This window comes from Acinetobacter sp. YH12236, assembly GCF_013417645.1.
Lineage (GTDB): Bacteria > Pseudomonadota > Gammaproteobacteria > Pseudomonadales > Moraxellaceae > Acinetobacter.
This window is the reverse complement of record NZ_VPDM01000009.1, coordinates 57672-103111: the sequence shown is the minus strand read 5'-3', so window position 1 is coordinate 103111 and position 45440 is coordinate 57672. Positions and strand designations below refer to the sequence as shown.

The following is a 45440-nucleotide window of genomic DNA, read 5'->3' as shown; positions in this document are numbered from 1 at the left end:
CAACCTGTCCTAATTCTATAGAGAATAGCTTCAATAAAATTGCGTAAATTTGAGTTGTGGTGAATGGATAAATTACGCAGAATAACTTTCAACTTTTGCCAGTGTTGATCTGTCAGCATGGTACGAGTCATAGCGAATAGTAAAATTGGGTTTGGCGATTTGATTTTACTACTTCGCTATTTTTTTAAGCTAAAAGTGTCAACACACCCTAGTTTTTTTAAATTTTTACCAATTTTTTTCGTTGAACTTAGTATCCCAATTCTACTTAAGCTAAATTCCAGTTTAAAGGCATAATCTTTTTTTAAAAAGTATAAATTATAATCTTCATATTGATTATCATTTATAAAAAGTACAACTTTCCCTTCATATTTTGCGACACTTAAGCTCTCTAAAAAAACCTCCACTTTATCTGGTGTATAACCTGTAGCTGCCCCCAAAATAATTGATGATGTCAAATCTTTCATATATCCTACTTTTCAATTCAATCGCAATAAAGTTTTAAACTTCTCAAAAATATTTGATTTTGATTTTTCATCAAATAACTTGAATAAGTTAAACCATTTGTTTTTACCCAAATAGTTTAATTTGATATTATCTTTATCTTCTAAAAAGGCCATCATAAATACTCCTTGATCGTCATCAACCATAGAATCAAGTAATATTTTTTTTTGACAGTTATATACTATATTAGAAAAATTAAGCCATTTTTCTTTAGTGCCAACAATTGCACCACCTATAATAAAAACTTGATTTCTTAAAATTGATTCATTGACCAACTCTTTACTAATCTTAAAGTTTTTATTAATCGTGAAAAAATGAATTTTATCTTCATTAAATGGATATTTCCATTTCACTAAACCATTGAGTGTTTCTTTACTTCTACAATAACCAAAATCTACCCAAGCCACCAAATGAGTATTTACCAACTTACTTGTTATAGCTTTTTTTACGAAATATGCTTTCAAATTAGTTACTAGAACATAATCTGGCGACCAATATTCTGGATTTCTTGATTGAGCTGGGTCAACTGTGTTTTTAAATACACTACTATTTTGTACAGCTTTTATTTTTTCTCTACAATCTGAAAATTTACTATTAATATCAATTTCCACTACAATAGTTTTTTTATTTTTTCTTATTTTTCTTATTTTTTCTGAAAATTCTGAAGAAGTAAAAATTATCATATCATTTTCTAATTCAGCTAAATTAGAAAAATAATCTAAATACTTTTCAGGAGAACGTTGCAAGTAACTAGGATGGCCTTTTTCTACGCTCCAATTCCCTCTGCCTATATCAAAGAATGCACTTACTATTGTAATTTCAGATTTATCAATCACTTAAAATACCCTTAAATATTAAAAAATCTTTATTAGTAAAATTTTACATTATTTGCAAATAAAGCATATTTCACTTGCTTAAGTACACGCATAATTTCCAACTGAATTTTTGCCCACCCCTTTTTCTTCTGCTTACGCATACGCGCTTTACGTTCAGCAAGCAAATCACTTGAGAGAACTGTCTTCTTCTCAGGAAAAAGCATCATTTCTTGAATACAAAGAGCTGGTGTCATTTGATAGACAGGATAAATTTTAGCTTGAATAAATTCATCAAACATAACTTGATCTAAAGGAATTAACTGAATCTTTCGCACATAATCCAAGTATTTTTGTGCACCTTTCAGACTTAAAATATAGCCCGCTGTCCCTAAATTTTTTCCCGTTAACTGAACAATCTGACGCGATCCATTTGCGATATTTATCTTAGGCCCACTTAAAAACACCTTATCGGCAAAAGCTTCTATTTTAATAATATCCCAGTCATTTTGAATCCAGTCATCCTGACTCAGAAAATAGTCAGCATTTTCTCCCAAATATACATCATCTTCAAAAACTGCCAAATGCGGAATCTGCTCATCTACCATTTTTTGCCAGATCGATACATGACTCATAAAACAAGCTAACTCGCCAGAAGTCAGAAAATCTTCGTGCACCTGCAGTGCCATTTTTTCAGCCAGTGGTTTAGCTAAATCTGGTGTCAATGCATCAAAGAATTCAAAACCGATATTCTGTTTGCCAAATTCTTTTTGAATGTGTTCACGACGTGCAGTTGCTGTTTTTAGGCTAATTACAATGTTTTTCATACAGATTTACTTACTTTGAAGCCATTAAGTGTTTAAGTGCATAATAGCGGTCACGCCACATGCGCTTCTGCTTCTTCAAACCATGGGACAAGCCACGATTTTCTTTTTGTTTACGTGATACGCCCTGAGAAGCGACTGTCCCTAAAATATCACTGTCTAAACCTGCAGGTCGAACCAAGGCTGGCCACACACCTAATCCCTTTCCATTTTTACTCAGCCAGGTCTGGAAGAAAATATCGACAGGCATATTTATATGCTTACCAGCTTCTAAAAATGCTTGAGCACCTTGGCGTGACCAGATCAAACCTAATCCGCGAATTGGAAAATAAAAAGCATGCCACATGCTCATATCTTCAATCTGGATAATATCTTTCGCCAGCTTTTTCTTTTTGGCTGCAATATTGATTAAGTACCAATCTAAATCTTTATGCTGATCCAGATATTCCAACACACCATCCAGCTTTGTTTTAAAGTCTGGATTAATTTTCATATCATCTTCAAGTATAACCAGATAATCTGCATCAGTATTCAGAAACTTCTCTGCGCAAGCATAATGACTCAGATAACACCCCAATTCTGAGTTCATCAGGCTACGTCCAAGAATCTGTTGCGCACCTTGATCATCATAGTTGGCAAATTCAGTTAAAGCCTTGCCACGGCCATCGACTGCGGAGAAACGTTCAAAGGACCAATTTACTGCATCTAGTTGCTGAGTCGCCCGTTCAAGCCGTTCATGACTACCATCCAGATTAATCAGATAAGTAATTACTTTCATCATGAACCTCTAAGCTGAAATTGAATTTGGCAAATAACCAGCCAGTTTTTTCTGCATGGCATTACTGATCTGCTTTGCATCTACTGGCTTTAATTGATCCAGACTCTGGATACAACCATATTTTATTGCAGGATTATCTAAAGCTGAAATAAAACTGTCGAGGCTATCTTCATTTTTCAGATAAGCCAGTTTAATATCCGGCTTCAGCTCAGCTTGCTGCTTTTGAATCTTGATATGATTCATCAGTGAAATAGGATTAAGCTGCTCTACACTGCGGAACTTGTATTTAATCTGGGTTTCCAGCAACTGCGGATATGCCAATAAATAATCTTTCAAAGCATGACGATCGACAATATGCGGATAATGGTGAATTTCAAAGAACTTTTTGAAACCCAGGATATCCGCCCCTAACATTTGTGCAATCATATGCTTAGGCTGAATTGGCTTGCCAAATTGAGCCTGCAAAAACTGGCGATATTTTAACTTTGTCTTCAGCGCAAAACTGCTTTGCCAGTGGCCATAGATCACCAAATGATTACCGTTTAGAAAATCTTTTGGCTGTGCAGTTGAATTAAAGAAAAAGTCATCATTCAAATAAATAAAATAGTCTGATAATCCTTCAATGTTCCAGAGCATACTTTCAATGGATCGGGTATTAAAAGTGGGCAAATGCTGCTCATAACCTCTAAAAATTTCCCGATGATCCACTACACGAATTTTATCGGCAGTACACAGGCCTTGTGCAGCAAATTCATCAATAAATTCTGGGCGCTGGTTATCGGTCACTACAAAAATATTGCGGCAAAAAGGTACATATTTCAGGATTGAAGCAATGTTGTAGTAGATTTCATTATTACTGGCGAAGCGGGTATCACTGACTGCATCGGATGCATCTTCACCAGTCAGATATTTATGCCGTTTCTTTTTTAATTCCAGATCATTGCCATCCACCCAGGCAATTACAATATCAATTTGCTGCTGCATTTACTTCATCACTTTAAAATAGGTACCGGATTGCTTAATTACTACACTTAATAATTATTGCCACGCATCCTTGATCCATTGCGATGGCAGAACATAACGGTACCATTTACCACCGCCGCCGTTAATTGCGTCAGGTGGATTGATTTCACCATGGAAAATAATAATTTTGACACCTTCCGGCTTCACAGGCGGCTTGAAATAAGCCATTGGAATTTTTTGCAGACAGTGATATTTATAGCTCTTGCACCAGGAATCCGGCCAGTAACTCAGTTTCTTTTCCTGATCAACATACCAGGATAAATAAGCCTGCTCATTACGAAACTTCTGACGGATTTCATCAAAATGTTCACGGAAATATGGCATCAAACCAGGAAAAGCTCCCAGCTTGAAACGATAAACCGAGCTATTTCCGGTAATACGCCATGGACGTTTCCAGTCATGAATAATCAGGAAATCACCCGGATGGGTAAAGAAACTATCGATATTATCGACAATCACAACATCTAAATCGAGGAAAAGTGCATTTCCTTTTAAACCATACAAGTCAGGTTCAAAGGTCGATAATTTATTCCAGCCACGTTCAGGACTACCTGCTGGTAAGGCCAATGGTGGAATAGGAAAACATTCAACAGCAGGATCAATGCCCTCGATACGGTCTGTCAGACACACCATTTTAAAGTCAACCGTAGTATGACGCTTGACCATGTTGTATAAACGATTGACGTACTCTGCCCCATATTTGGTGCCCCACTTCATGCATAGCACAATATTCTGTTCAGGCTGTGTATGAGCCGGACCTGACAGTGAGTCGTTTACGTTTTCCTGCATGTATTCATCTTCCACCAGCATTCTGCGCCATATCATACCATCTCTAAAGCAAAGTTACTCCCCCGCTTTTCAACACCTTCATAATACTCAAAATACTTTATGGTATGATATGAAACCGCCTTGAGAACACCAATATTGGCTTGGGCTCTGGCTCCCTTATTAAAAATACATAATCAGGTTGATATGAAAATAGCAGTTGCAGGCACCGGTTACGTCGGCCTTTCCAATGCCATGATCTTCTCACAACATCATGAAGTCGTGGCATTAGATATTATTGACAATAAAGTTGAAATGTTAAATCAGAAGATTTCTCCGATTCAGGATCCTGACATTTCAACTTTTTTAAATGAAAAGCCACTAAACTTCCGTGCAACAACTGACAAATATGAAGCTTATCAGAACGCAGATTTTGTCATTATTGCGACACCGACGGATTATGATACCAAAACCAATTATTTTAATACCCAAAGCGTCGAAAGCGTCATTGGTGATGTGACCGAGATCAACCCTCAAGCGGTCATGATTATTAAATCTACGGTTCCGGTAGGCTTCACCAAAACGGTTAAAGAGAAATTTCATACAGACAATATTATTTTCTCTCCAGAGTTCTTGCGTGAAGGTAAAGCCCTACATGACAACCTTTATCCATCACGTATTATTGTTGGAGAGAAGTCAGCGCGTGCCCAACAATTTGCAGATATGCTGATTGAAGGTGCAATCAAAAAAGACAGCACTGTGCTGTTTACTGACTCAACCGAAGCTGAAGCAATCAAGTTATTTGCCAATACCTATCTGGCTATGCGCGTGGCTTTCTTCAATGAACTGGATACCTATGCACAAACGTTCGGTTTAGATACTCAGCAAATTATTGAAGGTGTCTGTCTGGATCAGCGAATTGGCAACCACTATAACAACCCTTCCTTTGGTTATGGCGGTTACTGCCTACCAAAAGATACCAAGCAGCTATTGGCTAACTACAGTCAGGTACCAAGCAATCTGATACAGGCCATTGTGGATTCTAACCGTACCCGTAAAGACTTCATTGCCGATTCCATTTTGGCAAAACATCCATCTGTAGTAGGGATTTATCGACTAGTCATGAAAAGTGGTTCAGATAATTTCCGTGCCTCTGCCATCCAAGGCGTGATGAAACGCCTTAAGGCTAAAGGTATTGAAGTCATTATCTATGAGCCAACGCTCAAAGAAGCAGAGTTCTTTAAATCTGAAGTAATTACTGATTTAGAAATTTTTAAACAGCGGGCAGAGGTGATTATCACCAATCGTCGATCTAAAGATCTCAGTAATGTTGAAGATAAAGTTTATACACGTGATATTTTTGGAGGCGATGAATGAAAATTCTGGTAACAGGTGCAGCAGGTTTTATTGGATTTCATGTTTCCAAAAAGCTTTTAGAACGTGGTGATGATGTCGTCGGGTTCGACAACATGAATGACTACTATGATCCAGCGTTAAAACAGGCACGTGTAGATCTGTTAATTCAAACGGCAGAACAGCAGACGGGGCAGTTCAATTTTATTCATGCTAACCTCGCAGATAAAGCTGTGGTCGAAAAGTGTTTTCAGGAGCATCAATTTGATCGCGTGATTCATCTGGCAGCACAGGCAGGTGTACGCTATTCGCTTGAAAACCCAATGAGCTATGTCGAAAGCAATATTGTAGGCTTTACCAATATTATTGAAGCCTGCCGCTCTGCCAAAACACCACATCTGACTTATGCCAGTACCAGTAGCGTGTATGGTGCCAACACTACCATGCCTTTTAGTGAAAAGCATGGTGTCGACCATCCGATCCAGTTCTATGCAGCAACAAAGCGTGCCAATGAATTGATAGCACATAGCTATAGCCATTTATTCAAACTACCAACTACAGGCCTGCGATTTTTTACTGTCTATGGTCCTTGGGGTCGTCCGGATATGGCTCTCTTTAAGTTCACTAAGAATATTATTGAAGGCAAATCTATTCCGGTTTTTAATCACGGCAACCATACCCGTGATTTCACCTTTGTTGCAGATATTGCTGAAGGCGTGATCCGTTCCAGTGACCAGATTGCTGCACCAAATCCAGACTGGGATAGCAACAATCCTGATCCATCCACCAGCAATGCCCCGTTCCGGATCTTTAACATCGGCAATAATTCGCCAGTCAAACTGATTGAATATATCCATGCCATTGAAAAAGCAGTCGGCAAAGAAGCCATTCTGGACCTACTGCCACTACAACCCGGTGATGTACCAGATACTTTCGCGGATAGCTCAGCACTAGAACAAAGTGTAGGTTACAAACCTTCCGTTTCTGTTGAAGATGGCGTAAAACAGTTTGTTGACTGGTATCGGGATTTCTATCAGGTTTAATAGATTCTTCTAGCCATAAAAAAAGGACTCATTTGAGTCCTTTTTTTATCTGTTGAACTTATTTTACGTAAGTTAACCAGTGCGCATATTTAGGGTCTTTACCCTGAACTGCATCAAAGTATGCTTTCTGGATTTGAGTTGTGATTGGACCACGTACCCCTTCACCAATTTGACGGTCATCATATTCACGGATTGGTGTTACTTCAGCAGCAGTACCAGTGAAGAAAGCTTCATCTGCGATATAGAATTCGTCACGAGTAATACGGCGTTCTACCACTTCATAGCCAAGATCTTTAGCAATGGTAATAATCGATTGACGAGTAATACCGTCTAATGCGCCACCAGCGATGTCTGGAGTGTGAATTACGCCATCACGTACTAGGAATACGTTCTCGCCTGAACCTTGGCATACATAGCCTTGTGGATCAAGCAGCATTGCTTCGTCATAACCAGAATGTGCCACTTCTTGGTGAGCAAGAATCGACAATGTGTAGTTACCAGATGCTTTGGCCTTACACATGGTCACGTTTGGATGATGGTGTGTGAATGATGAAGTTTTTACACGAATACCTTTCGCCATCGCATCATCACCAAGGTAAGCACCCCAGCTCCACGCTGCAACTACAGCATGAATAGTATTGTCAGTAGCAGCAATACCTAATTTTTCAGAGCCAATAAAAATAATTGGACGTAAATAGCAAGATGCCAATTTATTTTCACGAACCACATCAATTTGAGCTTGTTCTAAAGCTGCGTGATCAAATGGAACTTTCATTTGATAAATTTTTGCAGAATTGAGCAAACGTTTGGTGTGTTCTTTCAGACGGAAAATAGCCGTTCCATTCGGGGTTTCATAAGCACGGACACCTTCAAACACACCCATGCTGTAATGCAAAGTATGTGTTAATACGTGAGTTTTCGCCTCACGCCAGTCTACTAGTTGTCCATCTTGCCAAATGAAACCATCACGATCAGCCAAATTCATGCCACAAACTCCAATTTTTCACAATTATTCACTATCCGGTGCAAATACTGCACTTGGATCAATCAGTCTTTGCCATAACTTGCAAACGGTCTTTCGGGTATCGTGCCAGTCGCTTGCAGACACTTGCATGGATTGATTTGCAAGGGCTAAGCGGTGGCTCTCGGCGCGTTCACGGAGATAAGCTTGAATCAGAGCAGTCGCATCGTCGCTGGATAAGCAACCTGATTTTGCGGCATCCTCAAGGATTCTTACATTGTCGGAGTAATGGGCGAGATCTTTATTCGTCCCACTCCAAGCTAACACCGCATACTGTGCCATAAATTCGATATCAACGATACCACCTGCATCTTGTTTTAAATGAAAAATCCCATCTTTTTTTTGCTCTTTGGAAGAACCCAGATGATCTTTCATTTTCTGACGCATTTTTAGAACTTCACTACGTACATGACAGATATCGCGTTTCTGGGTAAGAATCTTACAACGTAGTGCTTCAAATGTCTCTCTCAAGCTATTTTCACCGGCAATGGAGCGTGCACGCACCAAGGCCTGATGTTCCCACAGCCATGCATTTTTCAACTGATATTGCTCAAATGCTTTCAGGCTAGTGACCAGCAACCCCGCTTCTCCAGAAGGACGTAGACGGGTATCAACTTCATAGACACGTCCATCCAGTGTTTGTGTGGTCATGAGCGACATAAACTTCTGTGCCACACGCATGGCAAACTCAAAACCGCTAATCGGCTTGAGACCGTCCGTATCTGCCTGCTCACCCATATAATGAATGAAGACCAGATCCAGATCCGAACCATAACCCAACTCAATGCCACCGACTTTGCCATAGCCAATGACGGCAAAAGCCGTATGTTCTATTGAGCAGCGCTGCCCTTCTGCATCCAGCGGAAAACCATGTCGTTTAGCCACAATCTGATAAGCCAGATGCAGCGCAGCATTCACTGAGACTTCTGCAATATCTGTTAAGGCATCCGAGACTTTCATTAAAGGGCTTTCCGCCAGCACATCACTGGCCGCTACCGCAAGTACATTGGATTTTTTAAACAGGCGTAGCACCCGCATCTGGTCTTCGACCTGATCAATTTCGATTCTGAGCAATTGCTGACGCAGGCTATCTTCCAGATCCTGACGCTTAGGCAATTCAAAATCCATCGACAGGAATTCATCCAGCAATACAGGATAATGAGTAAGTTCCTCACAGATCCAGGGGCTGACAGTCGCCATTTTTACCAAACGCTGTAAAGCACCCTTGCTTTCAATCAGCATTACCAGATAAACGGTACGACGCATGACGGATTCAACCAATGGCATCAGGCGGACCAGTGCAACTTGCGGTTTATCTGATTCTAGAATGGCTTCAATCAGGTAGGGCCAAAATGTTTTTAAACGTTGAATGGCTTTAGCTGGCAATTTTTTTAAGGCATGTCCATGCCAGAATTCATGCACCAGATTTTTTGCATGATCATCCAAGACTTCATTCAGCTGTTGTTCCAACTGAGAAAAACTTTTGCCTTGAGGCTCTGGTCCATTTTCCTTGATCAAGTGCTCAAACTGGTAAATCACTTTAGCGCGTTTTTGATCCAGCACTTCCATAAAGGCGGACCAGTCTGAAAAGCCCAAAGTATCCACAATACGTTGACGTAAATCTGGCTCAGTCGGCAAACATTGGGTTTGTTGATCATGCAGCGCCTGAATAGCATGCTCTACCCGACGAAGGAATAAATAGGCATCTTCGAGGTCAGTCACTGCCTGCTCATCCAGCAGTTCAGCCTCATCCAGATGATTCAGGCTGACCAGACATTGCCGGTCTTGCAGCTCTAACTTGGCTCCGCCATAAATCAGCTGAAAAACCTGCACTATAAATTCAACTTCACGAATCCCGCCTGCGCCAAGCTTGATATCATCTTCAATATTACGGCGCTGTACTTCACGCTCAATCATTGCTTTCATTTCACGCATCGCTTCGAAAGCGCTGTAATCGACATATTTACGGAAGACGAAAGGACGGGTCATGTCCAGCAGTTCATCACCTTCTGGACTCGGATTAACGATGCGGGCTTTGATCCAGGCATAGCGTTCCCATTCACGGCCATGCTGGCTGAGATATTTTTCTAATGCGGCATGACTGATGGCCAGAGCAGAACCATCACCCCATGGTCGCAGACGCATATCAACGCGGAATACAAAACCTTCAGCGGTGATATGGTCTAGCAGATAGATTAACTTTTGTCCCCACAGAATACAGAATTGCTGAACGTCAATGCATTTACGTCCATCCGTTTCACCCTGTTCATCAAAGGCAAAAATCAGGTCAATATCACTGGAAAGGTTGAGTTCCTGAGCGCCCAGCTTGCCCATTGCAATAATAATGAGATCCTGAACTTTACCGTTATAGCCAATTGGCTGGCCATATTTGGCGACTAGAGGAATACGGGCAAACTCTTTGGCAGCGCAAATGCAGGCATCGGCGAAATCAGACAGCTCTCGAGTCAGTGTGATGACATCGGTGAGTTGATTGGCATCCTGCCAGATCCAGCGGAACATCAGGCGAGCACGCAGAATACGTAAACTACGCATCCACATGGTTTCATCGCTGATATTTAATAGATTGGAATAGATTAAGTCTTGAATCTGTTCAGTGCCGAGTGATCCCTGAAACTGATTAATTGCATAATCCTGATTCAATAGATCTTGATGATTGGCCAATACCTGTTCTGCATACTGACTGGCTCTTAAGGTTTTCTGCAATTGTACCGCATCCATCACTCGGTGATTCCCTCAAAACTTTTATTTAGTTATAGCAGGAGTTCAGGCCGAGTGGGAACGGTTTTAATAGAAATTTATGATTTTCAGGACTTTTCAGTATGCAGGTCTTCAAGTACCAATGCCTGATGATCATTGGTCACTTTAGGTAAATGCACAGTAAAGGTGGTTCCAGCGCCTTCTTTAGAATCTACGACAATCTGTCCATGGTTTAGGTCTACAAAACGCTTACACAGTACCAGACCCAGACCTGCGCCTTTCTCATTGTCTGTGCCTTTTAAACTCAACGTGAGATTTGGTCTAAACAGATTTTCCATTTGCTCTTCAGTCATACCGAGACCAGTATCCTGAACAGTAATCTTGACTTGCTCACCTTCCATTTCAGCAGCCAGAATCACCTGCCCACCCTGATCAACTGGAGTAAATTTCAGCGCATTCGATACCAAGTTCTGCAAGACCGAAGTAATCATATTGATATCAGCATGCACCTTAATATCTTCAGGAACCTGGTCGATCAGCTCAATATTCTTTTTCAGCGCCAGACTTTTCAGTACATCACAGACAATTTTAGTGGACTGTTTTAATTCATAATTAATCGGATGATAAACAAAACGTCCACCCTCAGCCATCGCCCAGGTCAACAGACTTTCTAACAAGTTATACGTCGATTGAGCCGTATCATATAAATAATCAGAAATACTCTGGATACTGGATTCATCCAGAGTGTCACGTTCCTGTGCCAGCACTTCCGAGAAGCCTAACAGACCATGGAAAGGTGCACGCAGGTCATGAGCAATAATTTGGAAGAATTTGGTTTTACTGAAGTTTTGTGCACATTGCTGTTCGTATAACTCTTTCAGCTGTGTATGTTCCTCATTCAGTTTAACTCGTTTTACTAAAGATTCAGCAAATTGCTGGACGATAATAATAGCTTCCTGATCAAATACTTCAGTCTGATCGTCAAAGAAAACCACCTGCCCCAAAGACTGTCCTTGGGCTGATTTCAAATTGAATGCTACGAGCCGCTGATGGACTACGCCAAGGCTGTTCACATGATCTGATAGTTCTGCATATGCAGCATGACTTTGATCGATCACATCCATTTCTTGTAGATATTTAGGGATGTCCACATTCTGTGGTACGTGCAAACCGCGAAAACCGAACGGACAGCTGTACCAGATATAAGGTTCCGTATGGAATCCGATGATACAGGTCTTAACGCCGAGTACTTTACGGGCGACCTTACAGAAGGTGTCTAATAAATTGTCAGAGGTATAGACACCTAAAATGAGAGATATACGGCACGAGCTTAACTGCTCCGTATTCTGACCGATCTCTAGCAGTTTTAGTTCCATGTCTGCCTCTCTGGATGTTATGGAATATAGAATAAAAATTACAACCGACTAAATTAATACAATCAATAACAAAGATTCTATATTTACTCAACGTTAAAATCTCATTTATCGACTAAAGGATTTGTTAACTTATTTCTCTAAAGATACATTGATAGCTTCAATACCTTGATATTTAAATATTAAGAATTACTTGAAAAAATATTCCTCTTATAAAAAATTACATATAATTATTTGAAATTCCTGAATTCATTTCAAATTGTTTCAATATCATCTGAGTTCTGAAATCTGAGGAAGATAAAAACAGCTCATTTTTCTTCTGATCTTTAGGTAAATAAAAGCTTTTGAATTTTCAAATATATAGAAAATGCTTATTGTCACTTTCTGAAAAAATAGATCGCTAATCATATTAACTTTGACCTAAATTTATTTCTATTTTTTAAATATTCTTAATAATCATAAAATATTGAATGATTTAAATAATTTATTTATGCACTAAAACCAATTTATTACGTAATCAAAAATATTAAAAGTTTACATTTTTTTACAGTTAACAATGACTTATAGGAACATTCTTGAATTTTCATGGAAAATAAAAATTAATTAGAGTGAATAAAAAAAGCGACAAAATGTCGCTTTTTTATTCATTATAATCAGTTATCTGAAATCAGGGCAACTTGCTGCACATAGTTAAACAGCTTTTGCTTTGAGGCTGCCACTTCTTCTTCCGGTGCCTGATTTTTTAGATCACGATGCACACGTAAATAATGCTGACGTAAGGTATGACGCTCTGTCGCATTATAGGTTTTGGTAAATTCATTAATTGCAGGATCACCATCTTTCACGATACGGTCAACCCAACGCTGCAATTGTGCTGTCTTTTTCAAACCCTGTTTCGGAGTCAGATAAGACAGAATCACGGTTTCATTTTCATTACGAAGTAATTTACCAATACGTGAAAATTGACGACGGCGTGCTTCATGTGAACTGATTTGCTGGACATCCAGCAAAGCTTCAATCAGACGTTCTTCAACGGGTAAGTTTTTAATTTGTTTTGCACTCAGTTCTGCCAACTGTGCGCCTAAAGCAGCCATACGCTGAACTGCTTTTTTCTGTTCGGTTTTACTTGCGCGTCCCTCTAAAGATTCAAAGTCTTCTTCAGTTAAACTGCTCGGTCGACGTGCCACGATTAATCTGCCTCATAAAATTTTGCCGCAAACAGTGCCTGAATTTCAGATAAGGCCTTTTCCTCATCTGCACCTTCAATCACTAAGCGTAAAGTTGTTCCTTTGCCCGCACCAAGCATCAGCAAGGACATAATATTTTTGGCATCAACCAATTTGTCCGACTTGCCAATCTGGATACTGGAACGAAATTTGGTGGTAACTTCAATGAGTTTACCTGATGCACGCGCATGTAAACCTAGTTTATTAATTACGTCAACAGTCGTATCAATCATGACCAGTGCTTCATTTCTCGGTGGAGGACTTGAATAGACCATTTTGCCTCAAGCGCTTTTTTTAGTCTATCCACAATATAAACAGAACGATGCTGGCCGCCAGTACAACCAATCGAGATGGTCATATAATGACGATGACCCTCAGCAAAGGTCGGCAGCCATTTGTCTAAAAAATGATAAATATCCTGGAACATGTCTTCGACCTGATCACTTTTTTCCAGGAATTCCTGTACCGACTGATCCAGGCCTGAATATTTACGCAGTTCGAGTTCCCAATGCGGATTCGGCAAATGACGGACGTCAAAAACGTAGTCAGCATCTAAAGGAATGCCATGCTTATAGCCAAAAGATTGCAGAATCACAATCAGGTTATCGGTCTGCCCCAGCTTGTACAGCAAGGTATGTTTTAGATCATGCACGCTTTTATCAGTGGTATCGATATGCACTGTAGAACGCAGCTGGATCGGCATCAGCAGGACTTTTTCTTCCTGAATACACTGATGCAGACTCTTGAAACGGGCAGCCAAAGGATGCGGACGGCGTGACGCACTAAAACGGGCAATCAGCTCCTGATCCTGCGTAGTCAGATAGATGACATCTACCGTACCATGCTGTTGCAGCTGTTCAAATACATGGTCGAATTCCTGCAAATCTGCACGGGTACTACGAACATCCACCCCAAGCGCCAACTGTTCCAGATTATTTTCACAGTCCAGCTTCGCCACAATTTCAGGAAGTAAGGCCAAAGGCAGATTATCAATACAGTAATAACCCAAGTCTTCAAGTACCTGCAATGCAGAAGATTTACCTGAGCCAGATTGTCCTGTCACAATTAAAATGCGCTTCATGCCTTACGATCCTTTTACTTATCCAGCTGCGTATTTGATCTGCAGATTATCAATCAGACGAGTTTTTCCTAATTTTGCCGCGATCAGAATCACGACATCCTGATTAAATTCATCAATTTTCTGCAATTCCGGTGTACGGACTTCTATATAGTCCACTACCAGACCTGCATCTGTCAAAGTTTGACGGATACCTGCCAGTGCTTCCTCCAAAGTTTTACCTGCATGTAACTGCTGCTCAGCAGTTTTCAGACTCTGGAAAATGACTGGTGCTGTTGCACGTTCCTGCTCGCTTAGATAGCCATTACGCGAACTAAGTGCCAGACCATCTTCAGCACGAGCAATCGGCACACCAATCACTTCCAGTGGAATATTCAGGTCTTGAACAAACTGACGAATCACAGCCAGTTGCTGATAATCTTTCTGACCAAAGAAAGCATAGTTAGGCTGAACAATATTAAATAATTTGGTCACCACGACCGCTACACCATCAAAATGACCTGGACGCTGTAAGCCACATAGATCATTGGTGATACCAGACACACTGATATTGGTCAGACGTGGCTTGTTACCATACATCTGCTCTACAGTTGGGGCAAAGACAATGTCACAACCTACATCTGCCAGTAACTGCTGGTCCTGTTCCAATGTACGTGGATAATTATCAAAATCTTCATTTGGTCCGAACTGGATCGGATTAACGAAAATACTCACAACAACGACATCACACAGTTTACGCGCCTCACGCACCAGATTCAGGTGACCCTGATGCAGGTTGCCCATGGTCGGGACAAAACCAATAATTTTACGCGCAGAACGTGCAGGATTGAGCGAAGCAGATAATCCTTGGATGGTTGTTTCTGTTTTCATGTTACAACTCGACTTGGAATGTTTGTTCAGGTGCTGGGAATGAACCATCTAAAACAGCCGCATGATAGGCTTTAAATGCATCCAGAATTGCAGTCGCACCAGACTGTTCTTTCATAAAGTTACGTACAAATTTCGCGGTATGGCCAAAGGTTAGACCAAGCATGTCTTGAACGACCAATACCTGGCCATCAGTGGCTGCCCCTGCTCCAATACCAATCACTGGAATATGTGGGAAAAGTTCAGTAATTTCCTGACCCAATTGTGCAGGCACGCATTCCAGCAACAGCACTGCTGCACCGGCTTCAACCACTGCCTTACAGTCAGCAATCAGTTGATCGGCCGCTTCACGGGTACGGGCCTGTAGCTTATAGCCACCAAAGACATGCACCGACTGCGGTGTGAGACCCAAGTGAACACAGACTGGGATCCCGTTACGGGTTAGAACCTGAACGGTTTCCGCCAACCAGGCACCACCTTCCATCTTGACCATTTGTGCACCGGCCTGCATCACCGTTTTTGAGCTTTGTAATGCATCATTCAGAGTGGCATAACTCATAAATGGCAGATCAGTCATAATCAGTGCATGCTGATTGCCACGGCGTACCGCTGCGGTATGGTAAGTCATATCTTCTACAGTCACAGGCAAGGTTGAATCACGACCTTGAATCGACATACCCAAAGAGTCGCCAATCAGAATACTGTCAACTTCAGCAATTTCCATAGCTTTGGCCATACTGGCGTCATAGCAAGTCAGGCAAGAAAATTTGCGTCCTTCCGCTTTATATCGTCTTAAATCACTGAGACTGATCATGAAGATGTTCCTCTATTATTGAAGTTCTCTCGAACATGCCAATAATTAAAAATTAAATATTTGCCCAATTCGTGCGGTCAAAAACCGTTAAGGTTGATTGCTTGACGATGTCTAGGTCTTTTAATGTGTTTCCATTCAGCTGCAAGTTGGCATCAATATCCAGTAATGGCACCAATACAAAGTCACGTTCCAGCACGCCCACATGCGGTACGGTTAACCGTTCATTTTGAATCTGTTCATCACCATAAATAAGCAGATCCAGATCCAAGGTACGTTCACCCCAATGACGTAGACGCACACGCCCAGCCTCCTGTTCAAAGGCTTGCAGACGATCCAGCAGATCCAGCGGTGCCAGATCCGTAATTAACTGTACGACAGCATTAAAATAATTCGGCTGATCTTGTGGCCCCATGGGTGGGCTTTGGTACAAGTGTGAGGTTTTTACCTGCCCCAAACTTGCCAGCTTTTGCACGGCTTCAGCCAGAATCTGGCGTGAATCGCCCAGGTTACTTCCTAAACCGATATAGGTCACTGTCATTGTGTGGGCCCAAAAATAACCTGGCTTAAATCACGCTGTACCCGTTTACGCTTGGTAATTGGATGGTCTGCACCAATGTCGCCGCTGGCACTGGCCGCCACATGAGAAATCGGTTTGCTACGCTCATTCTCAAATTTGGCTTTACGCGCACGACGGCTACGTGGTTCCGGCTCATTCACCAGAGGTTCAATCTCGGTTGCTACATCTTGTGCAGCCAGGCGCTGTTCCAAGTGTTCTTCCTGAGAAGCCTTACGACGGCTCTTGGCACGCTGACGGTTATATTGGGCAATGGCACGCTCTTTTTCATCGCTGCCCATTTGCTGATAGGCTTCCCACCAGCTTCCCATACCCTGTGCAGTTTCATCGCCTGATTTTTCACGCAGCAACAAAAAGTCAAAGCCGGCACGGAAACGTGCATGACCTGATAATGCTTCAATCTGTTGCGGTTTTGGATTGAGCAAGCGGGTTTGCATTTCCCAGACTTCACGAATGAAAGTTTCCGCAAAGCGTGGAATCACAGTACGGGTAGCCTGACGTTTCAGTACATCCAGTCCTGCCTGTGCACGTGCTTCTGCAGGCACTACCCCTTTAGACAGATAAAAATCACAGCGCTCTAGGAACGGTTGCCACAACAATACCGCATAGAAGAAAGCCGGATTGATGGTCTTGCCAATCGAAATACGCTGATCGGTATTTTTCGCTGCCAGTTCAATAAATGCAGTAATGTTTGGCTTGATATCGGCAAACAGCTGACGCCAGATGCCAAAATCAATCAGCATTGGCATCACACGATTCAGATGTCCCATAGTGAATAGCTTTTGCGATTCATCATAGAGACGGTGTGGAGACACATCACGTAGAAGCTGGGTCATTTCCGGAGTGAAAATATCCAGAATGGCTTTATCAATACTGAAATTGAGTTTGGCTGCAAAACGTAAAGTTCGCAGCATCCGGACCGGATCTTCCTCAAATCTTAGAGTCGGATCACCCAGTAAACGCAGCGTTTTGTGTTTAATATCATCTACTGCATTGCAAAAATCCAGCACGATACCTTTGCGTGGCTGGTAATACATGGCATTGATCGAAAAATCTCGACGAGCAAAATCCTGCTCAATGGTGCCCCAGTTATTATCGCGCAGGATCATCCCTGCTGCAGAGGTCACCGCTTTTTTAGGAGGCGCACGGAAAGTTGCCACTTCAACCAGTTCACGGCCCGAATAGACATGCGCCAGCTCGAAACGTCGTCCGATAATCCGACAACGCCGTCCGAACACTTCTTTAACCTGAGCTGGTGTAGCATTGGTCACTGCATCGAAATCTTTGGGATTTAAACCCAGCATCAGATCCCGGACACCACCACCTACGATATAAGCTTCATAGCCTGCCTTGGTTAAGGCATCAATCACATCGAGAATATAAGAAGGTAATTGAGCGGTTGATAAACCACATTTTGACGCGCGCAAAGTTTGCAAAAGACGCTGTCTCCTACGTCTGAACGTAAAATTCTAAGATGACGCTAATCATATCGCTTACACCGCTAAAGGGCAATTTGATTATGTCATTCTCATGGTTCAGATGGATGGCTTATTTACAATAAATTCAGCAGGGTTACAAAGCCAGTTTATCCTTGTTTTTGGCAAATAAGGCCGGCCCGATGCCTTTGACCTGTTGAATATCTTCAATTGTTTTAAATTTACCGTTTTTCTGCCGGTATTCAATGATCGCTTCCGCTTTCTTCTGCCCGATGCCATTTAACTGCTGTAACTGCTCAATACTGGCCTGATTCAGACTGATTTTATCAGCAGCTGAAGAGGCGGATAATGCAGGTTTAGCCAGATAATGATTGTTTTCAGAAACGGGGGTAGCAGCAGCAATTTTCTTCTTCAGGCGTGCATCATGCTGCTGCTGACGTACTTTCCATTCTGCATAATCGGTTGCAGTTGCATGTACTGTTCCAATTGAAGTATAGGCCAGCCAAATGCCTAGCAGGACAGTATTAATCCATGCTGGACCTATGCGATGTTGTACTTTGTTCATGAGCGGCTCTTTGTTTTAATTCTAATTTGGCCTGTTCCCAGAGCTGATCCAATTCAGCCAATGACAGGCTTTCCAGATTGAGTTGCTGTTGTTCTGCCCGATCTTCCATCAGGGCAAAGCGAGTCCGGAATTTATGGATCGTGCCCAATAATGCCATCTCGCTTGAGACACCAAGTTTACGACCAACATTCACCAGTGAAAATAAGCAGTCTCCAAATTCTTCGAGTATTTCATCGGAATTTTGTCCAGCAACGGCTTCTTTGAGTTCAGCCAGTTCTTCTTCCAGCTTGCCATAGGCACCCGCGACATCTGGAAAGTCAAAGCCGATTTTGGCGACATTTTTCTGGATCTCATCCGCCTGTTGCAGTGCAGGTGCATGCTTGGTCTCATCCAAACGTGAACGTGGCTTACCCTGTTTTTCTTTCTGCTTGATTTCTTTCCAGAGTACCGAGACATCTTCAGGACTCAGCTGTGCAAACTGTTCAGCCTGAAATACATGCGGATGACGACGAATCAGCTTATCCGTAATCGCCTGAACTACATCGTGAAAATCAAAAGCGCCCTGCTCGCTATACATTTGTGACTGAAATACGACCTGTAACAGCAAATCACCCAGTTCATCCCGCACCTCATCAGCTTGGCCAGAGCGCACTGCTGCTTCAACTTCATAGGCTTCCTCAATCGCATATTTGGTTAAAGATTCGGGAGTCTGTTGCTGATCCCATGGACATTTTTCACGTAACTCACGCATGACTTGGAGTAATTGTTCCACCGTAAAACCTCTTCTTTACCAAATAGCCGCATTATTTTGCCTGTCTCTTGCTATGCTCAAGAAAAAAAGACAATAAGGAGATCAAGCACATGCACAGTATATTGATTAGTGGTGCAGCACAAGGAATTGGTGCCGCGACAGCCAGGCTATTTTACCAGCAAGGTTATAAAGTCGGAATTTATGATATTAATCTTGAACAGGCAGAACAATTGGCCCAGCAACTCGGTGAACATGCCAAAGCTGGCTTTCTGGATGTAACCGATTATGCATCATGGGAAACTACTCTATCTGAATTCGCATCTTGGGCCGGTGAAATCAATATTCTGGTAAATAATGCCGGGATTTTATATTCCGGTCCTTTTGAAGAAACGAATATTACTAATCACCATCGCACCCTTGACGTGAATATTAAAGGCGTCCTGAATGGCTGTCATGCTGCTTTACCCTACTTAAAGCAGGCTTCCTTTGCCCGGGTCATTAACCTGTCTTCAGCATCGGCGATTTATGGCCAAGCGGATCTGGCTTCCTATGCAACCAGCAAATTTGCGGTTCGTGGTTTGACTGAAGGACTAGATATCGAATGGCAAAAATATGGCATTCGGGTATTTGATGTGATGCCGCTTTTTGTTAGCACTGCAATGGTGAAAGATATGCAGGCCGAAAGTATCAAAAAAATGGGCGTGCATCTAAAAGCTGAGGATGTAGCGCAGGATATTTTCAAACTGGCACAGCTAAAAGATTCAATTTGGCAAGTGACCCATCATCCAGTCGGATTCAAGAGTAAGTTTTTATTTCACTTATCTCGAATGAGTCCACAGTTCGTTAACCGGCTGAGTAATTTAATGATTGCCAAACAATAAGAAATATTTTGGGCTTACTCTACTTTTAAACAGCTTGATGAATCTGAATCGTTGGAAATCTTAGGCCTTTACAGGAATGCTCGCTTTGCCAGGCCACAGTGAGCATGCAACCCGCTAAGATATAGTTTTGATAGGCATAAATTCCAATTTCTGGATGTTCACAACGTCCTCCATCCTGATGTGGATGAATCTGGGTATTCAGCTCATTCAGGTTTATCCGGATTCCAAGGCCTGACGCTTTTAGGACCGCCTCTTTGGTGGTCCAGACTTTAAACCAGTATTCAGGATCGTAATCTAATGCCTGCCACTGTTTCAGCTCTTCAGGATGAAAAGCGTGTTGGGCTAGGGCTTCAAAACGTACATTTCGATTAAGTTCTTCGATATCGATCCCCAAATTCTGAATATGTTTGCTTGTTGCTAATGCATAGAAGTTTTGGCTATGGGTATGATTAAAACCAAAGTCTGGATGGGCTGGAAAATAAGGCTTGCCGTATTCGGTTGTAGTAAAGTCCTGCTGGTCAATAACACAACCTAAATGTGCAGCTAGCAACTGATTACGATAGTTATAAATTAATTGTTTACGCTGCTGAATATAGGTTTTCCGATCTAAGTCTTGTAAATGTCTAAGTCGTGGTGCCAGCGCGATCCAATCAATATGAATAATAGACTTCAAAAATAGTCGCCCTTATAAAAAATGTTACTTTTAAGGCCTTCAGTATAAATCAACCTGATTGCCTCTCTGACAAACTATAGGTAATATCTTAAAATATATTTTAATAAAACTTAATTAAAACAATAAAATATACTGTAAATCAAAATAAATAATTGAGCTTTCAAGCTATTTTTAATCGAATAAAAAATAGTTACAATCCAGCTACAATTTTATACATAGAAAAACAGAGGGTCATATGTTTAAGCGAATCATATTCAGTACGACAATTGCTGCACTATCATTTTCAACACAAGCTGGCTCCTGGCTAGAAGCTGCTACTGCAGTTATGGGAGCTAGAAACGGCGCCATCATGGATCAGGCTGAAGCAAATATGGAGCGCAGCCGTGCACAGGCGAATGCTGCTGTTGCACGTGCAGACCGTGCCTATGCTTCTAATTATAATAATGCTTCAAATCAAAATAACGGTGTCTACTCAACAACATATTTAAAAGGTTTAGATTGTACGGATTTGGCAGTAGAAGCGCGCAGTTTTGAACGCACCTTAGAAGCAAGTCAAAATGCACTAAACCAAGCGAATGCTCAAGCCAATAATCCTGTTTCTAAATTAGCAGGTATTGCAAGTGGTGCGCTATCTGCTTTTGCAGGTCAATCACAAACAGTTGCGCGCGCAACTGAAATTACCAATGCTTTTACTGGCAATAATAATCAAAATAATATTGCCGCGTCTCAAGCCGATGCTGACGTAGCTTTAGCTAATCTTGAAAATATCCGTATTTATCAAAAAGCAAAAAAATGCTCAATCTAAAAAATGAATAAATAAAAAAGCCTGCTTTCGCAGGCTTTTTTATTTAACTATGACAATTAACCGCGTTTAAATTTCTTCTCGGCTTTCTTGAATTTCTGTACATAACGACGGCGACGCGCAGCAGTACGTTCATCCAGCTGTGACTTGCGACCTTCAAATGGGTTTTCTGAGGTTTTAAATTCAATTTTTACTGGTGTACCTTCAAGTTTGTACACTTTACGGAATACGTTTTCCAAGTAACGGCGATAATCTGCAGGTGTCTTATCTACTTTATTACCATGAACCACGATAGTCGGTGGATTCTGTCCGCCCATATGCGCATAACGCATCTTAATACGACGACCTTGTACAGTAGGCGGTTGGTGCGCTTCAGTGGCATCATTCAGGATCTGAGTCAGCTTCGCTGGTGATACTTTCAGATGTGAAGAATCATAAGCACGGTGAATCGATGGATACATCTCACCGACACCTGTACCGTGTAGCGCAGAAATCAAATGGATTTTCGCCCAAGGAATAAAGTCAAAACGACGCTCCACATCGAGCTTACATTGTTTACGATCATATTCGGACATGTTGTCCCATTTATTGATCGCAATCACCATGGCACGGCCAGCTTCCAATGCATAACCGATCAGGTGTAAGTCCTGCTCTACAATCCCTTCACGGGCATCTACCACGATCACAACTACATGTGCATCTTTCATCGCCTGTAAAGTTTTCACAATTGAGAATTTCTCAATCATTTCATCAACCTTACCTTTACGGCGTACCCCAGCGGTATCAATCAGGGTGTATTGACGACCATCACGCTCAAAAGGAATATAGATCGAGTCACGCGTTGTACCTGGCTGGTCAAACGCCACAACACGCTCTTCACCCAATAGACGGTTTACCAGTGTTGATTTACCTACGTTTGGACGACCAATAATTGCAAGACGCAGGCCAGTATTCTTGTCATGTTCTTCTGGGCTTTCATCTTCAGGCACATCTTCAAGTACTTCTTCCAGCATTTGCTGTACGCCACGGCCGTGGCTAGCAGCCACTTGCATAGGCTCGCCCATACCGAGTTTATAAAACTCGACCAGAGCAGCTTCAGCATGTACGCCATCAACTTTGTTAGCTACAAGGAAAACTTTCTTGCCCAAAGTACGCAGTTCACGAGCGATCTGTTCATCAGATGCCAGTAGTCCGGCACGTGCATCGACCACAAAAATGATCATGTCGGCTTCATGGATCGCAGTTTTAGACTGCTCAGCCATGTAGGAGTCAATACCGCCTTCATTTTCACCGATACCACCAGTATCCACGACAATGAAAGATTTGTTTTGATAGATCGCATCACCATATTTACGGTCGCGTGTCAGACCTGCAAAGTCTGCTACCAATGCGTCACGGCTCTTGGTTATCTGGTTAAACAGAGTTGATTTTCCGACGTTCGGACGACCAATGAGCGCAATTACGGGTTTCATAGATTAACCTTTATTCAATATCAGGCTGTCTAAAAATGGCCTGAACATCAGAAAGTTTTGGAAGAAAAAGGGAATAGGATTAAAGCCTAAAATAAATAAAAACACGGGGCATTGAACATTCAATCACCCCGCGTAAAAAATACGGTTGGCTTATTTTAGCATAAGCCAAACAAAAATTAACGATTCTGCCAGATGCTTAATGCACCCTTGCGAGTCGAAACATAGAGCTGGTTGTCAATTACACGTAAATGACGCACTTCACCAGAAGTTTTAGCACGGCCAATAATCTGCCCTGTTGATGGATCCAGCAGGTGCAATACTCCGTCTAGATCACCTACGACAAGCTCAGTTCCCAGCATTACCGGATTGCTCAGCTGACGATTCAACAACTGATCATTTTCCCATAAAGGCTGGCCAGTAGTAATTTCATACGCGCTGATTTTACCATCAGTTTGGGCAACGAAGACGCCATTGCCCACCACTTCCGGCCGCTGGATACTGCTGGCATCTTCACTCCAGATCACCTGTTGTGAAGCCAGATCAAATACAGTCACCTGACCTTGATAGCTGGTGGTCACAATAAACTGACCTGCTACGACAGGATCACCGTCAATATCAATCAAACGCTGAATGTCCGAACGGCCATCCGAGATCGCAACACGGCGCTGTAATTTAGGCACACCACTTAGGGCATCGATTGCATAAATATAAGCATTTGAAGTCGCAATCAATACATTACGCACATCTAAAGGCACCGGAGCCGCCATGCCACGCAGGCTAAACTGGACATTCGGTAAATCATAGGTCCAGACCTGAGCGCCTGAAGCTACTTCGTGGGCATATACAGTACCGTCATTGGTAACAGTAATTACGCGACCTGCATGAATCAGTGAAGGCGCCAAGATGGCACCAGTCAATTGTGCAGTCCAGCGTTGTTCGCCAGTCTGCTGATCCAGTGCAATCAATTGGCCTTTGTTGCTGCCAACCACCACGATCCCATCAGCGGCTTCAACGCCAGAGCTTAACGTATCTTTGCTGACTTTTTTCTGCCACAGGCGCTGCTTGCCATTAAAAGCAGTGACTTCACCTTTAGGGTCGATCGCAAATACGACTCCGTTATCCGCATCCAGACGTAAACGTAGCGGATCAGCCTTCTCTGTTGAAGAAACACTGGTCGAAAATACAGGAACAAGTGTTTTAGTCTGACTGATTTTTGGAAGTGGATTCGGTTTTACTTCTGGTACTTTATTGGTCTTACCCGCACAGCCAGCGAGTGCAAGAGTTAAAACAGTTAAAGCACAGGTGATTTTATATGTTCTGTTCATTCAGCTTCTTCCACTTGTGTTTCTATAATTGGGCGTTCGATTTCCGGGTCATCGACCAACACGCCTACGCTTTCGAGCTTAATTTGTAAAATTTGACGTTCTTCTTTACGTTCAATCAAAGCATCCCATGCACTTTGATATACTTTTTTGGCATTTTCAATATCATTTTTGGCAACATAGATATCGCCACGTGCTTCATCGGCGGTTGCTTTAAATGCAGGTTCAGTCACTGCATCCAAAGTTTTCAGGGCTGCATCATATTTTTTCTGTGCTAATTGTGCATAAGCCAGACGCAATTTAACGACCTGAACCAGGCCTTTATCATCAACTTTAGAGTTTTCAACTTTTTGTAATGCTTTCTCAGCGGCAGCGTAATCCTGCTTGTCATAAGCCAGTTTCGCCATGACCAACTGGGTTTGAATCGCTTGAGCTGAATCTGGCGCTTCTTTGACAATCTTGTCTGCAGTTTCAGATAGCTTGGCAAAAGCATCACCATCTGCAGCCTGTGCTTCATCCATCAGTTGCTGAACCTTGGCAGTCTGCATTTGCGATTCCGCCAGGTTTTTCTTCTGCCAATATTCCCATCCGAAAAAGGCAATCAGCGCAACCAGAATCCCGATAATGATCGAAGAACCATACTTCTTCGTGAAGGATTTTAAACTTTCAAGTTGTTCATCATCAGTCATTGCGCTCATGCGATTACCTTTTTCCTAATGTTTTATCGATTATTTTGAAGAAATTTTAGTACTGAAAAATGCGACAAAGTCTGCAAATGGCACAGTAGATTGCTCTGCAGTCGCCAGCTCTTTCACCGTAAAGCTTTGTGCTTCAAGTTCACGCTCACCGATAATGGCCGCATATAAAGCACCGGCCTGATCGGCTTTTTTCATTTGCGACTTCATTGAACCTTGTGAGCCGACTTTCAGACGAATATTACTGCCTGCAGCTTCCAATTGATCACGAATCTGTTCGGCCAATACCAGTGCTTTACCTTGAGAAGCAGGATCGGCAACCAGGAATACTTCGCAATCACGTACTGGAGTATTATCTTCAACCTGTTCCAGTAGAAGCAATAAACGCTCCATCCCCATCGCGAAACCAACTGCAGGCACAGATTGATCCGCTTTGCCTTTCAATTGACCGACCAAGCCATCATAACGACCACCGGCACACACAGTACCTTGTGAACCTAAATGAGTCGTAGTCCATTCAAATACGGTTTTGTTGTAGTAGTCCAGACCACGTACCAGTTTCTGATTGATGACAAAGCTGATACCGGCATCTGACAAATACTGTTGCAACTGGTTAAAGTGTGCCAGTGTTTCTTCACCCATAAAGTCATGAAGTTTTGGCGCATTTTCTAGGATACTTTGAGTTTTGGCATCTTTCGAATCCAAAATACGCAGTGGATTAGTCGTCAGACGGCGCTGAGAATCTTCATCCAGATCCGCTTTATGCGCTTGCAGGAACTCTACCAGTGCCGCACGATACGCCGCACGTTCATCAGACTCGCCCAAAGTATTTAGTTCGAGTTGCACCTTGTCAGCCACGCCCATACGTTTCCATAGACGTGCTGTCATCAGGATCAGTTCTGCATCTTGATCAGGCGTTGCCACACCAAATGTTTCCACGCCAAACTGGTGGAACTGACGATAACGGCCTTTTTGCGGTTTTTCATAACGGAACATCGGTCCGATATACCACACTTTCGGTGTTGCACCACGAAGCAGGTTATGTTCCAGCATCGCACGTACACAGCCCGCTGTTCCTTCAGGACGTAAAGTCAGAGACTCAGGCGGATTACCTTTGTCTAGGAAGGTGTACATTTCTTTTTCAACGATATCTGTGGCATCACCAATCGAACGTTTAAACAGATTAGTCTGTTCAACTATCGGCAAACGGATCTGTTGATAGCCATAGGCATCCATCAGACCTGACAGATGCTGTTCAAGACGTCTCCAAGCTGGGGTTTGCGTTGGGAGAATGTCATTAAAACCTTTGATTGCGACGATTGAACTCATGATCTACTCAGAAAAACTTGTGCGAATAATTTCTTTTGATTTGGCTTCTTCAAGCTCGGAAACACGTTGACGAACCATTGATTCGATTTCATCAACCAGTTGATTGGTATCGATTAAATGGCTCTTTTCACCATTACGATACACCAGTGAGCGCGGACTTGCACCTACTACACCGATATCGGCTTCTTTGGCTTCGCCCGGACCATTCACTTTACAGCCAATTACAGACACATCCATCGGAACACGGACATCTTCCAAACGTTCTTCAAGGGTCTGCATTACTTTAATCACGTTAAATTCCTGACGTGAACAGCTTGGGCAGGCAATGAAGTTAATTCCGTTAGAACGAAGGCCCAGCGATTTCAGGATATCAAAACCAATCTTGATTTCTTCTTCAGGCTCAGCTGCCAGAGAAATACGCATGGTATCGCCAATACCTTCCATCAGCAGACCACCCAAAGCAATCGCTGATTTCACTGAACCAGTACGATACACACCCGCTTCAGTCACACCCAAGTGCAGTGGATTATCAATCTGTTTAGACAGCAGACGATAGGCATCCATCGTCAAAAACACGTTTGATGCTTTGACCGATACTTTAAATTCATGGAAATTCAGACGATCCAGAATGTCGATATGACGCATCGCAGATTCCAGCAATGCTTCACCTGTTGGCTCGCCATATTTCTTTTGAATATCTTTTTCCAGTGAACCGGCATTCACGCCAATACGCATGGAAATGTCGTTATGACGTGCAGCCGCCACGACTTCACGAATCTTGGCTTCTGAACCGATATTACCCGGGTTAATACGCAAACAGTCTGCACCCAGATCAGCAACAGCCAGCGCAATCTTATAGTCGAAGTGAATATCTGCAACCAGTGGTACGTCGACTTGCTTACGGATTTCACCAAATGCAGCCGCTGCTTCCATACTCGGCACAGAGACACGCATAATGTCTGCACCTGCATCTACACAACGCTGAATTTGTGCAACAGTTGCTGCGACATCGCAGGTTTCAGTATTGGTCATTGACTGAACAGTGATCGGTGCATCACCACCGACATAGACAGAACCGACACGGATTTTACGTGTTGGACGGCGCTGAATTGGATTTACGATCATGATTTCGCCCTATCTGCTCACCATTAACGTGATAAACGGAAATCTGCTTTTCCGTTAACCGTATAAGGTGACAATGCAATACTTTCATTATTTAAACTGAGTGATACTGCTGTCGCATCATCCAGTCGGATCTGGAATGGCGCTTCACCGCTCAGCTCTATAGTAGACGCTTGACGGCCAGTGGCCAGCACGTTACCGCCTGCATCTACAATATGCACAGAGGTTGGACGGCTAAAATCAAGCTTAAGCTGATCACCGGACATGGCAGCACCGGCATCCAGATTCAAAATCTCAACATCAGAAGAGGTGTCCGCAACTTCAGCATTATTTGAACTGCTTTCCGACCAGTTCTGAATAATCGCGACCAGTGCACCCAAGATCAGTACTACAACCAGTGCAATCAGGCCACGCTTTAACCATTTACGGTTACGATCACGCTTTGAACCTGGTAATTTACCCATGATCTTGATTGGAGAATCTTTCAGGGCATGCGTTGCAACCATACCGGTATCATTGGCATAAATTTCATCAAAACGCTGAATCAGGCTAGATGCATCGACACCGAGATATTTGGCATAGGTGCGGTAATAGCCCTTGATAAAGGTTGCTTCAGGCAAGGATTTATAATCATCCTTTTCCAAGGCATTCAGGGTCTTTACCGGAATATTGAGTTCTTTGGCAACGTCTTCAAGCTCACGTTGCTGATTAATACGAATCTTGCGTAAGTACTCGCCTGGACGCTGAACATTTCCTAACGCGTTTGGAGCTACGCTCGAATTATTCGAATCTGAATTAGGATTTACTTCCATACGGCCTCAGTACTGTACTGTAATTGCAAATAACGTTGGTATTCCGGGCTTTCAGGGAACAATGCACGTAATTGATTCACCAATACCTGCATGCCTAACTGATCGCCACTGGCACGCGCAGTGCGAATGCCAATCCAGAGCGCACGGGCACTCTGGTTTTTCTGCCCCACGCCACGTACAAACTGTTCATACATTTGAGTCGCGGCCGGGAACTGCTGGTTCAGATAAAAAATTTCTGCCAACTCTAACATTGATATATACGAAGCGCGATTAGCCTGTAGTGCCTGTTTGAATGATTTTTCAGCATTCGCCAGATCCCCCTGTTTCAGGTAAATCCGCCCCATATTTTCAAGGGCACGAAATCGCTGGTCATAACCTAAAGTTGCGCCAGCAATTTCGAACTGCTCAATCGCATCTTTATAGCGCTCAAGCTGATATAAATAGGTGCCGTAGTTATTTCGTGCCTGGGCATTCTTTGGATCTGCCGAAATTGCACGCTTGAAATAACCTTCGGCTTTTTCAAGATTAGGTTTACTGCCTTCCTGCTGAAGCAGCACCCCCATCATCATATTGGCTTGCGAATCACGCGGATTAGTTTCCAGTGCCTGATCCAGCGCACGTTTGGCTGAATCCAGATCACCGTTTTTAAGATATTCAACCGCCAACTGAGTACGAACCTTGGTGGCTTTTTCCGGATCCTTCTGACCTAGATCTGGCGTTTGACACGCAGTTAAAACCAAAGACCCACATACTACTGCAACCAAAGCAAGTTTAGATGTCAGACTACTCAATTGGCGACCTCTTGTTATCCTTGTGAGCGCATAATCTCATTGGACTGCGCAATTTTCTTTTTCCACTGTTCCGCACGACGGGTACGGTCAGCAACTTGTCCTACCAGTTGTCCACACGCAGCGTCGATATCATCACCACGTGTCTGACGAATCGTACACACAAAACCGGCATCAGACAAAGTTTTTTGGAAAGAAATAATCCGGTTACGGCTTGAACGGCCATATGGCGCATGCGGGAACGGGTTAAATGGAATCAGGTTAATCTTGCTTGGCAGATCTTTAAGCAGCTTGATCATCTGCTGGGCATGTTCAGGTTTGTCATTTACGCCATCCAGCATTACATATTCGATAGTCACGTGCTTACGCGCACTTTCATTACCATCTTTAGTGATGTAGCGCTGACAAGCGGCAATAAGCTGCTCTAGCGGATATTTTTTGTTGATTGGCACCAGTTCATTACGCAGCTCGTCATTGGTTGCGTGTAATGAAATCGCCAAAGCCACATCAATATCTTGCGCCAACTGGTCAATTTTCGGCACGACACCTGAAGTTGAAAGCGTTACGCGGCGTTTAGACATGCCATAAGCAAAATCATCCAGCATAATGCGCATAGAGTTTAATACAGCATCATAGTTCAGCAATGGCTCGCCCATGCCCATCATCACCACATTGGTCACTGAACGCTCGCGCTCAGCCACAGGCACTTCTTCCATATAGGAGTAATTTGCCATCCATAACTGACCAATGATTTCAGCTTGAGTCAGGTCACGCTGGAAACCTTGCTTACCGGTTGAACAGAATGAACAGTCCAGGGCACAGCCCACTTGTGAAGAAATACACAGGGTCTTACGTGAGCCGGTTTTGTCTTCTGCCGGAATCAGGACAGTTTCAACCAGAGAGCCATCACCATCACCGACACGGAACACCCATTTACGGGTACCGTCTTTGGAATAGTTTTTATGCACTACTTCTGGCGCTTTAATTTCACAAATCTTTTCCAGTTTTTCACGCAGCTTGCCCGAGATATTGGTCATCTCGGCAAAATCAGTCACGAAATACTGATGAATCCATTTCATCACCTGACCGGCACGGAACTTCTTCTCGCCCATATCTTCGAAGAATTTTTCCATTTGCGGACGTGACATGCCTAGTAAGTTCACTTTTTCCACAGAATTTTGCTGTGCAGGAGTGGACGGAGATTGTTGCTGTGCATCAGAAACTGCTGATGTAGCGACCACTTCAGTACTCATGTGTATACCTAAACCATGTCTAAAGATGAAAGGAGAAGCTCAATATCTGAGCAAAGAATTATTCAGAGAATAAAAAAACCAGATAAGTATAATAACACTTATCTGGTTTGAATACTGCGTATTAACGAGTACGTGGAGCAATCTCAGTTTGCGCGAAGAAGTAGTTAATTTCGCGGTCAGCAGATGCTACAGAGTCAGAACCGTGAGCAGCGTTTTCGTCGATGCTTACAGCGAAGTCTGCACGGATTGTACCAGGAGCAGCTTCTTTAGGGTTAGTCGCGCCAAGGATGTCACGGTGAGCAAGAACAGCGTTTTCACCTTCAAGAACTGAAACAACAACTGGACCAGAAGTCATGAATGCAACTAGGTCACCGAAGAAACCACGTTCTTTGTGCTCAGCGTAGAAACCTTCAGCTTCAGCTTGAGTCAGGTGTTTCATTTTAGTCGCAACGATTTTAAGACCTGCTTTTTCGAAACGAGCAAAGATGTCACCGATGTGGTTTTTAGCAACTGCGTCTGGTTTTACGATAGATAATGTACGTTCAATAGCCATGATTGGCTCCTTAAGTCAATTGTTGACATGAAAATTTGCCGCATTATACCGAATAATGGACTTTTTTCTGCCTTTAAACTGTAAAAAAATTGCTTTTTTCAAACTGGCAATTAACGTGCTTCGTCAATCCATGCCATTTGAATGGCTTCCAGAAGCCCTTCGGTTGATTTGGTTGGATCGTCTTCAAAATCAGGAAGTGCACATACCCAGGCATGCAGGTCGGTAAAGCGAACCCATTGCGGATCCACATCTGGATACGCTTCATATAATTCAATCGCGATATCGAGGGTATCTGTCCAACGTAAACCCATGTCTATTCCTAAGCCTATTTACTGTGATGTAGTACTTTAGCAAATCTGCAAAATTCTGCGAGTCTTTGCCGGATCATCTCGTGATTTTTTACAACATGATATTAAAAAAAGGTGCCGTAAATACAATCATGGTGGCCACCAGCGCACCCAATATGGCTCCTACCGCCACATCACTCGGATAATGCAAGCCTAAAACCATTCGAGAGATCGCGACCAGAATGGCAAATGGCAACATTAAAAACAGCAAAAAAGGTACGATATAGCCCAGCACAATGGTCACCATCACTGCATGCAAGGTATGTCCCGAAGGAAAACTAAAATGATCCAGCAGATGCTCACAGAGCCGAATCACCTGATGCACCTGATAAGGACGTGGACGTACTGTTTGGGTTTTTAGAAGTTTATAAATCAGGGTTCCGATCATACTGCCAAACACCAGATAAACTATCTGTAAGGTATACATCAAGCCCTGAATCAGCCAGACGGCAATGAGCATCAAATACCAGAATACGCCATTGCCCAACCGGCTAATGATTTTGAAAAAAGCTGCAATGCGTTCTGAATGTGAAAAATGATTAAGATAAATACAGCCTTTTAAATCAATTTCTAAAAATTTTAGTTTTGCATTCTGAAATTTCATTGTAGAGCTCTTATTGTTTTATGCCCTGTATTTCAGGTTTGGTACGACTGAAAAAATAGAGCTTGTTCAAATTGACGCATGAGATAATCGCTATTCACCTTTTTTAGTTTCTTAATGCCTACATCCTTCTGCAATCGTTATAAATCGCCTAATTCAGACATCTAACAGATGAATTCTTACTACTATCCCAACCCAATCAGCCAACCTGTCCGATCATGTTGTACCTGTAAATCAGTACGTCCATGATCATTAGCGATCACTGCTCCACCGCTGGCCATCGCCTCCTGCACTATATTTTCTAACCTTTCAATCCGACCTATCTGAACTGTTAATAGATGATTTATGTATACTGGCATTCATTGAAATACGTCTGGATCACTACATTCAATTCATTCTTTGAGAATACTAGCCTTTAACAAAACCTGAGAAGGATCGAATGTGTTTTGAGTATAGTGCAGTTATAGCGCACAAGACTTTGGTGAAAATGTATCTGTAAGCCGCTTCTTGCCTTGCTCTTACTCAAAATTCGGCTATTTCCAAGCATTTAAAAGTTAATGCGATATAACTATCTATACTTTTAAGTATGGGGCTCGGGTGTGACTGTTTTATGAATTGATTTTTAGCATTAAGAAAAGGCTTAATTTTTAGAAGAATTGAAAATTACCTAGTTGTTTTAATTAGGTTTAAAAAATATAGCCCAGTTATATACCAAGCTATATTTTTCGAAAAAGATAAATCAAACAAAATTGGAAATTATTGAACTAATTATTAACTTAATATATACCATCATTTAAACTTTTTTTGTCCTAAATATTCAAACCATGTATCAAGGTTACCTTTAATTAACCACAGACTTAAAACTAAATATCCTGTTGCATAGAATGCGCTAAATATACATATATATACCACCATAATTATGGGCAACAACCCAATAGTAATATTTAATATTGCACAAAATATTGATAATAAAACTGTCATATACAAGACCGAATTTAACTCTCTTAATGGCAAAAAATATGTCTCGCCATTCGCCTCCTTATTAAACTCTCGCCATTTTTCTTCGTATATTTCACTATCATATACATTTTGCTTCATTGTTACCAAGATGAACGCTTTTAATGAAAAGATAAAACCACCAAGAGCAAGAAATCCACTAAATAAATTTCCTCTTAAGCTTTCACCATAAAATTTTATAATGTTCTGATTTATACTTTTGTAATTCTCAAAGTTAAGATTCTCATACAAACCAAAATAATAGTAAGCAATGCAAAATGCACTAAAAGAGCAAAATAAAGAAAAAGTAAAACACTTCCACCTCATAGCGTACCCTCTATTATTTTAATATATTATTATCTCTACAAACTTTGATCATTTCTTCAAAAATTGTACTTTGAGCAAAATTTCCAACTTTTACAGAATTAAGTTTTTGGACTAAGTCATCAAATTCTTCTTCATAAAATAAGTCGGGTGTGTCCATTAACTTATATGGCATTTCCTGTCCAAACTCATCGAGAACCATAATTGTTCCACCTACTGGCTCTTCTTGATCTATAAATTGAACAATACTTGAAGCCAATTCTCTAACTTTTGTATCTTTATCAAAATAAACTTTTTGTTTTAGTTTAGTTGCATGTGCCGGCATTGGAAGCCCTAGTTTCCTTATATAATCATAAGTTGCAAACTCCACCTCAAAGCTTTTAATTTGTTTACATTTTTGCAAGAGCTGAGAAAGTGTTTGTGGCTTAACTAGAAGATCTAATCCCAAAGTATCTTTATATTTTTTATTAGAATCCTTTTTACTTCTAGATTCACTTTTACCTATTTTAAGATTCGTTTCATACTCATTTTGCAATAAAATTGCACGATATCCTAAGAATTGTCTTTTCAAAATTTCTTTGAATTTAGATAAGCTAGTTGATTGATAATAAAATTGATAAAGACCCTTTCCTGTACTTTTGTTTATGACAAAAAAATTAAATTCTATTAACTTATCATGACCAGATAAATTTTCGACTTTAATTTCTAGATCATCAACACTACCTTGTAATTTACAATAGGCTTTTTGATCTTTTACAGTCAAAATCAATCCCTTATAGTAGCCAATATCAGCGCAATCAATAAACACATTACGCTTAAAAATATCTTTTAACTCAAAATTTAGATTATTCTCAATAAAATCATTAATGCTTATAAGATTCTTTTCAGTTCTGATTTCAAATCCCAAATATTTAACTTTCATTCGCCCCTCAAAATAAAATTTTTAATTATTGGTTAATTTATAACATAAAGAAGAACCAATTATAGGTGGATTATTATTCGATTATATAAAAAACCCACTCTAGTGAGTGGGTTTTCGCATTCAAATCAAATGATCCAAGAAATTAGTTTTTCTCTTTATCAACGATTTTGTTTGCTTGGATCCAAGGCATCATCGCACGCAGTTTAGCACCAGTTTGTTCAATACCGTGTGCAGCGTTTTGACGACGACGAGCAGTCATAGATGGGTAGTTCAACGCACCTTCTTGGATGAACATCTTCGCATATTCGCCAGATTGGATACGTTTAAGCGCATTACGCATCGCTTCACGAGACTGTTCGTTGATTACTTCAACGCCAGTCACGTATTCGCCGTATTCAGCATTATTAGATACTGAGTAGTTCATGTCAGCGATACCGCCTTCGAACATCAAGTCAACGATTAATTTAAGTTCGTGTAGACATTCGAAGTAAGCCATTTCTGGCGCATAACCAGCTTCAACCAGAGTTTCGAAGCCCATTTTAACCAGTTCAACAGCACCACCACAAAGAACCGCTTGCTCACCGAACAGGTCAGTTTCAGTTTCTTCACGGAAAGAAGTTTCGATGATACCAGTACGGCCGCCGCCTACGCCTGAAGCGTAAGAAAGCGCAACGTTACGTGCATTACCAGAAGCATCTTGGTGGATCGCGATTAAGTCAGGAACACCTGAACCACGTTGGTATTCAGAACGTACAGTGTGACCAGGAGCTTTAGGCGCAACCATGATTACGTCTAGGTCTTTACGTGGAACAACTTGGTTGTAAAGAACAGAGAAACCGTGAGCAAATGCAAGAGTCGCGCCTTCTTTGATGTTTGGCTCGATCACGTCGCGGTAAAGTTGAGCTTGGAACTCATCTGGAGTCAAGATCATGACTACGTCAGCTTGAGCTACAGCAGCAGGAACTTCAGCAACTTTAAGACCAGCGTTTTCAGCTTTTTTCCAAGAAGTAGAATTCGCGCGTAGACCAACAGTTACGTCAACGCCAGAATCTTTAAGGTTAAGCGCGTGTGCGTGACCTTGTGAACCATAACCAATGATTGCTACTTTCTTAGATTGGATAATAGATAAGTCGCAGTCTTTATCGTAAAAAATTTGCATTGCTGTCTCCGCTTAAATGCTTGTGTGTCCGTTTCATCAGGCAATGATCCTTGATCACATTGCCTGAAGCCCCCTTCTTATTAGAATGAGGAAATAATTTAAAAAATTTAGATGGTTAGTACTTTTTCGCCGCGTGCGATACCTGATACGCCTGAACGCACCACTTCCAAAATCGTGTTTTCTGCTAATGCATCAATAAAACCGTCGATTTTTTCAGTCGTACCCGCGATTTGAATCGTGTAAGTTGTTGGTGTTACGTCAACCACCTGACCACGAAAAATATCAGTCGTACGTTTGATTTCATCACGGGTTGCACCTAAAGCTTTCACTTTGATCAGCATCAACTCACGTTCAATGTGTGCACCTTCAGACAGATCCACCACTTTAACCACTTCTACCAGCTTGTTCAGCTGTTTAGTGATCTGTTCGATCTTGTGATCATCACCATAAGTCGTCAAAGTCAGACGTGAAAGTGTTGGGTCTTCAGTTGGCGCAACGTTCAATGTTTCAATGTTGTAGCCGCGTTGTGAGAATAAACCCACCAAGCGAGAAAGCGCGCCTGCTTCGTTTTCTACGAGTACAGAGATAATATGTCTCATTTCGTGCGCTCCCCTTTTGCTAACCACATATCCTGCATCGATTGACCCGCAACTAGCATTGGATATACGTGTTCTGTACGGTCAACCATTACGTTAATAAATACACACTTATCATTGATTGCCATCGCTTCTTCAAGCTTAGACTCAAGCTCGTCCGCATGGTCAATCTGAATACCTACATGACCATAAGCTTCCATCAATTTTGCAAAGTCAGGTAAAGACTCTACATAAGAGCTAGAGTGACGGCCTTCGTAGTTCATGTCCTGCCACTGTTTCACCATACCCAAGGCACGGTTGTTCAGGCACAGGATTTTCACGTTCAAGCCATATTGCTTACAGGTAGAAAGTTCCTGGATACACATCTGAATCGATGCTTCACCAGTAATACAAACTACTTGCTGATCCGGGAATGCAAGCTTAGCCGCCATTGCATATGGCAGACCAACACCCATCGTACCTAGACCACCAGAGTTGATCCATTGACGAGGACGCTTATAGCGATAGTGCAACGCGCCGAACATCTGGTGCTGACCAACGTCAGACGTGATGATCGCTTCGCCATTGGTGACTTTGTCTAGAGCACGAACCACTTGCTGTGGCTTCATAGAACCATCAGTCGGTACATCGAACTTCAAGCCATGAACCTGACGCCATTCATCAATCTGTTTCCACCATGCCGCAATCGCTTCAGGATTTGGCTTGGACACATTCATTTGCTTCAACTGGTTCAGCATTTCGTTCAGCACAGGTTCTACTGCACCCACGATTGGAATGTGCGCCATGATGGTTTTAGAAATGGTCGCCGGATCGATGTCAATGTGAATGACTTTGGCATTCGGACAGAATTTCGCCGGGTTATTGGTTACACGGTCATCAAAACGCGCGCCTACACACAGAATTACGTCTGCATTGTGCATGGTCATGTTTGCTTCGTAAGTTCCGTGCATACCCAACATGCCGATGAACTGTGGATCATCGCCTGGGAATGCGCCAAGACCCATCAGGGTATTCGTAACCGGGTAACCCAATAGATGTGCAAGCTCAGTTAATTGTGCTGAAGCATTGCCCTGAACCACACCACCGCCTGAGTAAATGACTGGGCGTTTCGCATGAATCAGTTCATCAATCGCTTTACGGATTTGACCTGAGTGACCACGATATGGTGGTTGATACGAACGCATCTTCACTTTTTCAGGATATTCGTAAGCAAATTTCTCTGCCGGGTTGGTTGCATCTTTAGGAATATCAACAACCACTGGACCTGGACGGCCAGATGACGCGATATAGAATGCTTTTTTGATAATTGAAGGAATTTCGCTGGCATGGCGAACCTGGAAGCTGTGCTTCACGATTGGGCGAGAAATACCGACCATATCAGTTTCTTGGAACGCATCCTCACCGATCAAATGGCTTGCAACCTGACCAGACAGGATCACCATTGGAATGGAGTCCATATAAGCCGTTGCAATTGGAGTAACGGTATTGGTCGCGCCTGGGCCAGAAGTGACCAGCACAACACCAGTTTTACCTGTTACGCGTGAGTAAGCATCCGCCATGTGACCGGCAGCTTGTTCGTGACGTACGAGGTAATGATTAATTTTGTCTTGTTGAAATAGCGCATCATAAATATGCAGTACTGCGCCGCCTGGATATCCAAAAACATGTTCAACGCCTTCATCCGCTAATGCGCGAACGAGCATTTCACCACCAGATAGAAGTTCCAACGTGATTCACCCTATATTATTCACTGCACAAATGGGAGGCATTTGCAGTGTTCATTCATTAACTGTCTGCACTGTTATAGCACATAAATTTCATAGTTTTCAAAGCAATAGGAATAAAAAATCCGATCTACCTGCTGTTCGAGCAATACAAGATCTAAAACATGTTGGGGTAAACATATTTTGTTCGCTTTGTTCAATTTTTCGGCTAGAAAAATTGCCCATTGCATGACATGACACTTATTCGAAGGGTGATCGATCTAAGGCATATAAAACTATTGCTGCATTCTTGTGTTTTCAGCCTTTAAAGTCAAGTTTAAAAAACAGGCTATTATTGTTTATACGTCTAAAATTTGCTGCTTTTACAGGCAATTTCGACTTTAACTCTGGTTTTTAGCTTTAAAATTCTAATTTAAATTAATAAATTTCATATACTTAAAACTTTAATTTTATAAATTTTTAATATGTCTTATATAAAAAAATTGAATGAATTTTTAAGAAATTCAATGCAACTGTTTATAAATAAATTTCTTTTTATATAAAATTACTCTTTTTTAGCATTAGCTTGAAACATAAGACCGCTATTGATCACAAAATTAATTGAATTAAAAATCATCTTATGGCAAAAAATTCTCTACAATAACAACTCTATTTAACCGCTTGAAATTTTCAGGACTTTTACTCATGAAAAGATCTTTCCTGACCGCATTAAGTTTTGCCACTACGTTTGTTTTAGGTGTAGCAAGCAGCTCTGCTTTAGCGATTGAATATTATAAATGGGTCGATGCCAAAGGCGTGACTCACTACACTAAAACCCCGCCTCCTAAAAATGCCAAGCACAAAAGCAAAGTAGAAACCTATGGCTGGAACAATTCCGCGCCTACCCCAGCAAGAACAACCGAAAATGAGAACCAGACCGAAACGGGTAACTCAAACTCATCTGCACCTGTGCCTGTCGTTTCTGAAAATGAGCAGCAACAGCGTGAAGCCAATGAAGCTTTACAACGTGGTCAGTCTGAGCGTGTAGCCTTCTAATCATACTCGTCTGCCAATTTAGATTTTTCCTGCAGAATCCCGTACGCAAAATTCACTTTTAGGTGCATTTTGCGCTATGCTGTGCCTCATAATTTTTTAACCGTTCTCTTGTATTACGTATATGACTACTCACATTGACTCAGAATATCAAGCCAGTGCGATTGAGCCTCAAGTCCAGCAGGACTGGGAATCTCGCAAAGCCTTTAAAGTTGCCGACACTGTAGAAGGTCCACGTCGTTATATCCTCTCGATGTTCCCTTACCCAAGTGGCAAACTGCATATGGGTCATGTGCGTAACTATACCATTGGTGACGTGATTAGCCGTTTCCACCGTTTAAAAGGTGAAACAGTGCTTCAACCTATGGGCTGGGACGCTTTTGGTCTTCCTGCGGAAAACGCAGCAATTGCACACCAGGTCGCTCCTGCAAAATGGACTTTCGAAAATATTGATTACATGCGTAATCAGTTGAAGAAACTTGGCCTGTCTGTAGATTGGGATCGTGAATTTGCCACCTGCACACCAGAATACTATCGCTGGGAACAATGGCTATTCGTTCAGCTTTATAAAAAAGGCCTGATCTACCGTAAACTTTCTACAGTCAACTGGGACCCAGTAGACCAAACAGTTCTTGCCAATGAACAGGTTGAAAATGGTCGCGGCTGGCGTTCAGGTGCATTGGTTGAAAAACGTGATATTCCAATGTACTACTTCCGCATCACTGATTATGCGCAAGAATTACTGGACGATCTTGAAACGCTGAAAGACGGCTGGCCACAACAAGTCCTGACTATGCAACGCAACTGGATTGGTCGCTCACAAGGTATGGAAATCACCTTCCCTTCAGCGAATCCGGAAGTCTATGCAGACGGTTTAACTGTCTTCACTACGCGTGCCGATACATTAATGGGTGTGACCTATGTTGCAGTTGCAGCAGAACATCCAATGGCGCTTAAAGCAGCAGAAAACAACCCTGAACTGCAAGCGTTCATTGAAGAATGCCGTATGGGTTCTGTGGCAGAAGCAGATCTTGCGACTGCCGAGAAAAAAGGCATGGCAACAGGTCTTTCTGTAAAACACCCTGTCACAGGTGAAGAAGTTCCTGTCTGGATCGCAAACTACGTACTGATGTCTTACGGTTCAGGTGCGGTGATGGCAGTGCCTTCACACGATGAACGTGACTTCGAATTTGCCAACAAATATGGCTTAACCATCAAGCAAGTCATTGATGCCAAAGGTGCAGAAGATACAGATTTTGATGCAACTCAATGGCAAGAATGGTACGGCTCTAAAGACGGTAAACTGGTTAATTCAGGCGAATTTGACGGTTTAGACTTCCAAGGCGCATTTGATGCCTTCCTTGCAAAATTAGAACCACAAGGTCTTGCGAACGTTAAAGTTCAATTCCGTCTACGTGACTGGGGTGTATCTCGTCAGCGTTATTGGGGTTGTCCAATTCCAATGATCAACTGTGACAAATGTGGTCAAGTGCCAGTGCCTGAAGATCAACTGCCTGTGGTACTTCCAACTGATGTTGTGCCAGACGGTTCAGGTAACCCGCTGAACAAGATGCCTGAATTCTACGAAACCACTTGTCCTTGCTGTGGTGGCGATGCACGTCGTGAAACAGATACCCTGGATACCTTCGTAGAATCATCTTGGTACTATGCACGTTATGCATCTCCAGACTTTACTGATGGCATGGTAAAACCTGAAGCAGGTCAAACTTGGCTTCCTGTAAACCAATACATCGGTGGTGTTGAACACGCGATTCTGCACTTGCTCTATGCACGTTTCTTCCACAAATTGATGCGTGACGAAGGCGTGGTACAAGGTAACGAGCCGTTCACTAACTTGCTCACTCAAGGTATGGTGCTTGCGGATACTTATTACCGCGAATCTGAATCAGGCAAGAAAACCTGGTTTAACCCTGCCGACATCGAACTTGAACGCGATGAAAAAGGCCGTATCACTTCTGCGAAATACAAAGGTGATGGTCAAGAAGTCACTGTTGGCGGTCAGGAAAAAATGTCGAAATCGAAAAACAACGGTATCGACCCGCAAGCGATTATTGACCAATACGGCGCAGACACTGCACGTGTGTTCATGATGTTCGCAGCCCCACCTGATCAATCACTTGAATGGTCTGATGCCGGTGTTGAAGGTGCAAACCGCTTCCTGAAACGTGTATGGCGTTTGGCAACCGGTTTCCTTGAAAAAGGTAATACCGCGACTGAGTTTAATAAAGCGAAACTCTCTACAGCTGCGCAAGATTTACGCCGTAAGACTCACGAAACCATCCAGAAAGTGGGTGATGATATCGAACGTCGTCATGCATTCAACACTGCCATTGCAGCGATGATGGAACTATTAAATGCGAACAACAAATTTGAAGCGAAAGATGATAATGACGTTGCTGTAGCTCGTGAATCGATCACTACGCTTCTTACATTGCTTGCTCCATTTGCACCGCACTTAAGCCAGACTTTATTGGCTCAGTTTGGAATCGAGTTAACTCAAGCACAGTTCCCACAAGTGGATGAATCTGCATTGACTCGTAATACCCAAACGATTGTGGTTCAAGTGAACGGTAAGCTTCGTGGCAAACTTGAAGTGTCTGTGGATGCATCGAAAGATGACATTCTTGCTCAAGCCAAAGCATTGCCAGAAGTTCAGCAATTCTTGACTGGTCCAACCAAGAAAGAAATTGTGGTGCCAAATAAACTTGTAAACCTTGTTGTTTAAATAAATTTAGAGAAATCCCTCCCACCCTCCCTTTAATAAAGGGAGGAGCTGCGCTTCCTAGAAGCACTACACATTGTGGAAAGTCCCCCTTTGAAAAAGGGGGACTTAGGGGGATTAAATTTAGCAAGTAAAACAATTCCAAACAAAGCCCGTTGCCAGCCAACGGGCTTTGACTTTACAATCCGGTTCAGGATTTCAAATATTTCCCTGAGGGAAAAAGAGGATACTCATGCATTTAGGCAAACGTTTAGCAGAAATTGTTTTAACTTGTGGTCTAAGTGCAGGCCTCGTTGGCTGTGGCTTTCATTTAAAAGGAACCAATCCGAGTTCCGCACCTGTAGCTTACTCAGTCATGAGTCTGGCCTTACCTGACAATACTGAAGATCTTCAGGAAAAACTGGCTGTTTACCTGGGTGCTGCTGGAGTACAGCTGAGTAATGCACCTGATGCTTATGTCTTACGTGTCCTAGATTACACCCCTCGCCGTTTAGAATTGAATGGCAAACTGGTGGAAACCTTATTGCGTCTGAATGTGACTTTCCGAATCGAAGATGCACAAGGCAATCCGGTGACTGAACCTCGTACGGTAATTGCGACCCGTACCTATCAATATGATATTGAAACCGTGAATACGGATGACCAGGAACAAAAATTCTTAAATCAGGTCCTGATTGATGATGTGGCCCAGCAGATTGCCCGTCAAATTTCATCGAATCGTTTGCCATTGGCAAAACCAGAAACTTCGACTCAACCAGCCCAATAAGATGACCCAATGAAACTTGACTACCTCCAGGCATTAAAACGTGTCAATGAAGCTCGCGGTGCCTGGGTGTTGCATGGTCAGGAGCCTTTGCTGGAACAGAATCTGGTAGATGCCTTTCGTAGCAGCTGGCAAAGCCGTGAAGTTGAACGCCAGCGTTATGATATTAGCTCTGCCTCTGACTGGAAAAATGTCTTCAATGCTTTAAACAGCCTGTCATTATTTTCTAGCCAACTGGCAATTGAAGTGCATGGCAATATCAAACCGGATGCCAGTGGTCTCAAACTATTAAAAAGCTATCTGCAACAGGACAGTGACAACCTGCTGTTGGTGGTCATGCCGAAGCAAGATGCCAGCAGCCTGAAATCCAGCTTTTTCCAGACCATTGATGCCAATGGCGTAAATGTATCGCTAGTGGCCAACTACCCAAAAGATCGTCAACAGATCCTCGGAATTGAAGCGGAAAAACTAGGAATTAAGCTGGCCAATGACGCCTGGCAATGGCTAGAGCAGCATCATGAGCACAATTTGCTGGCAGCCAAAAATAGCCTGATGCGCGTCGCAGATACCTTTGCTGAAGTAGATATTATCCAGATTGACCATCTATATGCCTGCTTGCAGGATCAGTCCCGTTACAGCACCTATGATCTGAGTGATGCCTTGCTCAATGGGAATTTGGCACAATCAATTAAGATCTTTCAGTATCTGATTGCCTCAGGTGAACCGATGAGCCTGATTTTGTGGAGTATCAGCAAAGAAATGCGTCTATTGATGCAATTATTTGAACAGCCACAAAATGCCTTACAAATCGGTATCTGGAAGACTAAAGTGAGCTTATATCAGCAAGCCTTGCGTCGTTTAAGTCCACAGCGCTTTTTAAGCTGGCCTCAGCTTTTGATCCGGATCGATGCTGCAATCAAAGGGATGTCCAGAGAGAACCCTGAACATCTGATCTTGCAGGCCATTGCTGAAATGTGCGGTCAAAGCTTGTTTGCATCCTCGAGTGCCTAACTAAAGAAACTCGCGAACCAGCCTTTGCCTTTTTTCTTCTCCTGCGTTCGCAGGTAGCTCAGCATATTGTCCCGTACTGCTTCTACATAATCCTGATCATCGTGCTGAATATGGTTGATGAGCCATTTGGACAGAAGACGATATAAATCTTTTTCAATGGACTGACCTTGCTCAAACTTCAGACGATAATCATTTAATTTTTTGACAAATAATTCATGTATGCCGCGATGTGAAGGCAAATATTGATAACTCACCTGTTCCAGCAGGTTTTCTTCAAAGCTGAAATGTGACTGGGTATAGTCAATTAAATCGTCTAAAACCTCCCTGATTTTATCGCGATCTCCGGTACTTTTGACCTGCTCTAAGGCATTTATATAGTCCAGAATCTGGCGATGTTGATGATCAATCACCTCAATCCCAATATTGTAACTTTCATTCCATTCCATCTATGAACCTCATTAATTTTCTTAGTAAAGTCGTATTATTTTCCGCTCATTAAATGAGCATATTCTCTTAATGAATAAACCCATATTTTTTTTATGGAATTAGATATTACAAACTTTATTTGTTTAAATCTATATGTAAAACATAGATTTTTTAAATTTTAATAGAACACATCATTCGAAAAATTAGATTAAAAAATAAAAGAGGTTGGCTTTAGCGCAGAATTATTTTTACAACAAATATCATTAAAAACTTCCATGATATTGAGCAGCACTATGGCGTATTTTTATCAGCAATTTAGTGGCCAAGTTTTTGCATGCAGTCTATCTGAGAAGTACTTTATACTCCCATGAAGATTTAATTGATTCATCATATGATCAATATTTTTTGGATAGCTAAATCGTATAAAATTTCACCTAAAAAAGATGATTCCAATATGAGTAGGTCAATGAATCCTTTATATAAAATCAGGTTTTATCTTATATGCTTTTTTAAACCAGGCAGTGGAAAATAGTTCTCATTTTAAATAAAAAAAATTCACGTTTTATCCTAATTTCGCTTTTATAATCAACTGTTATCCTACGACCCGAATCTGAATCCATATGCCAAAAATAAAACCTACGAAACTCATTATGGCGATTGTAATTGCCATCCTGATGGCAGTCACTGCCTGGTATTTTCTGAAACCAAAAGAGCAGCAGCCACAATACATTACAGCTGAAGTGACCCAAGGGGATATTGAAAATTCGGTACTGGCAACTGGTGTACTTGAAGCCACCAAAATGGTCAGTGTCGGTGCCCAGGTTTCGGGTCAGGTTAAAAAAATGTATGTGCAACTCGGCGATCAGGTCAAACAAGGCCAGTTAATTGCCCGAATTGACTCTGTTCGTCAGGAAAATGATTTAAAGACTGCTGAAGCCAGCATTAAAAACCAGATGGCACAGCTTGCCGTGAAACAGGCCAACCTTGCCAAGGTGGAAGCCGAGTATAAGCGTCAGCAAGCCATGTATGCCCAAGATGCAACCTCGCGTTCAGAACTGGAATCTGCATTAGCCAGCTACAAAACCGCTCAGGCAGATATTACTGCGATTAATGCACAGATCGAACAGTCACGTTTAACTTTAGCCACTGCGAAAGAAGATCTCGGTTATACCCAAATTGTGGCACCCATGGATGGAACCATCGTAGCGATCGTGACTGAAGAAGGTCAGACTGTAAACGCCAATCAAAGTGCACCAACGATTGTGAAACTGGCGCAGCTGGATACCATGACGATTAAGGCTGAAATTTCTGAAGCCGATGTCATGAAAGTTCAGGAAGGCCAGACAGTGTATTTCACTACTTTAGGGAATACTGACAAGAAAATTTACGCGAAACTTCGTCAGGTTGAACCTGCACCAAATTCAATTAATACCGAAACCAATACTTCAAGCTCGACTTCAGGCTCTGCAGTGTATTACAACGCCCTGTTTGATGTACCGAATGAAGATGGCAAGCTGCGCATTGATATGACGGCGCAAGTCTATATTGTTCTTGATGAAGCACGTAATGTAC

General features: G+C 42.1%; 45 protein-coding genes and 1 pseudogene (1 of these 46 only partly in view). 9 read left to right on the top strand and 37 right to left on the bottom strand.

The window, feature by feature from the left end:
- From FTV14_RS06015 to FTV14_RS05985, 7 genes and pseudogenes are all read right to left on the bottom strand, one after another.
- Window positions 1-131, bottom strand: a pseudogene (locus FTV14_RS06015) (IS5/IS1182 family transposase); the annotation flags it as partial.
- A gap of 45 nt (window positions 132-176) precedes the next feature.
- Window positions 177-464, bottom strand: a complete 288-nt coding sequence (locus FTV14_RS06010) for a hypothetical protein (RefSeq protein WP_180053536.1) — start codon at window positions 462-464, stop codon at window positions 177-179.
- A 12-nt stretch (window positions 465-476) separates the two neighbouring features.
- Entirely contained in the window at window positions 477-1337 is an 861-nt protein-coding gene (locus FTV14_RS06005; RefSeq protein WP_180053535.1) for a WlaTC/HtrL family glycosyltransferase, read from the bottom strand.
- Between the two features lie 32 nt (window positions 1338-1369).
- Window positions 1370-2140 carry a glycosyltransferase family 25 protein gene (locus FTV14_RS06000; RefSeq protein WP_180053534.1) on the bottom strand — a complete coding sequence of 257 codons (771 nt, stop codon included), beginning with the start codon at window positions 2138-2140 and terminating at the stop codon, window positions 1370-1372.
- Window positions 2141-2150: 10 nt separating this feature from the next.
- Window positions 2151-2915, bottom strand: coding sequence for a glycosyltransferase family 25 protein (locus tag FTV14_RS05995; protein ID WP_180053533.1), 765 nt, complete (start codon window positions 2913-2915; stop codon window positions 2151-2153).
- A 9-nt stretch (window positions 2916-2924) separates the two neighbouring features.
- Complete coding sequence (locus tag FTV14_RS05990; protein ID WP_180053532.1) at window positions 2925-3899, bottom strand: stealth family protein; 975 nt, start codon at window positions 3897-3899, stop codon at window positions 2925-2927.
- Between the two features lie 54 nt (window positions 3900-3953).
- Window positions 3954-4727, bottom strand: coding sequence for a glycosyltransferase (locus tag FTV14_RS05985; protein WP_180053539.1), 774 nt, complete (start codon window positions 4725-4727; stop codon window positions 3954-3956).
- A 183-nt stretch (window positions 4728-4910) separates the two neighbouring features.
- Between FTV14_RS05985 and FTV14_RS05980 the strand changes: the two genes are divergently transcribed.
- Both FTV14_RS05980 and FTV14_RS05975 read left to right on the top strand, forming a co-directional pair.
- On the top strand, window positions 4911-6080 hold the full coding sequence (locus FTV14_RS05980) for a nucleotide sugar dehydrogenase (protein WP_180053531.1): 1170 nt from the start codon (window positions 4911-4913) through the stop codon (window positions 6078-6080).
- Window positions 6077-7099 carry an NAD-dependent epimerase gene (locus FTV14_RS05975; protein WP_180053530.1) on the top strand — a complete coding sequence of 341 codons (1023 nt, stop codon included), beginning with the start codon at window positions 6077-6079 and terminating at the stop codon, window positions 7097-7099. The genes FTV14_RS05980 and FTV14_RS05975 overlap by 4 nt, the downstream gene beginning before the upstream one ends.
- 58 nt (window positions 7100-7157) lie before the next feature.
- On the opposite strand, the gene FTV14_RS05970 is transcribed toward FTV14_RS05975, so the two are convergent.
- The 12 genes from FTV14_RS05970 to mazG all read right to left on the bottom strand — a co-directional run bounded on the left by FTV14_RS05970 (window position 7158) and on the right by mazG (window position 19543).
- Window positions 7158-8084, bottom strand: a complete 927-nt coding sequence (locus tag FTV14_RS05970; protein WP_005232095.1) for a branched-chain amino acid transaminase — start codon at window positions 8082-8084, stop codon at window positions 7158-7160.
- Window positions 8085-8108: 24 nt separating this feature from the next.
- A complete protein-coding gene (gene glnE / locus FTV14_RS05965) occupies window positions 8109-10859 on the bottom strand; it encodes a bifunctional [glutamate--ammonia ligase]-adenylyl-L-tyrosine phosphorylase/[glutamate--ammonia-ligase] adenylyltransferase (RefSeq protein WP_180053529.1) in 2751 nt (916 codons plus the stop codon).
- A gap of 86 nt (window positions 10860-10945) precedes the next feature.
- Window positions 10946-12214, bottom strand: coding sequence for a HAMP domain-containing sensor histidine kinase (locus FTV14_RS05960; protein ID WP_180053528.1), 1269 nt, complete (start codon window positions 12212-12214; stop codon window positions 10946-10948).
- A 650-nt stretch (window positions 12215-12864) separates the two neighbouring features.
- Window positions 12865-13398, bottom strand: coding sequence for a ribosome biogenesis factor YjgA (gene yjgA, locus FTV14_RS05955; RefSeq protein ID WP_005232100.1), 534 nt, complete (start codon window positions 13396-13398; stop codon window positions 12865-12867).
- A gap of 2 nt (window positions 13399-13400) precedes the next feature.
- Window positions 13401-13670: an HPr family phosphocarrier protein gene (locus FTV14_RS05950; RefSeq protein WP_034169914.1), complete on the bottom strand. Its 270-nt coding sequence runs from the start codon at window positions 13668-13670 to the stop codon at window positions 13401-13403.
- Window positions 13667-14518: an RNase adapter RapZ gene (gene rapZ / locus FTV14_RS05945; protein ID WP_180053527.1), complete on the bottom strand. Its 852-nt coding sequence runs from the start codon at window positions 14516-14518 to the stop codon at window positions 13667-13669. The genes FTV14_RS05950 and rapZ overlap by 4 nt, the downstream gene beginning before the upstream one ends.
- A gap of 18 nt (window positions 14519-14536) precedes the next feature.
- A complete protein-coding gene (gene panC / locus FTV14_RS05940; RefSeq protein WP_034703490.1) occupies window positions 14537-15385 on the bottom strand; it encodes a pantoate--beta-alanine ligase in 849 nt (282 codons plus the stop codon).
- A gap of 1 nt (window position 15386) precedes the next feature.
- Window positions 15387-16196, bottom strand: coding sequence for a 3-methyl-2-oxobutanoate hydroxymethyltransferase (gene panB, locus FTV14_RS05935; RefSeq protein ID WP_180053526.1), 810 nt, complete (start codon window positions 16194-16196; stop codon window positions 15387-15389).
- Window positions 16197-16248: 52 nt separating this feature from the next.
- Window positions 16249-16734: a 2-amino-4-hydroxy-6-hydroxymethyldihydropteridine diphosphokinase gene (gene folK, locus FTV14_RS05930; RefSeq protein WP_179992366.1), complete on the bottom strand. Its 486-nt coding sequence runs from the start codon at window positions 16732-16734 to the stop codon at window positions 16249-16251.
- Window positions 16731-18206, bottom strand: coding sequence for a polynucleotide adenylyltransferase PcnB (pcnB, locus tag FTV14_RS05925; protein ID WP_180011818.1), 1476 nt, complete (start codon window positions 18204-18206; stop codon window positions 16731-16733). The genes folK and pcnB overlap by 4 nt, the downstream gene beginning before the upstream one ends.
- Before the next feature lie 136 nt (window positions 18207-18342).
- On the bottom strand, window positions 18343-18771 hold the full coding sequence (locus tag FTV14_RS05920; RefSeq protein WP_159124105.1) for a ComEA family DNA-binding protein: 429 nt from the start codon (window positions 18769-18771) through the stop codon (window positions 18343-18345).
- A complete protein-coding gene (gene mazG / locus FTV14_RS05915; protein ID WP_180002356.1) occupies window positions 18731-19543 on the bottom strand; it encodes a nucleoside triphosphate pyrophosphohydrolase in 813 nt (270 codons plus the stop codon). The genes FTV14_RS05920 and mazG overlap by 41 nt, the downstream gene beginning before the upstream one ends.
- 89 nt (window positions 19544-19632) lie before the next feature.
- On the opposite strand from mazG, the gene FTV14_RS05910 reads away from it, so the two are divergent.
- Entirely contained in the window at window positions 19633-20403 is a 771-nt protein-coding gene (locus FTV14_RS05910) for an SDR family oxidoreductase (protein WP_180033786.1), read from the top strand.
- Window positions 20404-20428: 25 nt separating this feature from the next.
- Here FTV14_RS05910 and FTV14_RS05905 read toward each other — a convergent pair whose 3' ends face one another.
- Window positions 20429-21049, bottom strand: coding sequence for a 4'-phosphopantetheinyl transferase superfamily protein (locus FTV14_RS05905; RefSeq protein WP_180033797.1), 621 nt, complete (start codon window positions 21047-21049; stop codon window positions 20429-20431).
- A gap of 262 nt (window positions 21050-21311) precedes the next feature.
- Here FTV14_RS05905 and FTV14_RS05900 point away from each other — a divergent pair, with 262 nt between their 5' ends.
- Window positions 21312-21881, top strand: coding sequence for a hypothetical protein (locus tag FTV14_RS05900; protein ID WP_159124108.1), 570 nt, complete (start codon window positions 21312-21314; stop codon window positions 21879-21881).
- A gap of 56 nt (window positions 21882-21937) precedes the next feature.
- Here the strand turns inward: FTV14_RS05900 and der are convergent, their stop codons facing one another.
- The 16 genes from der to FTV14_RS05820 form a co-directional block, all read right to left on the bottom strand.
- Window positions 21938-23350, bottom strand: a complete 1413-nt coding sequence (gene der, locus FTV14_RS05895; RefSeq protein ID WP_004782108.1) for a ribosome biogenesis GTPase Der — start codon at window positions 23348-23350, stop codon at window positions 21938-21940.
- A gap of 176 nt (window positions 23351-23526) precedes the next feature.
- Window positions 23527-24675 (bottom strand): outer membrane protein assembly factor BamB, encoded by a 1149-nt coding sequence (bamB, locus tag FTV14_RS05890; protein ID WP_180033787.1) that lies wholly within the window; start codon window positions 24673-24675, stop codon window positions 23527-23529.
- On the bottom strand, window positions 24672-25370 hold the full coding sequence (locus tag FTV14_RS05885; protein WP_005232125.1) for a tetratricopeptide repeat protein: 699 nt from the start codon (window positions 25368-25370) through the stop codon (window positions 24672-24674). The genes bamB and FTV14_RS05885 overlap by 4 nt, the downstream gene beginning before the upstream one ends.
- Before the next feature lie 30 nt (window positions 25371-25400).
- The gene (gene hisS, locus FTV14_RS05880) at window positions 25401-26696 is read right to left on the bottom strand and encodes a histidine--tRNA ligase (RefSeq protein WP_179992373.1); all 1296 of its coding nucleotides are present in this window, start codon (window positions 26694-26696) and stop codon (window positions 25401-25403) included.
- Between the two features lie 3 nt (window positions 26697-26699).
- Window positions 26700-27821 carry a flavodoxin-dependent (E)-4-hydroxy-3-methylbut-2-enyl-diphosphate synthase gene (gene ispG / locus FTV14_RS05875; protein WP_004782104.1) on the bottom strand — a complete coding sequence of 374 codons (1122 nt, stop codon included), beginning with the start codon at window positions 27819-27821 and terminating at the stop codon, window positions 26700-26702.
- A gap of 23 nt (window positions 27822-27844) precedes the next feature.
- Window positions 27845-28630: a helix-turn-helix domain-containing protein gene (locus FTV14_RS05870; protein ID WP_180053525.1), complete on the bottom strand. Its 786-nt coding sequence runs from the start codon at window positions 28628-28630 to the stop codon at window positions 27845-27847.
- Complete coding sequence (pilW, locus tag FTV14_RS05865; RefSeq protein WP_373685615.1) at window positions 28621-29394, bottom strand: type IV pilus biogenesis/stability protein PilW; 774 nt, start codon at window positions 29392-29394, stop codon at window positions 28621-28623. The genes FTV14_RS05870 and pilW overlap by 10 nt, the downstream gene beginning before the upstream one ends.
- Window positions 29395-29435: 41 nt before the next feature.
- On the bottom strand, window positions 29436-30671 hold the full coding sequence (gene rlmN, locus FTV14_RS05860) for a 23S rRNA (adenine(2503)-C(2))-methyltransferase RlmN (protein ID WP_005232136.1): 1236 nt from the start codon (window positions 30669-30671) through the stop codon (window positions 29436-29438).
- A 121-nt stretch (window positions 30672-30792) separates the two neighbouring features.
- Complete coding sequence (ndk, locus tag FTV14_RS05855; RefSeq protein ID WP_004782097.1) at window positions 30793-31224, bottom strand: nucleoside-diphosphate kinase; 432 nt, start codon at window positions 31222-31224, stop codon at window positions 30793-30795.
- 110 nt (window positions 31225-31334) lie between these two features.
- Window positions 31335-31535 carry a Fe-S cluster assembly protein IscX gene (gene iscX / locus FTV14_RS05850; protein WP_180031516.1) on the bottom strand — a complete coding sequence of 67 codons (201 nt, stop codon included), beginning with the start codon at window positions 31533-31535 and terminating at the stop codon, window positions 31335-31337.
- A gap of 88 nt (window positions 31536-31623) precedes the next feature.
- Complete coding sequence (locus FTV14_RS05845) at window positions 31624-32175, bottom strand: phosphatase PAP2 family protein (protein ID WP_180053524.1); 552 nt, start codon at window positions 32173-32175, stop codon at window positions 31624-31626.
- Between the two features lie 786 nt (window positions 32176-32961).
- Complete coding sequence (locus tag FTV14_RS05840; RefSeq protein ID WP_180053523.1) at window positions 32962-33495, bottom strand: hypothetical protein; 534 nt, start codon at window positions 33493-33495, stop codon at window positions 32962-32964.
- A 13-nt stretch (window positions 33496-33508) separates the two neighbouring features.
- A complete protein-coding gene (locus tag FTV14_RS05835) occupies window positions 33509-34414 on the bottom strand; it encodes a hypothetical protein (RefSeq protein WP_180053522.1) in 906 nt (301 codons plus the stop codon).
- A 142-nt stretch (window positions 34415-34556) separates the two neighbouring features.
- Window positions 34557-35573, bottom strand: coding sequence for a ketol-acid reductoisomerase (gene ilvC / locus FTV14_RS05830; protein WP_005232140.1), 1017 nt, complete (start codon window positions 35571-35573; stop codon window positions 34557-34559).
- A gap of 107 nt (window positions 35574-35680) precedes the next feature.
- The gene (ilvN, locus tag FTV14_RS05825; RefSeq protein WP_004782091.1) at window positions 35681-36172 is read right to left on the bottom strand and encodes an acetolactate synthase small subunit; all 492 of its coding nucleotides are present in this window, start codon (window positions 36170-36172) and stop codon (window positions 35681-35683) included.
- A complete protein-coding gene (locus FTV14_RS05820; protein ID WP_004782089.1) occupies window positions 36169-37896 on the bottom strand; it encodes an acetolactate synthase 3 large subunit in 1728 nt (575 codons plus the stop codon). Before FTV14_RS05820 ends, ilvN begins: the two co-directional genes overlap by 4 nt.
- 681 nt (window positions 37897-38577) lie before the next feature.
- On the opposite strand from FTV14_RS05820, the gene FTV14_RS05815 reads away from it, so the two are divergent.
- The 4 genes from FTV14_RS05815 (at window position 38578) to holA (ending at window position 43442) form a co-directional block, all read left to right on the top strand.
- A complete protein-coding gene (locus tag FTV14_RS05815) occupies window positions 38578-38928 on the top strand; it encodes a DUF4124 domain-containing protein (RefSeq protein WP_180025124.1) in 351 nt (116 codons plus the stop codon).
- A gap of 121 nt (window positions 38929-39049) precedes the next feature.
- A complete protein-coding gene (gene leuS, locus FTV14_RS05810) occupies window positions 39050-41671 on the top strand; it encodes a leucine--tRNA ligase (RefSeq protein WP_180053521.1) in 2622 nt (873 codons plus the stop codon).
- Window positions 41672-41900: 229 nt separating this feature from the next.
- A complete protein-coding gene (locus FTV14_RS05805; protein WP_180010862.1) occupies window positions 41901-42434 on the top strand; it encodes a hypothetical protein in 534 nt (177 codons plus the stop codon).
- Window positions 42435-42443: 9 nt separating this feature from the next.
- On the top strand, window positions 42444-43442 hold the full coding sequence (gene holA, locus FTV14_RS05800; RefSeq protein WP_180002366.1) for a DNA polymerase III subunit delta: 999 nt from the start codon (window positions 42444-42446) through the stop codon (window positions 43440-43442).
- Here holA and FTV14_RS05795 read toward each other — a convergent pair.
- Window positions 43439-43888, bottom strand: coding sequence for a bacteriohemerythrin (locus tag FTV14_RS05795; RefSeq protein WP_180053520.1), 450 nt, complete (start codon window positions 43886-43888; stop codon window positions 43439-43441). The genes holA and FTV14_RS05795 overlap by 4 nt on opposite strands.
- Window positions 43889-44488: 600 nt before the next feature.
- Here FTV14_RS05795 and FTV14_RS05790 point away from each other — a divergent pair.
- Window positions 44489-45440: the 5' portion of a MacA family efflux pump subunit gene (locus FTV14_RS05790; RefSeq protein WP_180053519.1), read on the top strand. It continues 422 nt past the right edge of the window; only the first 952 of its 1374 coding nucleotides appear in the window; it begins with the start codon at window positions 44489-44491; its stop codon lies off the right edge, out of view.

Excerpts from the sequence above, each read along its gene's own strand:
- FTV14_RS05815 (WP_180025124.1), top strand. The coding sequence starts at position 38,578 with ATGAAAAGATCTTTCCTGACCGCATTAAGTTTTGCCACTACGTTTGTT.
- FTV14_RS05920 (WP_159124105.1), bottom strand. The coding sequence starts at position 18,771 with ATGAACAAAGTACAACATCGCATAGGTCCAGCATGGATTAATACTGTC.
- FTV14_RS05995 (WP_180053533.1), bottom strand. The coding sequence starts at position 2,915 with ATGAAAGTAATTACTTATCTGATTAATCTGGATGGTAGTCATGAACGG.
- bamB (WP_180033787.1), bottom strand. The coding sequence starts at position 24,675 with ATGAACAGAACATATAAAATCACCTGTGCTTTAACTGTTTTAACTCTT.
- hisS (WP_179992373.1), bottom strand. The coding sequence starts at position 26,696 with ATGAGTTCAATCGTCGCAATCAAAGGTTTTAATGACATTCTCCCAACG.
- rlmN (WP_005232136.1), bottom strand. The coding sequence starts at position 30,671 with ATGAGTACTGAAGTGGTCGCTACATCAGCAGTTTCTGATGCACAGCAA.
- panB (WP_180053526.1), bottom strand. The coding sequence starts at position 16,196 with ATGATCAGTCTCAGTGATTTAAGACGATATAAAGCGGAAGGACGCAAA.
- FTV14_RS05840 (WP_180053523.1), bottom strand. The coding sequence starts at position 33,495 with ATGAGGTGGAAGTGTTTTACTTTTTCTTTATTTTGCTCTTTTAGTGCA.
- FTV14_RS05980 (WP_180053531.1), top strand. The coding sequence starts at position 4,911 with ATGAAAATAGCAGTTGCAGGCACCGGTTACGTCGGCCTTTCCAATGCC.
- FTV14_RS05970 (WP_005232095.1), bottom strand. The coding sequence starts at position 8,084 with ATGAATTTGGCTGATCGTGATGGTTTCATTTGGCAAGATGGACAACTA.
- ispG (WP_004782104.1), bottom strand. The coding sequence starts at position 27,821 with ATGATCGTAAATCCAATTCAGCGCCGTCCAACACGTAAAATCCGTGTC.
- FTV14_RS05835 (WP_180053522.1), bottom strand. The coding sequence starts at position 34,414 with ATGAAAGTTAAATATTTGGGATTTGAAATCAGAACTGAAAAGAATCTT.
- FTV14_RS05950 (WP_034169914.1), bottom strand. The coding sequence starts at position 13,670 with ATGATTGATACGACTGTTGACGTAATTAATAAACTAGGTTTACATGCG.
- glnE (WP_180053529.1), bottom strand. The coding sequence starts at position 10,859 with ATGGATGCGGTACAATTGCAGAAAACCTTAAGAGCCAGTCAGTATGCA.
- FTV14_RS05795 (WP_180053520.1), bottom strand. The coding sequence starts at position 43,888 with ATGGAATGGAATGAAAGTTACAATATTGGGATTGAGGTGATTGATCAT.
- FTV14_RS05985 (WP_180053539.1), bottom strand. The coding sequence starts at position 4,727 with ATGCAGGAAAACGTAAACGACTCACTGTCAGGTCCGGCTCATACACAG.
- leuS (WP_180053521.1), top strand. The coding sequence starts at position 39,050 with ATGACTACTCACATTGACTCAGAATATCAAGCCAGTGCGATTGAGCCT.
- ilvC (WP_005232140.1), bottom strand. The coding sequence starts at position 35,573 with ATGCAAATTTTTTACGATAAAGACTGCGACTTATCTATTATCCAATCT.
- der (WP_004782108.1), bottom strand. The coding sequence starts at position 23,350 with ATGAAACCCGTAATTGCGCTCATTGGTCGTCCGAACGTCGGAAAATCA.
- FTV14_RS05805 (WP_180010862.1), top strand. The coding sequence starts at position 41,901 with ATGCATTTAGGCAAACGTTTAGCAGAAATTGTTTTAACTTGTGGTCTA.
- FTV14_RS05990 (WP_180053532.1), bottom strand. The coding sequence starts at position 3,899 with ATGCAGCAGCAAATTGATATTGTAATTGCCTGGGTGGATGGCAATGAT.
- rapZ (WP_180053527.1), bottom strand. The coding sequence starts at position 14,518 with ATGAAGCGCATTTTAATTGTGACAGGACAATCTGGCTCAGGTAAATCT.
- FTV14_RS06000 (WP_180053534.1), bottom strand. The coding sequence starts at position 2,140 with ATGAAAAACATTGTAATTAGCCTAAAAACAGCAACTGCACGTCGTGAA.
- holA (WP_180002366.1), top strand. The coding sequence starts at position 42,444 with ATGAAACTTGACTACCTCCAGGCATTAAAACGTGTCAATGAAGCTCGC.
- FTV14_RS05900 (WP_159124108.1), top strand. The coding sequence starts at position 21,312 with ATGTTTAAGCGAATCATATTCAGTACGACAATTGCTGCACTATCATTT.
- ndk (WP_004782097.1), bottom strand. The coding sequence starts at position 31,224 with ATGGCTATTGAACGTACATTATCTATCGTAAAACCAGACGCAGTTGCT.
- FTV14_RS05845 (WP_180053524.1), bottom strand. The coding sequence starts at position 32,175 with ATGAAATTTCAGAATGCAAAACTAAAATTTTTAGAAATTGATTTAAAA.
- folK (WP_179992366.1), bottom strand. The coding sequence starts at position 16,734 with ATGACAGTGACCTATATCGGTTTAGGAAGTAACCTGGGCGATTCACGC.
- iscX (WP_180031516.1), bottom strand. The coding sequence starts at position 31,535 with ATGGGTTTACGTTGGACAGATACCCTCGATATCGCGATTGAATTATAT.
- FTV14_RS05975 (WP_180053530.1), top strand. The coding sequence starts at position 6,077 with ATGAAAATTCTGGTAACAGGTGCAGCAGGTTTTATTGGATTTCATGTT.
- FTV14_RS05960 (WP_180053528.1), bottom strand. The coding sequence starts at position 12,214 with ATGGAACTAAAACTGCTAGAGATCGGTCAGAATACGGAGCAGTTAAGC.
- FTV14_RS05885 (WP_005232125.1), bottom strand. The coding sequence starts at position 25,370 with ATGAGCGCAATGACTGATGATGAACAACTTGAAAGTTTAAAATCCTTC.
- ilvN (WP_004782091.1), bottom strand. The coding sequence starts at position 36,172 with ATGAGACATATTATCTCTGTACTCGTAGAAAACGAAGCAGGCGCGCTT.
- FTV14_RS05870 (WP_180053525.1), bottom strand. The coding sequence starts at position 28,630 with ATGGAAGTAAATCCTAATTCAGATTCGAATAATTCGAGCGTAGCTCCA.
- panC (WP_034703490.1), bottom strand. The coding sequence starts at position 15,385 with ATGAAAACAGAAACAACCATCCAAGGATTATCTGCTTCGCTCAATCCT.
- FTV14_RS06010 (WP_180053536.1), bottom strand. The coding sequence starts at position 464 with ATGAAAGATTTGACATCATCAATTATTTTGGGGGCAGCTACAGGTTAT.
- FTV14_RS05910 (WP_180033786.1), top strand. The coding sequence starts at position 19,633 with ATGCACAGTATATTGATTAGTGGTGCAGCACAAGGAATTGGTGCCGCG.